Annotated in this window: 50 protein-coding genes and 3 pseudogenes (2 of these 53 running past the window's edge); 29 read left to right on the forward strand and 24 right to left on the reverse strand. The window is 40.5% G+C overall.

Annotated features, from left to right (window positions below; all coding sequences use genetic code 11):
* The 6 genes from F991_RS07465 to epmA all read left to right on the forward strand — a co-directional run.
* Window positions 1–590, forward strand: partial view of a diacylglycerol/lipid kinase family protein gene (locus tag F991_RS07465; protein ID WP_004670334.1) — the 3' portion only. 349 nt of this gene lie to the left of the window's left edge; the window shows 590 of its 939 coding nt (coding positions 350–939); its start codon lies off the left edge, out of view; its stop codon occupies window positions 588–590.
* Window positions 571–1365, forward strand: coding sequence for a metallophosphoesterase family protein (locus F991_RS07470; protein ID WP_004670337.1), 795 nt, complete (start codon window positions 571–573; stop codon window positions 1363–1365). The genes F991_RS07465 and F991_RS07470 overlap by 20 nt, the downstream gene beginning before the upstream one ends.
* 148 nt (window positions 1366–1513) lie before the next feature.
* Window positions 1514–1804, forward strand: coding sequence for a co-chaperone GroES (locus F991_RS07475; protein ID WP_004670340.1), 291 nt, complete (start codon window positions 1514–1516; stop codon window positions 1802–1804).
* A gap of 58 nt (window positions 1805–1862) precedes the next feature.
* Complete coding sequence (gene groL / locus F991_RS07480) at window positions 1863–3497, forward strand: chaperonin GroEL (protein WP_004670341.1); 1635 nt, start codon at window positions 1863–1865, stop codon at window positions 3495–3497.
* 189 nt (window positions 3498–3686) lie between these two features.
* Window positions 3687–4754 carry a 4-phosphoerythronate dehydrogenase gene (locus F991_RS07485; protein ID WP_004670342.1) on the forward strand — a complete coding sequence of 356 codons (1068 nt, stop codon included), beginning with the start codon at window positions 3687–3689 and terminating at the stop codon, window positions 4752–4754.
* On the forward strand, window positions 4751–5734 hold the full coding sequence (gene epmA / locus F991_RS07490; protein WP_004670345.1) for an EF-P lysine aminoacylase EpmA: 984 nt from the start codon (window positions 4751–4753) through the stop codon (window positions 5732–5734). Before F991_RS07485 ends, epmA begins: the two co-directional genes overlap by 4 nt.
* A gap of 20 nt (window positions 5735–5754) precedes the next feature.
* Here the strand turns inward: epmA and F991_RS17835 are convergent, their stop codons facing one another.
* Complete coding sequence (locus F991_RS17835) at window positions 5755–5934, reverse strand: hypothetical protein (RefSeq protein ID WP_004670348.1); 180 nt, start codon at window positions 5932–5934, stop codon at window positions 5755–5757.
* 216 nt (window positions 5935–6150) lie between these two features.
* Window positions 6151–6768, reverse strand: a complete 618-nt coding sequence (locus tag F991_RS07495; protein WP_004670349.1) for a rhomboid family intramembrane serine protease — start codon at window positions 6766–6768, stop codon at window positions 6151–6153.
* 154 nt (window positions 6769–6922) lie between these two features.
* Here F991_RS07495 and nfuA point away from each other — a divergent pair, with 154 nt between their 5' ends.
* A complete protein-coding gene (nfuA, locus tag F991_RS07500) occupies window positions 6923–7561 on the forward strand; it encodes a Fe-S biogenesis protein NfuA (protein WP_004670351.1) in 639 nt (212 codons plus the stop codon).
* 174 nt (window positions 7562–7735) lie between these two features.
* Window positions 7736–9781, forward strand: coding sequence for a ligand-gated channel protein (locus F991_RS07505; protein WP_004670353.1), 2046 nt, complete (start codon window positions 7736–7738; stop codon window positions 9779–9781).
* A 26-nt stretch (window positions 9782–9807) separates the two neighbouring features.
* Here F991_RS07505 and F991_RS07510 read toward each other — a convergent pair whose 3' ends face one another.
* On the reverse strand, window positions 9808–10818 hold the full coding sequence (locus F991_RS07510; RefSeq protein ID WP_004670356.1) for a hypothetical protein: 1011 nt from the start codon (window positions 10816–10818) through the stop codon (window positions 9808–9810).
* Window positions 10819–10843: 25 nt separating this feature from the next.
* Window positions 10844–11854, reverse strand: coding sequence for an alpha/beta fold hydrolase (locus tag F991_RS07515; protein ID WP_004670358.1), 1011 nt, complete (start codon window positions 11852–11854; stop codon window positions 10844–10846).
* A 237-nt stretch (window positions 11855–12091) separates the two neighbouring features.
* On the opposite strand from F991_RS07515, the gene F991_RS07520 reads away from it, so the two are divergent.
* Window positions 12092–12706, forward strand: a complete 615-nt coding sequence (locus tag F991_RS07520) for a carbonic anhydrase (RefSeq protein WP_004670359.1) — start codon at window positions 12092–12094, stop codon at window positions 12704–12706.
* Between the two features lie 88 nt (window positions 12707–12794).
* Window positions 12795–13232: an AAC(6')-Ighjkrstuvwx family aminoglycoside N-acetyltransferase gene (gene aac(6')-I, locus F991_RS07525; RefSeq protein ID WP_004670361.1), complete on the forward strand. Its 438-nt coding sequence runs from the start codon at window positions 12795–12797 to the stop codon at window positions 13230–13232.
* Between the two features lie 21 nt (window positions 13233–13253).
* On the opposite strand, the gene F991_RS07530 is transcribed toward aac(6')-I, so the two are convergent.
* Window positions 13254–13883, reverse strand: a complete 630-nt coding sequence (locus F991_RS07530) for an arylesterase (RefSeq protein ID WP_004670363.1) — start codon at window positions 13881–13883, stop codon at window positions 13254–13256.
* A gap of 37 nt (window positions 13884–13920) precedes the next feature.
* Between F991_RS07530 and F991_RS07535 the strand changes: the two genes are divergently transcribed.
* Together F991_RS07535 and F991_RS07540 are read left to right on the forward strand one after the other, a co-directional pair.
* A complete protein-coding gene (locus F991_RS07535; RefSeq protein WP_004670364.1) occupies window positions 13921–14640 on the forward strand; it encodes an ABC transporter ATP-binding protein in 720 nt (239 codons plus the stop codon).
* Window positions 14637–17123, forward strand: coding sequence for an ABC transporter permease (locus F991_RS07540; protein ID WP_004670367.1), 2487 nt, complete (start codon window positions 14637–14639; stop codon window positions 17121–17123). The genes F991_RS07535 and F991_RS07540 overlap by 4 nt, the downstream gene beginning before the upstream one ends.
* A gap of 74 nt (window positions 17124–17197) precedes the next feature.
* On the opposite strand, the gene F991_RS07545 is transcribed toward F991_RS07540, so the two are convergent.
* Entirely contained in the window at window positions 17198–18001 is an 804-nt protein-coding gene (locus tag F991_RS07545) for a rhomboid family intramembrane serine protease (RefSeq protein WP_004670368.1), read from the reverse strand.
* A gap of 82 nt (window positions 18002–18083) precedes the next feature.
* Here F991_RS07545 and mtgA point away from each other — a divergent pair, with 82 nt between their 5' ends.
* Together mtgA and ppk1 are read left to right on the forward strand one after the other, a co-directional pair.
* The gene (gene mtgA / locus F991_RS07550; protein ID WP_004670370.1) at window positions 18084–18758 is read left to right on the forward strand and encodes a monofunctional biosynthetic peptidoglycan transglycosylase; all 675 of its coding nucleotides are present in this window, start codon (window positions 18084–18086) and stop codon (window positions 18756–18758) included.
* A gap of 111 nt (window positions 18759–18869) precedes the next feature.
* Complete coding sequence (ppk1, locus tag F991_RS07555) at window positions 18870–20948, forward strand: polyphosphate kinase 1 (RefSeq protein ID WP_004670372.1); 2079 nt, start codon at window positions 18870–18872, stop codon at window positions 20946–20948.
* A gap of 48 nt (window positions 20949–20996) precedes the next feature.
* On the opposite strand, the gene F991_RS07560 is transcribed toward ppk1, so the two are convergent.
* The 5 genes from F991_RS07560 to F991_RS07580 form a co-directional block, all read right to left on the reverse strand.
* The gene (locus F991_RS07560; RefSeq protein WP_004670373.1) at window positions 20997–22040 is read right to left on the reverse strand and encodes an NAD(P)H-dependent flavin oxidoreductase; all 1044 of its coding nucleotides are present in this window, start codon (window positions 22038–22040) and stop codon (window positions 20997–20999) included.
* Between the two features lie 269 nt (window positions 22041–22309).
* Window positions 22310–23314: a cytochrome d ubiquinol oxidase subunit II gene (gene cydB, locus F991_RS07565; RefSeq protein WP_004670376.1), complete on the reverse strand. Its 1005-nt coding sequence runs from the start codon at window positions 23312–23314 to the stop codon at window positions 22310–22312.
* A gap of 1 nt (window position 23315) precedes the next feature.
* On the reverse strand, window positions 23316–24749 hold the full coding sequence (locus F991_RS07570) for a cytochrome ubiquinol oxidase subunit I (protein ID WP_004670378.1): 1434 nt from the start codon (window positions 24747–24749) through the stop codon (window positions 23316–23318).
* Window positions 24750–24902: 153 nt separating this feature from the next.
* Window positions 24903–25352, reverse strand: coding sequence for a DUF2946 family protein (locus F991_RS07575; protein ID WP_004670382.1), 450 nt, complete (start codon window positions 25350–25352; stop codon window positions 24903–24905).
* Between the two features lie 175 nt (window positions 25353–25527).
* A complete protein-coding gene (locus F991_RS07580; protein ID WP_004670384.1) occupies window positions 25528–26229 on the reverse strand; it encodes a VIT1/CCC1 transporter family protein in 702 nt (233 codons plus the stop codon).
* A gap of 243 nt (window positions 26230–26472) precedes the next feature.
* Between F991_RS07580 and F991_RS07585 the strand changes: the two genes are divergently transcribed.
* Both F991_RS07585 and wecB read left to right on the forward strand, forming a co-directional pair.
* Complete coding sequence (locus F991_RS07585) at window positions 26473–27687, forward strand: tetratricopeptide repeat protein (RefSeq protein WP_004670386.1); 1215 nt, start codon at window positions 26473–26475, stop codon at window positions 27685–27687.
* A gap of 2 nt (window positions 27688–27689) precedes the next feature.
* Window positions 27690–28817, forward strand: coding sequence for a non-hydrolyzing UDP-N-acetylglucosamine 2-epimerase (gene wecB, locus F991_RS07590; RefSeq protein WP_004670388.1), 1128 nt, complete (start codon window positions 27690–27692; stop codon window positions 28815–28817).
* Here the strand turns inward: wecB and F991_RS07595 are convergent.
* The 9 genes and pseudogenes from F991_RS07595 to F991_RS07635 form a co-directional block, all read right to left on the reverse strand.
* Complete coding sequence (locus F991_RS07595; protein WP_081398953.1) at window positions 28814–29719, reverse strand: alpha-amylase family protein; 906 nt, start codon at window positions 29717–29719, stop codon at window positions 28814–28816. The two genes, wecB and F991_RS07595, sit on opposite strands and share 4 nt — an antisense overlap.
* Window positions 29697–31544 carry a hypothetical protein gene (locus F991_RS07600; RefSeq protein ID WP_004670392.1) on the reverse strand — a complete coding sequence of 616 codons (1848 nt, stop codon included), beginning with the start codon at window positions 31542–31544 and terminating at the stop codon, window positions 29697–29699. Before F991_RS07600 ends, F991_RS07595 begins: the two co-directional genes overlap by 23 nt.
* A 1-nt stretch (window position 31545) precedes the next feature.
* Window positions 31546–32312: pseudogene (locus tag F991_RS07605) on the reverse strand (glycosyltransferase).
* Window positions 32299–33204: a hypothetical protein gene (locus tag F991_RS07610; protein WP_004670398.1), complete on the reverse strand. Its 906-nt coding sequence runs from the start codon at window positions 33202–33204 to the stop codon at window positions 32299–32301. Before F991_RS07610 ends, F991_RS07605 begins: the two are co-directional and overlap by 14 nt.
* Complete coding sequence (locus tag F991_RS07615) at window positions 33204–33956, reverse strand: hypothetical protein (RefSeq protein ID WP_034595601.1); 753 nt, start codon at window positions 33954–33956, stop codon at window positions 33204–33206. Before F991_RS07615 ends, F991_RS07610 begins: the two co-directional genes overlap by 1 nt.
* A 104-nt stretch (window positions 33957–34060) precedes the next feature.
* Window positions 34061–35506 carry a cryptochrome/photolyase family protein gene (locus F991_RS07620; protein WP_004670402.1) on the reverse strand — a complete coding sequence of 482 codons (1446 nt, stop codon included), beginning with the start codon at window positions 35504–35506 and terminating at the stop codon, window positions 34061–34063.
* A gap of 120 nt (window positions 35507–35626) precedes the next feature.
* A complete protein-coding gene (locus tag F991_RS07625) occupies window positions 35627–36109 on the reverse strand; it encodes an FKBP-type peptidyl-prolyl cis-trans isomerase (RefSeq protein WP_004670404.1) in 483 nt (160 codons plus the stop codon).
* Window positions 36110–36230: 121 nt separating this feature from the next.
* The gene (locus tag F991_RS07630) at window positions 36231–37517 is read right to left on the reverse strand and encodes an NAD(P)/FAD-dependent oxidoreductase (protein WP_004670407.1); all 1287 of its coding nucleotides are present in this window, start codon (window positions 37515–37517) and stop codon (window positions 36231–36233) included.
* Window positions 37518–37610: 93 nt separating this feature from the next.
* On the reverse strand, window positions 37611–38930 hold the full coding sequence (locus F991_RS07635; protein ID WP_034595504.1) for a D-alanyl-D-alanine carboxypeptidase PBP6B: 1320 nt from the start codon (window positions 38928–38930) through the stop codon (window positions 37611–37613).
* A gap of 166 nt (window positions 38931–39096) precedes the next feature.
* On the opposite strand from F991_RS07635, the gene F991_RS07640 reads away from it, so the two are divergent.
* The gene (locus F991_RS07640; protein ID WP_004670412.1) at window positions 39097–40800 is read left to right on the forward strand and encodes a M61 family metallopeptidase; all 1704 of its coding nucleotides are present in this window, start codon (window positions 39097–39099) and stop codon (window positions 40798–40800) included.
* Window positions 40801–40895: 95 nt separating this feature from the next.
* Here F991_RS07640 and uraH read toward each other — a convergent pair whose 3' ends face one another.
* A complete protein-coding gene (gene uraH, locus F991_RS07645) occupies window positions 40896–41294 on the reverse strand; it encodes a hydroxyisourate hydrolase (protein WP_004670413.1) in 399 nt (132 codons plus the stop codon).
* A gap of 436 nt (window positions 41295–41730) precedes the next feature.
* On the opposite strand from uraH, the pseudogene F991_RS07650 reads away from it, so the two are divergent.
* The 3 genes and pseudogenes from F991_RS07650 to F991_RS07660 all read left to right on the forward strand — a co-directional run.
* Window positions 41731–42861 (forward strand): annotated as a pseudogene (locus tag F991_RS07650) (NADP-dependent isocitrate dehydrogenase); the annotation flags it as partial.
* 112 nt (window positions 42862–42973) lie between these two features.
* Complete coding sequence (locus F991_RS07655; RefSeq protein ID WP_081398964.1) at window positions 42974–43942, forward strand: IS30 family transposase; 969 nt, start codon at window positions 42974–42976, stop codon at window positions 43940–43942.
* 3 nt (window positions 43943–43945) lie between these two features.
* Window positions 43946–45052: pseudogene (locus F991_RS07660) on the forward strand (NADP-dependent isocitrate dehydrogenase); the annotation flags it as partial.
* A gap of 150 nt (window positions 45053–45202) precedes the next feature.
* On the opposite strand, the gene F991_RS07665 reads toward F991_RS07660, so the two are convergent.
* Window positions 45203–46015: an rRNA large subunit pseudouridine synthase E gene (locus F991_RS07665; protein WP_004670416.1), complete on the reverse strand. Its 813-nt coding sequence runs from the start codon at window positions 46013–46015 to the stop codon at window positions 45203–45205.
* A gap of 192 nt (window positions 46016–46207) precedes the next feature.
* On the opposite strand from F991_RS07665, the gene icd reads away from it, so the two are divergent.
* From icd to F991_RS07690, 5 genes are all read left to right on the forward strand, one after another.
* Complete coding sequence (gene icd, locus F991_RS07670) at window positions 46208–47464, forward strand: NADP-dependent isocitrate dehydrogenase (RefSeq protein ID WP_004670417.1); 1257 nt, start codon at window positions 46208–46210, stop codon at window positions 47462–47464.
* A gap of 161 nt (window positions 47465–47625) precedes the next feature.
* The gene (locus tag F991_RS07675; protein ID WP_004670418.1) at window positions 47626–48135 is read left to right on the forward strand and encodes a hotdog fold domain-containing protein; all 510 of its coding nucleotides are present in this window, start codon (window positions 47626–47628) and stop codon (window positions 48133–48135) included.
* 138 nt (window positions 48136–48273) lie between these two features.
* Complete coding sequence (locus F991_RS07680; protein WP_004670419.1) at window positions 48274–49095, forward strand: PhzF family phenazine biosynthesis protein; 822 nt, start codon at window positions 48274–48276, stop codon at window positions 49093–49095.
* A gap of 147 nt (window positions 49096–49242) precedes the next feature.
* Window positions 49243–52011, forward strand: a complete 2769-nt coding sequence (locus tag F991_RS07685; RefSeq protein WP_004670420.1) for a M16 family metallopeptidase — start codon at window positions 49243–49245, stop codon at window positions 52009–52011.
* Window positions 52012–52158: 147 nt separating this feature from the next.
* On the forward strand, window positions 52159–53124 hold the full coding sequence (locus F991_RS07690; RefSeq protein ID WP_004670421.1) for a calcium/sodium antiporter: 966 nt from the start codon (window positions 52159–52161) through the stop codon (window positions 53122–53124).
* Window positions 53125–53191: 67 nt separating this feature from the next.
* Here F991_RS07690 and F991_RS07695 read toward each other — a convergent pair whose 3' ends face one another.
* Window positions 53192–53578 (reverse strand): DUF3144 domain-containing protein, encoded by a 387-nt coding sequence (locus tag F991_RS07695; RefSeq protein ID WP_004670422.1) that lies wholly within the window; start codon window positions 53576–53578, stop codon window positions 53192–53194.
* Between the two features lie 103 nt (window positions 53579–53681).
* Here F991_RS07695 and F991_RS07700 point away from each other — a divergent pair, with 103 nt between their 5' ends.
* Window positions 53682–54314: a hypothetical protein gene (locus tag F991_RS07700; RefSeq protein ID WP_034595506.1), complete on the forward strand. Its 633-nt coding sequence runs from the start codon at window positions 53682–53684 to the stop codon at window positions 54312–54314.
* Here F991_RS07700 and F991_RS07705 read toward each other — a convergent pair whose 3' ends face one another.
* Complete coding sequence (locus F991_RS07705; RefSeq protein WP_004670424.1) at window positions 54315–55763, reverse strand: CYTH and CHAD domain-containing protein; 1449 nt, start codon at window positions 55761–55763, stop codon at window positions 54315–54317.
* 238 nt (window positions 55764–56001) lie between these two features.
* Between F991_RS07705 and F991_RS07710 the strand changes: the two genes are divergently transcribed.
* The 3 genes from F991_RS07710 to F991_RS07720 form a co-directional block, all read left to right on the forward strand.
* On the forward strand, window positions 56002–56373 hold the full coding sequence (locus tag F991_RS07710) for an Mpo1-like protein (RefSeq protein ID WP_004670425.1): 372 nt from the start codon (window positions 56002–56004) through the stop codon (window positions 56371–56373).
* Between the two features lie 123 nt (window positions 56374–56496).
* Complete coding sequence (gene cas1f, locus F991_RS07715; RefSeq protein WP_004670426.1) at window positions 56497–57465, forward strand: type I-F CRISPR-associated endonuclease Cas1f; 969 nt, start codon at window positions 56497–56499, stop codon at window positions 57463–57465.
* A gap of 75 nt (window positions 57466–57540) precedes the next feature.
* Window positions 57541–57671 carry the start of an IS5-like element ISAba12 family transposase gene (locus F991_RS07720; RefSeq protein WP_051064200.1) on the forward strand. 802 nt of this gene lie beyond the right edge of the window, so the window shows 131 of its 933 coding nt (coding positions 1–131); the start codon lies at window positions 57541–57543; its stop codon lies off the right edge, out of view.

Here is a 57671-nt window from a genome sequence, read left to right on the forward strand (position 1 = left end):
AACAAGCAGCGGAAGTGATTGCGACAGGAAAGGTACATGATGTGCATGTTGCGACTATAAATGATCAGATTTACTTGAATAATGCCAGTCTAGGTTTATATCCGTTATTTATTAAGAAACGTGAGTTGTACAACAAACGATTTGGGCGATTTCCTTTGCATGCCTATACATCGGGGTTGGATGTGCTGCTCCGAGAGCATAAATCTTTAAAATTGGCTGTGACCGTCGATGGACAAAAACACCCAGTGAGTACGCCGCTGATTTTCTTTGGAAATAATCAGCTACAACTCAGTGATTTGAAACTTAGAATCGCGGAATGTGCAGCCAATGGCAAACTTGCTGGGGTCGTGGTGGCGAAAAGTGATCGATTTAGTTTGTTAAAAATGTTGTTGAAGTTAATTCAAGGAAAAATTGATCAAGCCTCTGATGTATATACCTTTTGCGCTGAGCAGATACAGGTGGGTTGTAAAAAGACCACAATAACGGTAGCAGTAGATGGAGAGTTAATGGAAATGCAAACACCATTAAACTTCGCTGTTAAAAAATCGGCTTTAAAAGTGATGGTTCCAAATGTTGTTACATCTGTCTGATTTGCATTTTGGTACTGAGCGCGAAGCGTGTATGAGCGCGATTAAACTGTTTTGTCAGCAACATCACCCTGAAGCAATTGTGGTGAGTGGTGATTTGACACAACGTGCTCGTCTTAAACAGTTTTATGCGTGTCGTCAGTTTCTAGATGGTCTATCGATTCCTTATTTGGTGGTGCCGGGCAATCATGATATTCCGCTGTATCATGTTTGGAATCGCTTCTTTTCTCCTTTTCTACGCTATCAAATGTTTTTTGGTGATCTGGAAACGACTTTAGAAACGGAGCATTTCTATATTGTTGGAATAAATAGCATTCGCAGGCGCTATCATACGCGCGGTCATATTTCTTTTGATCAGATCAATGAAACCCATGAAAAATTAAAAAATGCAGCATCAGATAAAATCAAGCTAGGTGTTTTTCATCAACCTTTTTATACATTTCCAGATGATCATGGCGGCAAAGATTGTCCTGTGCTTGGAAAAGTAGCATTACAAAAGTGGGGCGAAACGGGATTGTTTGGTTTATTGCATGGGCATTTACATAAGGTTGCAGTGCATGATTTAAATCAAATCTTCCATTTGGGATTTGATCATCCTATTTTGGATATTCATGCAGGAACAGCGATATCGAATCGGTTACGTTTTGGTTTGCCGAATAGTTTTAATGTGATTTTAGCGGATGGTGTGATTGAACATTATTGGTTTGATGAACAAAAAAAGCAGTTCGAAAAGCATGAAAAAGCGACGATTTTAAACAGCAATGATGATGATGTCTGAAAAAGCATCAAAAAGTAGAATATTTTTTGTTTTTCCCCTTGAAGCCTTTTTTTTTAACCCCACAAAAGTGGCATATCAAAATTTTGTTTATTGCTACTGGAGTAGCAGTACAAATTAATCAAAAAGACTAAGTCTGATGGAGTTAATTATGAGCAACATTCGTCCATTACATGATCGCGTTGTGATTCGTCGCGTAGAAGAAGAAACCAAAACTGCTGGTGGTATTTTATTGCCAGGTTCTGCGGCTGAAAAACCATTACAAGGTGAAGTAATTGCAGTTGGTAACGGTCAAATCACAGATAGCGGTGTACGTGCTTTGGATGTCAAAGTTGGTGACAAAGTATTGTTTGGTGCATATGCAGGTACAACCGTTAAAGTGAGTGGTGAAGAACTCTTGATTATGAAAGAGTCAGATATCTTAGCTGTGCTAGAAGGCTAATCGACACATAACTCATTTTATTATCAGATTAAGTATTTAAAAAGATTCGGAGTTTAATATGTCAGCTAAAGACGTAAAATTTGGTGATTCAGCTCGCTCAAAAATGATCGCAGGCGTAAATATCCTTGCAGATGCAGTAAAAGTAACTTTAGGTCCTAAAGGCCGTAACGTTGTGATTGACCGTTCTTTCGGTGCGCCACACATCACTAAAGATGGTGTGACTGTTGCGAAAGAAATTTCACTTAAAGACAAGTTTGAAAACATGGGTGCTCAACTTGTTCGTGAAGTTTCAAGCAAAACAAACGACATCGCTGGTGACGGTACTACGACTGCAACTGTACTTGCTCAAGCAATCTTAAATGAAGGGATCAAATCTGTAACTGCAGGTATGAACCCAATGGATTTGAAACGTGGTATCGACATCGCAGTGAAAACTGTAGTTGAAAATATCCGTGCCAATGCAAAACCTGCTGATGATTTTAAAGCGATTGAACAAGTGGGTTCAATCTCTGCAAACTCTGACACGACTGTTGGTAAGTTGATTGCGCAAGCAATGGAAAAAGTAGGTAAAGAAGGCGTTATCACTGTAGAAGAAGGTTCTGGCTTCGAAGACTCTTTAGACGTTGTAGAGGGTATGCAGTTTGATCGTGGTTATATCTCTCCATATTTTGCGAACAAACAAGAAACTTTAACGGCTGAACTTGAAAATCCTTTCATTCTTCTTGTTGATAAAAAAATCAGCAACATCCGTGAATTGATTACGGTATTAGAAGCGGTTGCTAAAACAGGTAAGCCACTTTTAATTATCGCTGAAGATGTTGAAGGCGAAGCGCTTGCTACACTTGTTGTAAACAACATGCGCGGTATCATTAAAGTATGTGCGGTTAAAGCGCCTGGCTTTGGTGACCGTCGTAAAGCAATGCTTCAAGACATCGCGATCTTGACGGGAGCGACTGTAATTTCTGAAGAAGTGGGTATGTCTTTAGAACAAGCTTCTCTTCAAGACTTAGGTACTGCGCATAAAATCACTGTATCTAAAGAAAATACTGTGATCGTTGATGGTGCTGGTAATGCAGCTCAGATCTCTGAACGTGTGCAACAAATCCGTGGTCAAATCGAAGAATCTAGTTCTGAATATGACAAAGAAAAACTTCAAGAACGCGTTGCTAAATTAGCAGGCGGTGTTGCCGTAATTAAAATCGGCGCTGCGACTGAAGTTGCAATGAAAGAGAAAAAAGACCGCGTAGATGACGCACTTCATGCAACGCGTGCTGCGGTTGAAGAAGGTGTTGTTGCGGGTGGTGGTGTTGCACTGGTACGTGCTGTCAATGCCCTTGAAAATCTGAAAGGTGCAAATGACGATCAAACAGCGGGGATCAATATCTTACGTCGTGCGATTGAAGCGCCACTTCGTCAAATCGTTGCCAACTCAGGTGATGAGCCATCGGTTGTCATCAATGCAGTAAAAGCAGGTGAAGGTAACTTTGGTTATAACGCTGCAACTGGCGAATATGGCGACATGTTAGAAATGGGTATTCTTGACCCTGCGAAAGTAACGCGTTCTGCACTTGAGCACGCAGCTTCTGTTGCTGGTTTGATGTTAACAACAGAATGTATGATTACTGATCTTCCTGAAGATAAACCATCTGCTCCTGATATGGGCGGTATGGGTGGTATGGGCGGCATGATGTAATTACATCTTCGTCTAGATCAAAAAATCCCTGCAAATGCAGGGATTTTTTATGTCTGAAATTTATGATTTTATATCTAAATACCATCACGGAGTAATGCTCAGCATTTTGATGAGAAAATCGAGATTTGATTTGTCAATTTCCTCTATGCTAAGGATAATAAGTGCAGACTCATTGATGGAAAGCGCTGCATGAAAATTATCGCAGATGAAAATTTGGCATTTACCGATTATTTCTTTGCGGAATTTGCAGAAATACAGCATAGAGCAGGCCGTACATTGACGTATCAGGATGTACAAGATGCAGATGCACTATTGGTACGATCGGTTACTAAAGTCGATCAGGCTTTGATTGATCAAACTAAGATTCAATTTGTTGGTAGTGCAACCATTGGAACAGATCATCTCGATATCCACGCTTTAGAACATCACAATATTGCTTGGAGTAATGCCGCAGGCTGTAATGCCCAAGCAGTTGCTGAATATGTGATTACTGCTTTATTACATTTAAACATCGAATTATTAGAAAAAGACAATCAATTTACTTTAGCGATTGTGGGCTTAGGCAACGTTGGGAGTAGACTTGCAGTGATGGCACAACTGCTGGGTTGGCGAGTGATCGGCTACGATCCGTATGTGCAACTTGATGGTATTGAAAATGTCTCTTTCAATGAACTTTTGAAACGTGCAGATGCGATTTCACTTCATGTGCCTTTAACGTTGTCAGGTGAATATCCAACCCAGCATTTATTTGATGATGCTGCCTTTTCTGCTATGAAAGCATCAGCGATCTTAATCAACAGTGCACGTGGTCCCGTGATTCAGCAATCCGCACTCATTACAGATATTGAGAAGACCAAACGTCAAGTGGTACTCGATGTATTTGAATTTGAACCTGAGATTTCTCAACAACTTTTAGAGATGCTGGCTTTAGCGACACCGCATATTGCAGGTTATAGTTTGGAAGGTAAGGCCAGAGGCACACAGATGATTTATGATGCTTTTTGCCAGAAATTCGGCTACACCGCATCGAAGCGATTTGAAAGTCAGTTACCGAGCGTTGAGCAATACTTTGATCAACAGGATTTAAAAGCGGTACTCAAACAGCACCTTACACAAATTTATAATATTGCTGAAGATGATGCGCAAATCAGAGCGTGTGTCCAAGATGGAAAGGTACAGCAGTCAGCATTTGATTTACTCCGTAAGAACTATCCATTGCGCCGCGAGTGGGCCGCACACGGAGGTCCAAAAGCATGAGTCAAAATATGAAAACTTATCAACCGACCTGTTCCATTGAAGCACTAAAAGCGCGTGCCGCAATGTATCAGAAGATTCGCCAGTTCTTTGCTGAGCGTGATGTCATGGAAGTAGAAACACCAATTTTATCTCAGGCAGGTGTAACCGATGTACATTTGGCATCGGTTCAGGTGCAGCGTCATATTCATGGAAAATTAAGCACCCAATACTTACAAACTTCTCCTGAGTTTCCCATGAAACGTTTGTTGGCGAGTGGTAGTGGTCCGATCTATCAAATCTGTAAAGTTTTCCGTGATGATGAACATGGTCGTAAGCACAACAGCGAATTTACCATGTTGGAATGGTATCGTCCTGCATTGGATTTAAAAGGTTTAATGCATGAAACAGCCGATTTGTTAGAAAGCTGTTTGGCACATCGTTTTGGGGAAATACGTCCTATTATTCTCAGTTATAAACATGCATTTCAGGATCGTTTAGAGATCAATCCATTACAAGCCTCGTTAAAGCAATTGAAAGATACCGCCAACAGAGTCGGACTGAATCTTGATTTGGGTAATGATCGTCTTGGCTATATGGATTTATTATTTTCGCATTTTGTAGAGCCAAGCTTAGGTTTTGATGCACCTGTATTTTTAACGGATTTTCCGCCTGAAATGGCATCATTGGCAAAAGTCAAAATAGATCAAGATGGTGAACTGGTTGCTGCACGCTTTGAGGTCTATATAGAGGGCTTAGAGCTGGCAAATGCTTATGATGAGTTGCTTGATGCTGATGTGTTGGCTTCACGTTTTGAAGCGGATAATATACAACGTGCTGAACAAGGTTTACCTGTAATTCCTACAGATCAGCATTTATTAGCCGCACTGTCAAAAATGCCTGAATGCTCAGGTATTGCTTTGGGAATAGACCGCTTACTGATGGTGGCGATGAATCAAGTTAAAATTGATCAAGTCATCGCCTTTCCAGCAGAAATTGCCTAGCTGCACAACAATAGATAACGTTAACAACGTCCTTTTTTAGCTTGGCCAGGGGGACAGAAGTCTCCTTTACCATGAGGATACCTGCGATCATAGTCATAACCTTCAGGGTCAATCACCACGCTACCCTGAGGGGTATGAACTGCACATCCAGAGAGGTTAAGGCAAAATAAAATGCTTAAGCTGAATAGGATTGTTTTCATATCCGCACATCCTGTGTATTTTGTATTCTTAAACTTTAAAGCTATCTCATCTTTTTTGCTAGTTGATTTTTTATACAGCCATATAGATTGATTAAAGCGAGCTGATGATGACACGAATGAAGTTGATCAGAGAAATGATAATAATATAGTCAGATCGGATTTAATTGTTATATTTAAAAAAAACAAGCCTCAGTTAGAGGCTTGTTTTTGTATTTTTTAAAAGGGTAGTTTGGTCAATTGATTGAGGAAATGAGGAACCACTCTTGGTTCTAAGATAATCGTAACCACAATCCCGTATGCTGCTCCCCACAAGTGGGCACTATGGTTGATATTGCTGTTACCACGTTTGCCTGACCAGACGCTATAAGCCACATATAAAATGGCAAAGATAATGGCTGGAACAGGAATAAAAAACACAAAAATTAAATTCCAAGGTTGGAATAAAATATAGGCAAATAAAACTGCAGAAACAGCGCCAGATGCGCCTAGACTTGCCCAATGCGTATCATTTCGATGCTTTAAGTAGCTCGGTAAAATCGCAAAAATTAATCCACCCAAATAAAACAGCACAAAGCCCATGTCATAAAAGAACTGACGGTAAAAACTTTCAATGATATTGCCGAAGAAAAACAGCGTGATCATATTGAAAAGTAAATGTGTGCCATCTGCATGAATGAAGCCATGGGAGATAAAACGATCATATTGCCCACGCTGCATCGCAGGCGGCCAAAAGATCAGACGGTTCATCACGCGAGAATTAGAGAAGGCCAGTAAAGAAATTGCTACTGTGATAATAATCAGCGTCACAGTATGGTTAAAAGGTAGATGTAACATAAACGTTTCGAATTTGATCAGTGTCTAGGCAATAATGCCATTAAAAAGCGAATTAACAATGATCTTGCATAGAATTCCTACAAAAATGGTTGATTTTTTTTAATTACCCTCCATCTTCGGTTAATATAACGACATCAGCTTGAGGATTAATGTTATGTCGACTGAGAACACCAACACTGCCGCAGCAGAACAAATTCCAAACCTTTTAATTACTCCCTCTGCACAAGAGTATTTGAGCGATTTATTAGAAAAGCAAAATACTCCAGGAATTGGCGTTCGTGTTTTTGTAGAGCATCCGGGTACGCCACGTGCTGAGTGCTGTATGGCTTACAGTGCGCCTGATGAGGTTGCACCAACCGATTACAAACAGGATTATCCAGATTTTCCTGCTTATGTAGATGCACCATCAATTCCGTATTTGGTCGATGCGGTGATTGACTACAACAAAGATCGTTTTGGTGGTCAATTGACTTTCCGTGCACCGAACTCAAAAGTTCCGCGTGTGGGGCCTGATGCATCTATTGAAGAACGTATTACCTATATCTTGCAATCTGAGATTAACCCAGGATTGGAAGGGCATGGCGGTAATTGTAGTTTGGTTGAAGTTAAAGATGACCCTGAACACGGCCTTACTGCGGTATTGAAATTTGGTGGTGGCTGTCAAGGTTGTTCAGCGATTGACGTGACCTTGAAACAGGGCGTTGAAACGACTTTACAACAGCATATCCCTGAATTAAAACGTGTGGTTGACCAGACCGATCATACGCAAGCAGAAGGTGCTTATTTTAAGTAATTAAACGCTAAAAGTAAGACCCAAATAGTCTCTTAAACGAGACTATTTTTTTTATCAAATTTAACTTTATTAATGATAGTAATTATCACTACTATTTACAATTATATCCAATATTGTTACCATGATACGTGAAATATCCACTTTTAAATCATATGTTAATTTATTGGAATTTATATGTCTAAACAGTCAGCTCTCTCATTGCTATCTATATCTGTTCTAATAGGGATGTGCTCAGTTGGGAATGCTTCAGCAAATGAAGCCGAAATAAAAACGAATAATAAAGATGAAAAATATAGTAATAATAATGCAACTCAACTGAGTACTATTGTCGTCACTGCGAGCGGGTTCGAGCAGGACATTAAAAAGGCTGCCGCGTCAATTTCCGTTCTCACACAAGAAGAAATCAATAAGAAAGCATATCGTGATGTGACAGATGCACTAAAAGATGTGCCAGGGGTTGTTGTAACTGGCGGTGGTAGCTCAAGCGATATTAGTATTCGTGGTATGGGCAGTGCTTATACGGTGATTATGGTCGATGGGAAAAAAATAAATACCCGTTCAGTTCGACCAAATAGCGATAACTCAGGGATTGAACAAGGTTGGTTACCAAACATTGGTGCGATTGAACGCATCGAAGTGATTCGAGGCCCGATGTCAGGTTTGTATGGTTCAGATGCAATGGGTGGCGTGATTAACATCATTACCAAAAAAAATGCCACGGAATGGACGGGATCAATCAAACTTGATACCACACTACAAGAGAACTCAAACTCAGGTAACTTATATCAGTCAAATGCATATATTTCAGGGCCGTTGATTGCCAATCTTTTATCATTTAAAGCCAATGGTTTATTTTCCCAACGTGATGAAGATGATATCTATGGTGGTTATAAGAAACAAAAAATGCGCGCAGGCGGTGCGGTATTTAGCTTAACACCGAATGATGATCACACCATTGATTTGGAATATCAACGCTCTATTCAAGCGCGTAACGCAACCGTGGGTAAAACGATTGAAAACAAACCAAATAAGCGCGGTGAGTACCCTACAGATTCACTCACTAATTATTACCGTACAGAATATAGCTTAACGCATCGCGGTCAAATTGGTGCTGTAGAAACAAATTCCTATATTCAGCGTGAAGAAAATGATAATCCATCACGCAATATGGAAGCGACCAACACCACATTTAATACAATCAATAAAATCAATTTTGATCGTCATAGCCTTAGTTTTGGCGGCATGTATTTAAAAGAAGAATTAGATGATCAAGGTAACCAATTGAGTGTGGGTGGTGCAAAACCTATTTCACATCTTGATCGTTATAGCTGGGCATTATTTGCTGAAAATGCGTGGAATATTGTTGATGACTTTACTTTAACCAGTTCAATTCGTTTGGATAAAGACGAAAAGTTTGGTGATCATTGGAGTCCAAAGGTTTATGGTGTTTGGGGCTTGAATGATAATTGGGTGATTAAAGGTGGTGTGTCGACGGGCTATAAAACACCAGCACTGCGTGCAACTGTTGCAGAATGGGGACAAGCTACAGGTGGAGGCCAAAGTAATGGCGTTATTGTCGGAAATCCTGATTTAAAACCTGAGAAAAGTGTGAACTATGAAGTTTCATTTAACTGGGACAATCTCGATAATCTAAATGCAGGTTTAACAATTTTTAACAGCGAATTTAAAGATAAAATTACTGAAGTAAGAACGTGTCAGGGAGATGCTGGGTCACGTGGCTGTGATTGGTTGGGCGAGAAGTTCGATTTTGTCAGTCTGCGTGAAAATGTGGATAAAGCCAATATGCGTGGTGCTGAAATGACTTTTGGTTGGCAAGTTTTGCCAAATGTGAACTTACGTGCCAATTATACCTTTACCGATACAGAACAAAAAAGCGGTATAAATAAAGGCAAACCGCTAAATGAAATGCCAAAACATATGTTCAATACCACCGCAGATTGGGAGATCAATGATCAGTTCTCAAGTTGGGGGCGAGTCAACTACCGCAGCAAAACCTCTGATTATTTAAGTCGCACTGAGATGGCAAAGGGTAAACCTGCCTATACGATGGTTGATGTTGGATTGAACTATAAACCAACACAAAATATCGCCTTTGCGGCGGGTGTTTACAATCTGTTTGATAAAGAGATTGATACAGAGACTTATAATTATGTACTCGATGGTCGCCGTTACAATCTTGGTGTGACGTATAGCTTCTAAGTTCGATATGGCGCAAACAAGGCGCATTAAGCGCCTTGTTTTTTGAATATTTCAGTCACATGTTCTGAATAATAAAACTTTTCTAAATAAGCACGAGCACGTTGTCTCAAATAACCCGTTTGAATGACGTGTCCTAGGATAGGTGCTAATAAGTTGCTTAATTCATTTTCAATTAAATTTTCGTCAATATTTAGATCACGTAATAATAGATCAAAAGTCCGTTCTTGGTTGCGTGCATACCATGCATAAACACCATCATGAACTTGTTGTTTTAAATAATCTGTTTGACGAATATGCTCCCAAATATCATGTCCCATGCCGACCGTTTTAGGTAAATCCTGTACTTCAACATAGTTCCGCAATACCGATAAAGGCATGACTTTAATTTTATGCCAAAGATTGGCTTGAAAGTGATAGAGTTTATCATCGTTAAAATGTTGATTTAAAACGCGCTCGCTCATTTGGCTGATTTTTAAAATATTTTTCTGCAAATAGTGACCAATGGTTTCATTGAGATTAGAGTCCGTCACTGTTTCCAAAACCGACTTGCCCATTTTCATAAAATGCCCGACACCTGGAACTCGTTTAGACATCACTGAATTATCTAAATAGTCTTGAATCGAGTGTTGGATCAGTTGCGTAATCAGTGCAGAAAAAGCAGGATTATTGACTATGGTTCGAATCAGACGTTGGCGATGACCACTTTTACTAGCAACGTATTGTGCAATCGAATCGATGGTTAATACAGGAATAACTTCTTCGATGGTTGTTTGGTCATTGAGTGGATGGATGAGCGCGAAACGGATGTGCTCAGTAATTTGCTCAACTAAAAATGAGCTTGCAGGAGTTGCTAAAATTTGTTTTTCAAGCAGTTCAAAAATCTGCGGAAAGGACCAAATATGCTGGAGTTGTTGTAAACGTAACCAATGATAGAACTGTTTAAACTCATGTTGAATGGTTTCTGTTTGTGCAAACTCCTGATCAAGAAAATCAAGTTGCGCATCGATCAGTTGTTCTATCATTGGATGTTTAGACATAAAATTTCAAATCACTTATTTAAATTTATGGCGATGGGGCAGTTGCAGGTTTTGCTGTTTGAATCTTGTTCAAGAAAGGCAAATATTGCTGCACCACCAATTGATCTGCTTCTAATATCGGCATGTGACCGACTTTATCCAAAATCACAGGAGGTTGGGCATTTTTCAATAGTGATTTGAGTTCAGATGCAACTTCTACATTGATAATCTTGTCTTGTTTTCCCCACAAAATTAGGGTGGGTGCGTCGATCGCTCTGGTTAACAAAGCAAATGAATCAGGCGTATACAATTTATTCAGCGCAATTACCTGTTCAATCATTTTCTTGGTTTGCTCGACTTGCCCAATCATCATTTGCTCTTGGGCTTGCGCAATTTCTTTTGGAATAAAAGGCGGAGCATACATGGCTTGTTGCATGAGGAAGTTAAAATCACCTTTTTTACTCACCACCATATTTCTAATTTGATTTGGATCTTTTAAATAAGGTGTTGTTGCTGTGCGATATACACCAGCTGCATTGACTAAGAATAAGCTCTTGGTCTCAAATGAATATTGACCTGCGTAGAGCATAGCGACAGAACCACCCAATGAATGACCAGCGATATGTGCTGGACCTGTGAGGTTCGCTGCTTCAATAAAACGGCGTAATTTTTCGGTGACATTCGGAACTGAATAATCAAATTCTTTCGGAACTTGGGTTTCACCACTGGCAGGTAGGTCTGGAATTATGACGTGATAGTTTGCGGTCAACGCCTGTGCAACTCGATTCCAGTTGTCTCGACTGCCTGCTAAACCATGAATTAAAACGATGATTGGTTTCCCTGCTTGACCGCCTTCGCTATAAGACCATGTGATATCACCTACTTTTAATGTTTTGCTTTGCAGGCCAGCCCATGCTCGTTCTTGTTGTAATAAATTTTGAAAACTCATCTCAATTTCAGCAGCTTGAGTTGTGCTTATTGCAACTGCTGATAGGCTGCAAGCCAGTAAGGCGGCAGTGAATGTCTTACGCAATGGCACCGAAAATAGGGTATTCATCTTTGCTCAGTCCTTGATCTATTCTTAAATCAATTGATTATTGAGGATGTTACTCGGGGAGTCATTTGCATAATCTACAGATGTATGGAAATTCTTGCCAATGAAATCATCATTTATCGGTCATTTTTATGATCAAAGGCGTGTCCTTTGTTCGATGAGTTTCTATTTTGGTCAGTGACTTTCAACCTTGCGCAGATTAAACTCTTTGCTCATGTTAATCATAGATGGATTGTACGCATGCTCACCGCGAAAGAAGCTTTAGAACGTTTAAAAATTGGTAATGCTCGCTTTGTGAAAGGAGAAGCCACCTCACAAAATCATCTGACTCACCAAGAACGCGCCGCATTGGCTGGGGAACAAAACCCCTTTGCGATTATTTTAGGTTGTTCAGATTCGCGTGTACCTGCTGAAATGGTGTTTGATCAGGGCTTAGGTGATTTATTTGTGATACGTGTAGCAGGCAATATTGTTGCGCCGTCACAAGTCGGCAGCGTCGAGTTTGCCGCTGAACGATATGATTGTGCAGTGGTTGTTGTTTTAGGGCATAGTCATTGTGGTGCGATCCAAGCAACAATTGATACGCTAAAGAATCCAGATCAACCGCCATCATCAAACCTGATGTCAATTGTGAATCGTGTACGTCCTTCGGTAGAAATTTTGATGCAAACTGAATTAAAAGATGATTTGAAAAAGTTATCTGCCCATGCAGTTCGTTCTAATGTTTTCGCATCGGTGAATCAGTTACGTCATGGTTCAAGTGTGTTGGAAAGTTTAATTGAGAAAGGCAAGATGATCGTTGTTGGGGCAGAGTATTCGCTTGAAACGGGTGAAGTGACGTTCTTTGATTTTTAAAATAATATAAATGGCTAACTTTCAAGTTAGCCATTTTTCTATTTAGGTTGTTTTTCACGCTGTTCATCAAAGCAGTGGTGGTTATGTTATGAATATTAAACCAGCATCAGAAGCTTCACTCAAAGATTGGTTAAAACTAAGAATAAAGCTTTGGAATGATCTTGAAGAATCACATTTGCAAGAGATGCATCAGTTATTGGCTGAAAAGCATGCATTACAATTATTAGTCTATTCGGATGATCACGCGGTTGCGATGCTAGAAGCATCTATTCGGTATGAATATGTAAACGGGACAGAGACTTCTCCCGTGGCATTTCTAGAAGGCATTTATGTACTTCCAGAATATCGTCGCTTAGGTGTAGCAACTTTACTTGTTCGTCAGGTTGAGGCGTGGGCAAAACAATTTTCTTGTACTGAGTTTGCATCTGATGCGGCATTGGACAATGTCATTAGTCATGCAATGCATCGTGCATTGGGTTTTCAAGAAACTGAAAGAGTTGTTTATTTTAGTAAAAAAATAGATTAATCCAACTTAGGGCACAACGCTTTACAGCGCCCCTCGAATATACGGATAAGCCAAGTTAAGCATAATCGATTGTGCTTTGGCATTTGGGTGAACCTGATCATTTTGCATTAAACTTTTATTGCCTGCGACACCTTCTAAAAAGAAGGGCAGTAACTTAATGCGATATTGCTGGCTTACAACTTTATAATTATTTTCAAAAGCGGTGCTATATGCCGTTCCATAATTTGGTGGTATTTTCATACCAAACAGTAAAACATTGGCCTTTTGTTTCTGACTGAGTTGTACCAACTGAGCTAAATTTTTTTGAATCATTTGTGGTGGTTGCCCACGTAATCCATCATTTCCCCCCAGCTCAATGACCACAACTTCAGGTTTATAGGTCTGTAATAGTTTCGGTAATCTTGCCAGCGCGCCACTGGTGGTTTCTCCACTGACACTTGCATTGACCACCTTGTGCTGTTTCGGATACTGTTGGTCTAAACGTTGTTGTAATAAGTGAACCCAACCTTGTTTGGCATCAATACCATAACCTGCACTCAGGCTATCACCCAATATCAAAATCGTCTTTGCCGAAACCAGTGTTGGTAATAAACATATCAGTAGTGTGGCAAGCAGTTTAGACATTGATAAGATCACTTTAGGTGTTTGCATAAACGTTAAAAATTTGTTCTACAGGATACCTAACATCATGCCACAACCGATTATTTCTGCCCGAAAAGTTACACAAAATATTCAAATTAATCAGCAAACTCTAACCATTTTAAAAGAGATTGATTTAGATATTTATCAGGGAGAGCAAATTGCGATTACAGGTCGGTCAGGTTCAGGAAAATCCACGCTCTTGGGGATTTTAGCCACTTTGGATCAACCAAGTTTGGGAGAGTTGTGGGTCTGTGAACAAGCCGTACATGCTTTAACTGAAGAGCAACGTGCGCAGGTTCGATTAGAAAATATTGGTTTTGTTTTTCAGTCTTTTCAGCTTCTACCCCAGCTCAGTGCTTTAGAAAATGTCATGCTGCCATTACGTTTACAACCAGATTTTAATTTTAAACACGCTGAACAAAAAGCATTGGCTTGGTTAGAGCGTGTGGGCTTGATTCGGCAGGCACAACAAACGCCCAAAGTTTTGTCTGGTGGTGAACAACAACGCGTGGCCATCGCCCGTGCATTGATTGCTGAACCCAAAATTATTTTCGCCGATGAGCCAACCGGAAATTTGGATGGCCAAACGGCAGAAGAGATTGAGCAACTTTTATTTGATTTAAATAAAGAGCTAGGCACGACTCTAGTGCTAGTGACACATGATCAAAATTTAGCTGCATTATGCCAGCGTCATGTCAGACTTGTGGATGGTCAAATTCAAGAAATCATCAAAGCTGAAGACGAGAACGCCGAGGAAAGGGTATGAATTCGATTGTAAAACCCTTACTGCTACAAAGTTTTCGTACAGGTGGATTGTATTTATTGATTATTGCGCTCTCCCTCGCGATTAGCGCAACCACAGCTTTAAAATTTAGCAATACTCAAGTCCAAAATGCCGTGACCTTGCAAGCAGCGGAAATGCTCGGTGCAGATCTAGTTCTATCAGATCAAGAACCGATTCAGTCTAACTGGCTGCAACACGCCGAAAAACTGAACTTGCAACAGGCTTTTGTGACCATATTTGGATCAATGGCACATACCCAAGATCAGTTTGTGATGGTCAATGTCAAAGCCGTAGATGATAGCTTCCCTTTACGTGGGAAACTAGAGATCTCACCTCAAGCTAAATTCATTCAACCTGGGCAAGTCTGGTTAAGTCCAAGAGCAATGGATTTATTGCATGCCAAGCTAGGTGATCAGGTTGCCATTGCGGATGGTGAATTTACGGTTACAGGCGTGATTGAGCATGATTCAAATCAAGAACTTGGTTTTTCAGGTTTTTCGCCCACGGTGATTATTCATCGTGCAGATATTGCAAAAACCAATGCCGTTCAAATTGGCAGCCGTATTGAATATCGGTTGTTAATGGCAGGTTTGCCTGAACAAGTGAATGCCTTTCAACAGATATTTAAACAAGACACTGGTCATGAGCAGCCTTTGGATCAGGCAGTTGATCAACAGATTGAAAATACTGAACAAACAACGTTAAAACTACGCGATGCCAGTCAATCCAATACTCGACTGATGAAACCAATAGAAAATCTGGATACTTTTCTACAGCTCGCCAATTTATTGACGATTCTACTTTGTGGTATTGCAATTGCTCTGACCAGTCAACGTTATGTACAACAAAACCAAGATCACATCGCCTTAATGCGTTGTTTGGGCGCAAGTAAAAGCCAAATTCTAATTGGGTATATGCTATTGCTTGGTATTGTTAGTGCGTTGTCGATTGTGATTGGAAGTTTGATGGGGATCGCTTTGGGCTATGGTCTATTGCAATTGATGTTACAGCTGATTCCCCAATTACAACTCAGCTTTGCAATAAGTGATTTACTCATGGCATTGCCGATTGCGATTTTTACCAGTGTGATGGTGCTGATTGGTTTTATCTTGCCGAGTATTTGGGAGTTACTGAATACACCACCAATTCGAGTCATACGCCAACAAGTGCGCTCGCGAAAATCTCATATTGCGATGTTTGCTGTTGGGGTTGCCAGTCTGGTGATTTTTAGTTTGGTATTGAGTGATAATATTCAGTTAAGTTTGTTGGTGTTAAGCGCGATTTTAGCCCTTTGTGCCGTGCTGTATGCTGTGATTTGGTTATTACTGAAAGCAATTAAACAACTCAAACACCCATTATCAGCTTATGTTCGCATCCCGCATCAAACTGCATTACAGATTACGGCCTTGGCTTTAGGTTTGAGTTTGATTACGGTACTGAGTGTTTTAAGAACCGATCTACTTGAACGTTGGCAGCAACAGCTACCAGAGGGAACACCTAACCAGTTTGTCTATGGGTTGCCTCCTTTTGATATGCCAGAGCTCAAGCAACAACTTGAACAAAATCAGTGGCAATCAACGCCGCTTTATCCGAATATTCGAGGTCGCTTGATTGCGAAGAATGGTGAAGCATTTGCACCTGAATTGATTCAGCAAAATAACTCGTTACGCCGTGAACTAAACTTGACTCAATCAGCACATTTTCCGACTGACAATGTCATTACAAAAGGGGCGAAAGAATTTAGTCAAGTTGCTCAAGTTTCGGTGGAAGAAAAGTTAGCCAATGAGCTTGATATTCATATCGGTGATCAACTCAGTTTTAGTCTGCCAGAGGGAACTTTACAAGCGACGGTGATTAATTTACGTGCGGTGGAATGGGAAAGCTTTAGTCCAAACTTCTTCTTTATTTTTTCTCCAGAAACGATGGATGAAAATGCGGGCAGCTACTTGGGAAGCTTTTATGTGCCGCCTGCTGAACAAGCAAAAATGGTGCAACTGATTCAACAATTCTCCAATACGGTATTTATTGATGTGGGGCGGATTTTGGATGAAGTGAAGCGTTTAATGAATGTGTTGGTTCAGATCGTGACTGTACTGGCAATGCTGGTCGGGTTATCAGGCATTTTGGTGTTGATCGCCTGTTTGAATGTGTTGATGGATGAGCGCCGTAAAGAAGTGGCTTTATTGCGTTCCTTTGGTATCGCCAAAAATAAATTAAAACGGATGCTGAGTTTGGAAATCGGTTTTATTGGGTTATTGGCAGGGATCGTCGCATGTCTGTTTGCTGAGGTGATTAGTGCGATTGCCAGTCACAAGATGCAAATGGCAGTGCAATGGCATCCAGAAATCTGGTTGATTTTACCGTTAACGATGATGTTGATTTGTACTTTGATTGGTCGTTATCGTCTCAGCTATTTATGTGATATTCCACCATTGCAGAGCTTGAGGGAAATGAATCAGTCTTGATCTTTTAAATATGAGTCTAATCATCATTTGTTAACGTGGGGCGACATGGATGCCGCCCGAAACTAAAAGGTTGATTACTTCAATTGATTCTGCATCAAAATCTCATACCATAATGGATGAAGTTCAATGCTTAACTGGGTACAGTAAAAATAGAATGCTGCGAGTAATAACGTCGTAATGAAGATCGCTGTGATTTGGATGAAATTGGTTTTCACAACTTTTTGACTGAAATACCAAGCGCCTGCGAGTAAAGCCCCCATGATCATACCGCCAATATGTGCAGCATTATTGATGCCTGAAACGGTAAAACCAAATACGAGGTTGATGCCCATAATCAAGAGCAGGGATTTTTTATCTAACAAAAACCGTTGTCGTGGCAAAGTTGGAAATAGCGAGATAACCGTAAGTGCAGCACCTAAGCCCATGACTGCGCCTGATGCACCTGCACTGATTTTCGGTAATAGCTTTACATCAAAGTGTTGTAATAATTGATAGGCATCTAAAATACTCAGATAGCTGGAAAGCACACTGCCCATTAACCCTGCTAGAAAATACAGAGCAACATAATAAGTCCGACCAAACAGTTGTTCGGCAATACTACCAAAAATGTATAATGCCCACATATTCAGCATCAAGTGAATCATGCCAAAATGAAAAAACATGCTGCTGAGTAGTCGTTCGGGTTGACCCATAAACGTTAGAGGTGTGAAATCTGCACCCCAAGCAATTGCATCAACGGGTGAAGGATCGGTAATATTCACACCTGTGAGAATTTGCCAACTAAATAATCCGACATTGACGGCGATCAATAGTGCAGTAAACCACCATGTTTGCATCTGTAATTTTTGATTGATTTGTGGTGGAGTTGTTTTAGTCATATGCTTGGCGAGTCATTGAAATAAAAAATAGCTTAGCATGAATAGATTTCTCAGACGAATGCAGAAGGAGTGATGCACTTTAATGAAAGCTTTTTTAGCCCGTATTGTGATGCTGATCATCGGCGTGATTTTACTCATTCAGCTTTGGATTTTTAGTAGTTTAGTGTGGTGGCGAACTCACCCTGTAAACACAACCATGTTCATGCGTTTAGACTATTGGTCTGACTTGAAACCGATTCAGCACGACTGGCGTGATTATGATCAGATTAGTGATAACTTCAAACATGCTGTTTTAGCTGGGGAAGATGCAAAATTTATTCATCATCATGGTTTTGACTGGGCGGGTATTCAACATGCCTTAGAACGAAATAATAAAAAGGGTGAGGTGGTGGCTGGTGGTTCGACTATTTCACAACAATTAGCGAAAAACTTATTTCTGTATAACAAACGCTCATTTATTCGTAAGGGGCAAGAAGCAGTCGCGACATGGATGATGGAACGGGTATGGTCAAAACGTCGAATTTTAGAAGTGTATATGAACTCAGTTGAATTCGGACAGAACATTTATGGCGTAGAGGCTGCAGCGCAATTTTATTATGGTAAAAGTTCAAAAAGCTTAACCCGTGAGCAAGCGGCCTTTCTCGCTGCATTGCTACCTAATCCTAAATATTACCAAGACAACCGCAATGATCGAAAGCTGCAATACCGTAAACGTGTGATTTTGAAATATATGAATGGCACACAAAAACCACAGTAAATAATTTAAATGCGAAAAAGCCCAATATTTTTGGGCTTTTTTACCAAATTGACATAATTTTGCAGCATACTTAAATTATCACTTGATGAATGATAATGCACAAGGTTCAGTATGAATACTGCAGTGACGACAACAGCGCCAATAGAATACAGTTACAACGATCGTTATATTAATCGAGAACTTTCCATTCTTGATTTCCATTTACGTGTGCTTGAACAGGTGGTTGATCCACTTCATCCATTATTGGAACGGATGAATTTCCTGCTGATTTTTTCACGTAACTTAGATGAGTTTTTTGAAATTCGCGTAGCAGGCGTGATGGAGCAATTGACTCTAGGCAATGAAAGCCGTACGCCTGATGGTTTTACCCCGAAGCAGGTTTTGGAGCAAATCTCCATCACAGCACATGCAGCGATTGAACATCAATATCGTATTCTCAATGAAGAAATTTTGCCGAAGTTACGTGAAGAAGATATTTGCTTCTTACGTCGTGGTGAATTAACACCTGCACAGTCTGCTTGGATTAAAAAATATTTCCAAGAACAAGTTGCACCTGTTTTAACACCGATTAGTCTTGATCCAGCACATCCATTTCCACGTTTGGTGAACAAAAGCCTCAACTTTGTTGTGACATTAGAAGGTAAAGATGCCTTTGGTCGTCAAATTGATTTGGCTGTTGTTCCAGCACCACGCTCTTTACCACGTGTCGTACGTTTACCTGATGATCTCACCGATGGGAAAGAGCATCATGTGATGCTGTCTGCCATTATCCATGAGCATGTATCCGACTTGTTCCCAGGCATGACGGCAACAGGATGTTATCAATTTCGAGTCACACGTAACGCCGACTTGGCTTTGAACGAAGATGTTGAAGATTTGGCCAAAGCCTTGAAAGGTGAGTTGAGTTCGCGTCGCTTTGGACGTGCGGTACGTTTGGAAGTCACACAGAATTGTCCAAAGCATATCTATGACTATTTATTGGCTGAGTTTGAGTTGGGAGAAGAGCAACTATATAAAGTTGATGGCCCAGTCAATTTGGCGCGTTTATTGTCAAACTTTAAACGTCCGCATTTGCGCTATGACTCGCATACGCCAGTTTTGCCAAGAGTATTTAAGAAGTCAGAAAGCATCTTTGCGGCGATGCAAAAACAAGAGATTTTATTGCATCATCCGTTCGAGTCTTTTGCGCCTGTGATTCAATTATTACGTGAAGCCGCACGTGATCCACAGGTGTTAGCAATTAAACAAACCTTGTATCGTAGTGGTGCAGACTCGGAAATTGTACAGGTGCTTGCCGAAGCTGCCCGTAATGGCAAGGAAGTAACAGCGGTCATTGAACTGCGTGCTCGATTTGATGAAGAATCCAACATTGAAGTCGCCAATGTGCTGCAAGAAGCGGGCGCTGTGGTGGTGTATGGTATCGTGGGTTATAAAACCCATGCCAAGATGATCTTGGTGGTACGCCGAGAAAATAACAAATTGGTTCGTTATGTGCATTTGGGCACAGGTAACTACCATGCAGGTAATGCTCGAATCTATACCGATTATGGGCTCATGACCACCGACAAAGAACTCTGCGAAGATGTACATCGCGTGTTCCAAGAGTTGACTGGTATGGGCAAGATGGCAAAACTGAAAAAGTTATTGCACGCGCCATTTACCTTACATGCACATTTGATTAACTTTATCGATGATGAAATTGCCAATGTGAAAGCGGGTAAACCTGCACAAATTATTATTAAAGTGAACGCCTTAACTGAAGTTCATCTCATTAATAAATTGTATGAAGCCTCGCAGGCTGGCGTACAAATTGATTTAATCATCCGTTCAATTTGCTGTTTGCGCCCAGGTTTGCCAAATTTATCCGAAAATATTCGTGTGCGCTCGATCGTCGGACGCTTTTTGGAACATACTCGTGTCTATTATTTTAGCAATAATGGTAATCCACGAATTTATTGTTCGAGTGCCGACTGGATGGATCGCAACTTATTTAATCGTGTAGAAGCTTGTTTCCCTATTGAGGAGCCTGCTTTGAAAAAACGGATTTATCAGCAAGGCTTATTGAATTATCTCAAAGACAATCAACAAGCGTGGTTATTGCAAGCGGATGGGACGTGGCAACGTGCGACTCCAGCAGAGGGCGAAGCACCTTATAACGCGCAAAGAACGTTATTAGAACTGTTTAAGTAGACAGCAATAAAAAATCGACCTGTATAGGTCGATTTTTTTATTAATTTTTTACCGTGTTGTGATTTCTACAATCAGTTGATTGACTAAATCGGCAGCTTCTAATTCTCGAATTTGAGCCACATTGCTTCCCGCCCAAAATGCACCATAGCTAAAATCATCGTGTTGGTTAGCAATCCCCATCAGTTGTTTGGCTAAATCATAGCTATATGGGTATGCCGGTACAGTGGGACGATGCGGGCTATCAATTTGGGTATGCCATGTTCCGAGCAAACCACGCGCAGGTCGTCCCGATAAACTGGCACTGATTTGGGTGATTTTCTGACTAAATAATGCTTTGCGATAAGCGGCGTTGGCACTGGAACTTTTACATTGGACAAATGCAGTACCGAGTTGTACAGCCGCCGCACCCAGTTTAAACATGGTTTTTGCTTGATCACCATTCATGATGCCACCTGCTGCGATCACAGGACATGTGCAATGTTGGGTGAGCAGTTGAACAAGATCACTGGTTTTGATTGCAGCATCAATATATTGATTGAAAATACCGCGATGTCCACCTGCCTCAATGCCTTGCGCAATAATGATATCAATGCCAGCAGCCTCAATTTGTTGTGCCTCAATCAGGTTGGTTGCTGAAACCATAGTGATAATTCCAGCCTGTTTGAGTGCTTGAATTTGATGCGGATGAGGAATCCCGAAATGAAAACTGACGGCTTTGGGTTTGGTTTCTAAGATGACATTGAGGAAATCATCATTTTCTAAAAAACTCGGATAGATGCAATTCAATTGTGTGGGAGGCGTTGCATCAAATTTAGCAAATTCAGGCTGTAAATATTCAATCCATTGCTTCGCAATTTCAGCATTGAGTGGTTCTGGCTGATGGCAAAAAAAGTTGACTTGAAATGGGAGGTCCGTCAGTTCTTGCGTTTTTAAAATTTGCGCTTTGGCTGATTCAGGGGTATTTGCACCGAGGCCTAATGAACCGAGAGCACCCTGATTGGAAACTTCTGCCGCGAGTGTTGGTGTAGAAACACCAGCCATAGGAGCTAGAAAAATAGGATGTTTTATTTCTAATAATTCTAAAATTGACATGTCATTTTCCTAATTGCTTTTAAATCAACATAGCTTAGATTTTAAAAAAATAGCAAATAATAATGGTTATTTAGTTGAGGAATGCAAAGCTTATAGGAAAATACACAGGTGTTTGACCAATGATCGGTCAAACACCCAGAAAAGAGATTATTGGTAAGCAAGCATCAGTAAGCCTTTAAAGAGTCCAGCGATGATCGCTAACCCTAAAAAGCCAACCAGCCACAAGCCAATGAACCATTTGATTTGTGATTTTTTCATTTGACTTCACCTCAATGATAGCCGTCGTCACCAATACGAACTTTGTCTCTAAAAATCCAGTAACCCCAAAAGGTGTAGACCAAGATGATCGGAATCATAATACCTGCACCAACTAAGGAAAATAGCTGACTATTTCTTGGCGCAGCAGCTTCCCATATCGTGACCGACGGCGGGATGATGTATGGCCAAAGACTGATGACAAAACCTGAGTAAGCAAGAAACATCAGCATGAGGGTATAAACAAAAGGTTTATATTCACTTCGTTTTACACAGGCACGCCATGCTAGGAACGTAAAGGCGATTACTAAAATTGGAACAGGACTAAAATAAAGTAATTGCGGTAAAGCAAACCATTTTTCAGCGATTGCTGGCTGACTATATGGCGTGTACAAGCTGACAGCAACGAAAATAGCCAATAGGGTGAAGATCAGTTTTGGCATCAGGTTGTACATTTTGTTTTGCAATTCCTGATCTGTTTTCAGGATGAGCCAGCCACAACCTAAAGCTGCATACATCACGACCACACCGAAACCAGTGAACAATGCAAAAGGAGTCAGCCAGTCTAAACCGCCACCGACGTATATGCCGTTCTCTGTTTTTAAGCCCTGAATGTAGGCACCTAAAATCACGCCTTGTAAGAAGCTCGCCAGTGTTGAACCCCAAATAAATGCTATATCCCAAAGTGCTTTAGAACGATTGGCTTTGAAACGAAACTCAAATGCAACACCTCTAAAGATTAAAGCAATGACCATTAAGGTAATTGGCATATACAGTGCGGATAAAACCGTGGCGTAAACAATTGGAAACGCAGCGAACAAACCTGCACCGCCTAACACCATCCATGTTTCATTGCCATCCCAAACAGGTGCAACGGTATTCATCATCACGTCTCTTTCTTGTTTTCCTTTTATAAAAGGGAACAAAATGCCGATACCGAGATCAAAACCATCGAGCACCACATAGATCAATACACCAAAGGCAATAATCATTGCCCAAATGAGAGAAATATCCAACATGTTATTCTCCTTTGCCTTGATCTTTGCTTTCAAGACTGTCATCAACAGCGCTTAAAGGACGCATTGGGGTTTTAAAATGTCCAACGCCTCCAGCCTCTGGTATTGGTGTATCGATAAACTGAGGACCTTTGTGCATCAGCTTGAGGATGTAGTAAATACCTGTACCAAAGACGATGGTATAGACCACCACAAAGATAATCAGCGTGAGTCCAACTTGTTCAGCAGAAACACTGGATAAGGCATCTTTAGTCCGTAAAACACCATAAACCACCCATGGTTGACGACCTAATTCAGTGGTAAACCAGCCTGCCAATAAAGCGATATAGCCCGTTGGTCCCATGATCAGAGCAAATTTATGAAACCATTTTTTCTCATAAATTTGATCTTTTCTACGTAGGATTAACCCGACAAGCGCCAATAAAACCATCAGTGTGCCGAGACCCACCATGATACGGAAACTCCAAAACACCAAGGTTGAGTTTGGTCGATCTTCAGGTGCAAACTCTTTTAAACCTTTGACTTCGCCATCGAGACTATGTGTAAGAATTAAGCTACCCAAATAGGGGATACCCACCGCATATTTGGTGGTCTCTGCTTGCATATCAGGGATACCAAAAAGGTAAAGCGGCATAGGTTCATTGACATTGGTTTCCCAGTGTCCTTCCATCGCAGCGAGTTTTGCAGGTTGATATTTCAAGGTATTTAAACCGTGATGATCACCAATCACCACTTGGGCTGGTGCAGCAAATAAGATCATCCACATCGCCATTGAAAACGATTTTTTGACCAATGCATCACGGCGACCACGAAGTAAGTGCCAAGCAGCCGTAGCAGCCACAACCAATGCAGAAACAAGAAATGCAGCCACTGCCATGTGTGCAAAACGGTATGGGAATGATGGATTAAAGACAATCGCAAACCAATCTGTAGGAACGATGATGCCATTTTCAATCGCAAAGCCTTGCGGTGTTTGCATCCAGCTATTGGAGGATAATATCCAGAACATTGAGATACATGTACCGATGGCTACCATCAGCGTCGCAAAGAAATGCGCTTTTTCACTGACTCGTCCCCAACCAAATAACATGATGCCGAGGAATCCTGCTTCGAGGAAAAAAGCCGAAAGCACTTCATAGGTCAGTAATGGCCCTGTGATACTTCCTGAAATACGGGAGAACTCACTCCAGTTGGTGCCGAACTGATAGCTCATCACCACACCTGAAACCACGCCCATACCAAAAGTGACGGCGAAGATTTTAAGCCAGTACTTATATAAATCTTTGTAAATTGGATCGTGGCTTTTTAGCCATTTCCATTCTAAAACCGCCAGGAAACAAGCCAGTCCAATAGAGGTAGCAGGAAAAATAATATGAAATGAAACAGTAAAAGCGAACTGGATACGTGCCAGTTCTAATGCAGTTAAACCTAAGTCCATAGCGAATTCTCCAGTACAGAGGGAGTCTGTTGAATATCATCTAAACACTGTATTTTTTTAGCGATGAATATCGCTGGCTCTTGCTGAACGATAGCAAAAGAAACTCGATAAAGCATATATAACTCACTTTCTCAATAAATAATTTTAGACAAACTAAATCACTGAAAAAGCAAGTGGTGGAGCACGACCTTGGGGCGTAAGAAATAGTCGTTGTAAAGAAAAGAAGAAGCTGATGAACACTTGTTGTAGATGCAAATAACGCACCTGTAAGCGAACGAAGACTTCTTGAATACCTAATGTTGGAGGAACAACCAATTGTCCGTAGAAAAAACAAAATGGACATTGATGATTGAAATCATGTTGATGTACGTGATTAGCTGAGTTTGAAACGACCTGATCAGAGGCAACGCTATGATGATTATGCTCAGTGTGTGAGTGGTGCGCATGCAGATCTTGCTGAGGTCTAAATTGGGATGACAAATGCAACACAGTCTCACATGCAGGAGAAATTTGATATTTCTCTGGCAATAGTGGCTGTAGAAAAACAGCAATCTGTAATGCAATTGTTGCAAATGCAAACAATATCCCAAGTCGATGTATCAAAACACTTCTCTACATTGGTCAGTTCAGAACTGCGAGAATCTAATTTAGTGGAATGTTCACACTAATTATGGATCATTCAGTTATCTCTGATCATACAACCAAACGATAAAAAAAGCTTTATTCCGCCGTAAATTAATTCTTATACATCCACTCGGATTTCAAAAAGCAAGCATCTCTAAAGGGTCTGTACATTGAATAGTGAACCGACCCAGCTAGAAAATAACATGGCGAGAATGCCCCACAGCGTAATGCGTAAGCTGCTTTTTAGTATAGAGGTGTTGGCAATGTATCCTGACATTGCACCCAATAACGCGAGAGATAAAATCCCCGTGAGCATGACTGTCTGTGAAATATAAGCTTCAGCACTGAGCAATATCGCGAACATTGGAAGTGCTGCACCACAAGAAAAAGCGGCAGCAGATGAGAAAGCTGCTTGAATCGGATTGGCTGCTGTATTTTCATGGATGCCGATTTCATCTCTAGCGTGCGCGCCCAGAGCATCATGCGCGGTCAATTGTGTTGCAACTTCTAGAGCCAATGCTGGTGCTAATCCTCGTGTGATATAAATCTGTGTTAACTCATTTAATTCGGCTTCAGGATTCCTTTTTAATTCCTTAGCTTCAAATTTTAAGTCAGCTTTTTCAATATCTTCTTGTGATTTTACTGACACATATTCACCTGCCGCCATTGAGGTTGCACCCGCAATCAGTCCAGCGATACATGTAACTAAGAGCGTCTGAGAATGCGCGCCACTGGCTGCCATGCCCATGACTAAACTGGTAACAGAAATAATCCCGTCATTTGCGCCAAGTACTGCCGCACGAAGCCAGCCAGAACGTTGTATCGCATGAGGTTCAGCATGGTGTGAAAAAGTCATAATGTTCTCTATTTACATTTCATTTAATTTTGAATACAAAAAAACAGAGCATCGGCTCATTTTTGAGTTATAGATATTGATTTTTATCAATGATTCATCAACTTAACTTACTTATAAAATAACTTATTTTAACCATTCGATAACGATGATTTAGTTATAATATGTGAATAACATAACATTATAAATTGAGTTGAATCGACCTTTCCTAACATTCTATATCGGTATTCTGAGTTGAGATCTGCGATGAAAAAATCAAAAATTAAGCTGCTGAGTCATACCTTGTTTATGTTGGGTCTTTTATTCCCGATACAGCAGGTGATGAGTGCCGAGTCTGATTTTGTCAAAGAGGGGGATGCTGTTTATAAGCCAGGCAATCCAATCTATGACCGTTGGGACAGTTTTTATAAAATTGAACAAAGTCAGCCTGAGCAGGCAGAAAAAATCTTACTGGAGCTTGCACAACTGACGCCACAAGATGTCAAAGTTTGGAAAAGTCTGACTTATTTACAAATTCGACTGAATAAGCAACCTGAAGCCTTACAAAGTGTTCGTCAGGCGTCACAGCTTGCACCTCAGGACGATCAGCTTAAATTACAAGAAGCATATTTGTTGAATCAACAAAAGAGAGATAAAGAAGCTTTACCAATATTCAAAATGTTGACCCAGTCAAATGATGTAGAAATCGCGACCAAAGCACAACAAGCGGTGCAAAACTTAAGTGGTGGGGTAGTCAAACCTGTATTCAAAGATATTTATTTTGCACCTTCCTATGAGTCCCGTTATGACGACTTCATTTTTCCTCTAAAAATGCGTTATGGGCGTAACTTGGATAATGGTCGTGCACAAGTCTATGGTTTTGTGAATCTTAACCGTGACACAAAATCTAAAGGTGGTGTCCGCCCAGAAATCATTGATGAAAATGCAGCGACTGTTGGTATCGGTGCCAATTATCAGCCTTGGCTATCAGTACCGATTCGAGCTTATTTAGAAGTTGGCGGTAGTTATGATTTGATTGACCGCAATCGGGATAGGTTTCGCGAAAGTGTGGTTGGTGGTGTAACGGGTTATCAGGAATGGTATGCAAATCCAAGTGTAGAAAATAGCTCGATTTGGAATGATTATTTTACCGATCTGTACGGCAATGTCGCAAGTTACTCGCGTGAGGACTATAACGTGATCGCTGATTTGAGATTGCGTTCGGGGTTTAATGTTTATCGTGGTGACACAGGTACAGTACAGACTTATGCCAAACTGTATGCATTAGCCGACTCCAAGGGTGAAAATTATAATAATTTATTTGAGTATGGTGCGGGAGTGGCTTGGCAACCCTTTAATTATGTGCCAGTAAAATTACGAGTAGAACGGCTATATGGGCATTATCTCAAAGATGCCTTAGCCAATGGTCAAGATCGCTATAACAACACACGTACCGAACTTGTATTTTATAAGGATTTCTAATCATGAAAAAACTGATTTCGATTGTATTTGGTACTCGTCCTGAACTGATCAAACTTGCCCCCGTCATTTTGCTGGCTCAACAAGATGAGCGTTTTCAAGTCGAAGTGATTTTTACGGGACAGCATGATGAATTGGTACGTGATGCGATTGAGTTCTTTCAAATTAAAATAGATCACCGATTAAAAATGATGAATGCGGGACAAAGTTTAAACCAATTGTTGATTCAAGGTTTGGGTCAATTAGAAGGGATTTTTAATGACGGACAGCATCGTGATGCAATTGTGATTCAAGGTGATACCACTACGGTTCTATCGGCTGGATTGGTCGCATTTTCTATGAAAATACCTGTGGCACATGTGGAAGCTGGCTTGCGTTCTTATGATTTGGATCATCCATTTCCTGAGGAAGGAAATCGTCAATTGGTCTCAAGAGTCACCAAATGGCATTTCGCGCCAACGGAACAGTCCAAACAAAACCTGTTACAGGAACATATTTCAGCAGAGAGCATTACCGTAACAGGCAATACCGTTGTTGATGCAGTTTATCTAGGGCGTGCGTTGATTCATCAACAAGTCACGCAACAAGATCACTTACAGCAGCACGGTTTGGTCTTTCCAGAAAATGCGCGGATTGTATTGATCACAGCGCATCGTCGTGAAAATTTTGGCGAAGGCATTGAAAATATTTGTCATGCGGTTGAATATTTAGCACAACACTATCCTGATGTTCATTTTGTTTGGCCAGTGCATTTAAATCCGGCAGTACATGATGTAGTCCATGGTAAATTTTCTCACCATGCACAGGTTCATCTCGTCAAACCATTAGACTATCCAAGTCTACTTGCGGTGATTGATCGTGCCGCGTTTATTTTGACAGATTCAGGTGGCTTACAAGAAGAAAGCCCTTCGTTTAACAAGCCAGTGCTTATTTTGCGAGAAACCACAGAGCGCCCTGAGGTGGTCCAAGTGGGTGCGGGTATTTTAGTTGGCACAGATCAAGCGAAAATCATCGCAGAAGCTGAAAAATTACTTTCAGATCTGGCACATTATGCAGGTATGGCAAATGTGCCGAATCCGTTTGGGGATGGTAAAGCATCACAACGAATTTTGGATCAAATTGCTCAGGGTTAATGCGGTGATTTCGCTTTTGCACTTGAACCATATTTGAGTTTATACCACCATGCCACCACATAGACGGTCATACGGTTCATATAATGTGGGCCGTCAAAGATATACACTTTTTGCCCTTCGTAAGCTTTCAGTTGTTCAATGATTTCCCAAGGATAGGCTGAACGAAACTTTCCGTTTTTGGTGGCGCGAAAGGCTTCTAAAACAATAATTACTTTTTCTTGTCCGAATTCTTGTTGTAAGCCATCTAAGATGATTCTGGCTTGTTGAGGGGAGCGCGTGCCCACACCAACACCGTCTTGAAAGAATACGTGAGTTTGCTCAGGTAACCAACTTTTCAGCCATACATCCAAGTGTTCTGGCATAGCTTCAGCACTATAGATGCTGACCCAAAGTGGTTTGGGGAGGGTGCTCAAAGCTTGTCCTAAAATCCCTACTCCGAGCCAAGTTGGATCAGCTTCGACTGGAAAGTAATATCCTTTCAAAGGGATTATTTGGGTTTTATCAATAATTTGTTGAGAGTTTGCTGCAAGTTGAACCACTTTAGAACGCGCTTGTTTTTTGTTATATTCTCCAGCCAAGCCCAATATAATATTTTCTGCCCATGGATTTTGATTGAGCTGTTTAAGGTTGATGTTTTTTTCCCATTTGGTGAAACCGATATCATGATCGAACCAAGATTTGGTTTGTACAACAGACCATTGGGGAACAAAGGTTGATACACCCAATAAATCCCAATTTCCTGTAGGGGGCGTTGTTTTTAAATCAGGCTGCCAAAACATTCCTTCAATGTGTGGAGGCTGTGTTTCTGATTGAATCAGATGCATGCAACCTCCCAAAAGTATGAGTACTGATATGGTTAAAGCAATGATACGTTTTAAATTATTCACTCTTATTTTTAGCATTTGGTTTTTTTCGCCAGTACCAGAGCAAGATGATGAGAATCATAATAGCAGAGATAATAGAAACCAAAATAAAGAAAGAGGATTGTTGAACCAAAGGTACTTTCTGATTTCCTACAATAATTTTCTGTAAGGTAAACACTTGACCATTTTCAGTCACCAATATTTTACTGGCATTGTTTGGAATATCTCGTTGAATCTTTTCCCAATGTTGAGTGAAATTCTGAGCGCCATTAATTGAATCAGTCAGGATATCAAAACGTTGATCATTGACACTGACTAAAAATCCATGCGTTGCGGCAGGAAGATAAACCATATCTTTATGCATTAAGATTTGTTGGCGATAGATATTCGGGTTGACGTGGACATTAATCAGTTCTGGTTTCGCAGGGTCGAATTTAACAAAATTTAATGGAACTGGATCATTGGTCATCAGCATTTTTTTGGCGACTTGGCTTACGATCATTGCGATTTCCAAACTTCCGGGCTGACCATCAATCGCAATTGTTGGGTGTGTTGCGAAGGTCATGGATAGTGATGCAACCCCATTTTTCAGTTTATGCGGTAATTTAACCGTGGATTTCTTTGTATCAATCCATAAAGAACCTTTTGCTGTCGGTAAACATTGTGAATTGACGATTACAGAGTTTTCCAACTTCATACTAAAGGTTGTGTTATTGGAAATTGTCTTTGCAAAATAGTTAAATTGTCGATTGACTGGGTCTGAATCTAAGTCAGCCGTTTTTAGACTTCCAGCCAGTCCACCATCGATCCACGTGGTAATATTTGAACCTTCTAATAAACCACTTTGAACCCGAAGCGCAATCTGACCTTGTAAAATATCAGTGGGTTGCCAAACAGCAGGGAATGTAAGGAAAAGATTTTTTTCAGCTTGATTTAAACGAAAATCACTAATACCAAGATCAGCCAGCGTTTTAATTTGTTTAATTTTGGCCCAAGTTGGAGCAGCAAGTTTATCAGTTAGAAAGGTGGATGAAGTATTCAGTTGTTGCAAATAGTGAGGATTTAATAATCCATTAATTGCGGACTCTAACTTTTTAGCTTGATCATATTGGATACTTAAAATAGGAACGTCATTTTGAGCGCTGAGTTGTACTAATGTGCCATTTGGCAATGGCGTTGCTGATTTAGAAATCTCAATCAAAAAATCTGCATTTTCACCATCGGGTGGGTTTTGCTCATACCATTTGACTGGTGTAACAGAACTCCATGCACTCATTAAACGCCCGAGCATTGAAGCTTCGTTTAAATTGGCTGGATTGTATTTGAGCACACCGATAAACGGCGTTGGACGCACCACTTGTGGGTTAAATAAGGCATCAGGTAATTCTTTTAAATGATAAAGTGGGCGGTGTCGGGTGTAATCAATTCTTGAATTGCTCAAATAGGTGACTTGATCTACATCCTCACTACAAAAGGTGGTTCGATCTGCTGCTGGGGATGTTCGGGGAGAGTACTGTTGTATAATAAAATCTAAACGATGAAAGCCACTTGGTGCTGCGGGGATATCAAAGCTGATTTCGCCCGATCCGTTGAGTTGAGTGTTATATATGAGCTTATCATCATATTTCACTAATAAAGTGGTGTAATGTTCTGTTGAATAGTCACTGCTAAAACGAATACTTTGCCATTCAGAACCCTTACCGACATAAAAGAAATGTGGCTCAATGGTGTATTTGTTGGACGTGTTAATATTGTCAAATGTCCACGTATTCAATGTATCTGCAAAAGTAAATACAGGCAAAGAGAGGGCTGCACTTGCTAATAATGTTTTGAAAATGGGATGATTTAATCGGTTTTTTTTCATTTTATTTTCTCTCCTTGCTACGTTCAGTTTTATACCACTGTAGTGAATTTCCTTGTATCTTATTTTTCAGCATGTCATAAGCCGCTTTAAATACGATAAATAAGAATATTTGTGAATAGGTCACGTAAGATAAAACTGCGAAGAAATATAGTTGAGGTTTTGCTCGTTCTAAAGATAAGGTGAACCACATCTGTGCCACATACAAGCAAAACGATAACGCCCATAACAAGGTAAAGGGTCCAGGTAAAGTAATACCTGCAATACCGAGTAAGCCTAAGGTCAGGGTGATGTGACTCCAAATCAGTGCGGGAACGAATAACACATAGCACATGATGTTGTTAAAAATTTCGATGCCAATCGGAAAGGGCTTTCTTAAAGCGATTGGTAAATATTTACTGGTGACATAGAAGTTGCCTTACCTTTTGGTACATTGACAATCTTAATACACGGATAAATGGCTGCCATGCGTTCAGCAATTTCAAGCGTATCGTCTTTAGAGCCATCATTGATCAATAAAACTTCGTAAGCATGTGCAGGGTAGTCTTGTTGCGCAATGGCATGTAAGGTGTCTTCAATCACCACACCTTCGTTATAGGCTGGAATAAGCACACTCAACATCGGCCATTCGGCTGGAATGGGTAAGTTTGCTAGCTCTTTGGCTGCTTTTTTTGAGTATTTCCACGCTTGGTAACTCAGCCATGCCCAAAACGCCTGTGGAATCCAGATCCCAAGAAAGCCGAATAAGAACAGAATATCAATTGCGAGCATGTATTCTCCTCCTTCGAATCATGGCAATGCTCAAAATGAGCAGTAGTGTGCCACCTAGCAACACCGAAGCCCATGAGATCGAACTTCCAAAGCTACTGAGTAGGCTAGGAAAGTGGAGTGACAATAAATAGTCCAGTGGAATTACGACGGTACTTACCGCAATCATGAAATAGCCGAAGATGTTAGTTTCGACACCTGTGGGTGTACTGGTATATTTAATCTTATTAAAGTTCCATGATATGCCTAGCTGAGGATATTCGATATTGGTTATAGGTATGTCTGCCGGCGGGTTAATAAGAATTTGATAGCCAGTGGTTTGTGATGTGTTGGTCGTGGCTTGATAAAAAAAATGTTGATGGTGCTGAATTTTACGTGCAGGAATAGACAATTTATTCGGATCGTCTGATTGAATAATATAATTACCCGCAGGTTGTGCAATCAAGTTTTCATCCCAACCTGTTTCGATCAATGCTGCTAAAGGTCTGAGTCCGAGTGCAGTTGAAAATGTTGCTTTTGAGGCAAAATATTTTGGATGCCGCATTTGAAAGAGTGCAATCGGAATAGCACCTTCATTGACTGCTTTTTTAATTTTATAATATTCAATGATACTAAAATAATCATCTGGCAGAATGACACCAGGTTTGACGCCTTTATCAATTAATTGTTTGAAACTCTCAGACTGTAATTGATCAGCGGTAAAAATTGGCCACCACGTTTCTGGGTGGGGAAATAGTTGTGTAACCGCTTCAGGAGCTTGAACTTGTGAGTTTAATTCAGTTTTTGCAGGTTGGATAGCGCAGTGGTAATACTCTTGATAAAACTGTTGCAAAGTCGTATCTGGAAAATGCTCTGTTGCCACCAGCAAACCACAAATATTAAGAAGTACGGACATCAGGGTACCTCTCTGGCTGGTTTGAATTGAGAGAGGTACTCAGTGTGTTGTTCAATTTTCAGTTTTAAGACGGTGAGTTCTTGTAGTTGTTGAATAAAAAGGGGATGAGAATTATCCATATTGTTTTCTTCATGGATAACAATACTTTTAATTTCGCTGAGTTCTTCATTAATAAAATGATAAATCACACTGTCTCGTTCAGTCGATAATATCGCCATGATCTTATTTTGAGTTTCTTTCCAGATATCTTCACCCAACATTTCTCGAATCAGTATGGTATTGGTAATTTTGATACTGATCACTTCATAATGGTTTTTATGAGTCAGTTGCAATAACTTTTTAAGCTGATCTTGGAAGTGCTTCAGTGCAGTGAGTGGTAAAATGTCATGTTGATAATTTCGGTCATAACTTTGGATTGCACGATAGCTAGCCAATGCATTTTTAATATTATGACGTATGGCACTTAAAAAAATGGGGGCGATCGGTGCTACAAATAAGAGTAAAAGTTGACGTTCAATATAGGTTTGATTGGCCAGATCTAAAAAGAAATAGACCGCAATCGAAACAAACATGACCAAGCCCAGTATCAGCGCTTTTCCAACAGTTAAGTATGCACCCGCGATAACAAGGATCAACAGGAAGATCCAACTGCCACGATAACTTGCTGGCAACCACTCGTAAGCGACTATACCCATAAAAACTTGAGCGGAGATAATCCATAAGAGTAGTGCTGGGGCGGGATTCTTCTGCATAGTAATTTTAGTTTTATTCAGCATGTTTTGTGATCAAATTATCATTAATTTTTGGTGATTACGATAGTTTTTCTGTTATCAGGGCTTGTTGTCATTTCCTTCGCTTAATGCAGATATGCTTTGAATGTTTCGATTGCACGGACACGACTGGTTTTTAGATCGACGATCGGCGCTGGATAATTTAAGCTTTTAACTGCATTTTTAGCATAAGGTTCATGGATTGATTTGTCATCTAAACCAGCAAGCTCAGGCAGCCATTTGCGAATATAATCTCCTTGTGGATCAAATTTTTGCGATTGGCTGACTGGATTGAAGATACGGAAATAGGGCACCGCATCGGTACCTGTGGATGCACACCATTGCCATCCACCATTATTGGCAGCCAAATCGCCATCAATCAGATGTTGCATAAACCATTGTTCGCCCTTACGCCAATCAATCAGTAAATTCTTGCTTAAGAACATGGCACAAATCATGCGGACTCGATTGTGCATCCAACCTGTGGCGAGTAATTGACGCATACCTGCATCAACAATTGGAATGCCTGTTTGTCCTTGTTGCCATTTTTCGAGTCCAATTGGATCATTACGCCAGCCAATATTTTGAGTAGTAGATTTAAATGGTAAATGTTTAGAAACTTTGGGGAAATCAAACAGAATATGTTGATAAAACTCGCGCCATAACAACTCATCCAGCCATGTTTGTTGACCTTCTGATTGGATAATAAAATCACCTTGTTGTTGGCGAAATAAGGCCTGAATACATTGGCGAATTGAGATGATGCCGATATTCATATACGCCGAGAGTTGACTGGTTCCTGCTTGGGCAGGTAAGTCACGTTCATTTTTATAGTTGATCAATTTTTCATCCATAAATTGATCGAGTAAATGCAGTGCGTATGCTTCACCGATTTTCCAATTTTCTATGTATGGTTGAGGAAGTTTTGCCGTGTAGTGTTGCTGTAATGCTTCAATATCTGTTTCTTGCAGTGACGAAAAATCACAGCTAATTTGGGGTTGAGTCTCAGGCGACGGATAACATTGGGGTAACCCATGTTGTAAACGCTGATAGCAGGTTTTTTTGAATGAACCAAAAACTTGATAAGGGAGATTGGATTGATTACGTATCGAAGCGACAGGAAAAAGCGTGCGATCATTGAGTAGAATAAGATCTTTTTTATGCCGATTTAACAAGGCTTGAGTGTCATGATCACGTTTTAACTCATTTACGCCGAGCTCAATATTGGCATATACATATTGAAAATGAAGATGCTGAGATAAATTCTTGAAGAATTCAGGGATATCTTGCCAGTGTGGCACTGAGACTGTGATCAGTGGGATGTTTAATGCAGCAAGCGCTTGTTTTAGATGTTGTAATTGGCGCAAGTAAAACTCAATTTTAATCGGAGCATCATCGTGTTTTTGCCATTGTTCAGGTGACAAGATCACCAGAGCAATCGTAGGTCCTGTTTGTGTAGCATGCCAAAGGGCCGCATGATCATGAATTCTGAGATCTTGGCGAAACCAAATCAGTTGATAATTGCTTTGCATAAAGTAAGAACCACTCAATTTATTAGAAGAGGTAAGGTGTTTTTCTTATTTTATAAAAGTGAATGTGAAAAAAAAGCAAAGCCGAGGCTTTGCTTTTTGTAGTGCTAATTCATAAATGAATTAGTGGTGGTGACCACCTGCACCGTGTACGTGACCGTGATCTAATTCTTCTTGAGAAGCATCACGAATTTCTACGATTTCAACTTCAAAAGTAAGGTCTTGACCTGCAAGCGGGAAGTTTGCATCAACAAGAATGTTGTCACCTTCAATCGCTTTAACTGTTACGATCTGTACGCCGTCATCAGTTTGAGCTTGGAATTGCATACCTGGTTGGATGTTGTCTACACCTTGGAACATTTGAGCTGGAACTTCTTGCACGAGGTCAGGGTTGTATTCACCGTAACCTTCCGCAGCTGGAACGTTGACTGTGAATTTTTCGCCAACAGTTTTACCTGTAAGTGCATTTTCTAAACCAGGAATGATATTGCCTGCGCCGTGCAAATATGCAAGTGGTTCACCTTGAGATTTATCAAGTGTTTCACCCTCAGCGTTTGTTAAAGTGTAGTGGAATAAAACCACGTGGTTATTTGCAATAGCAGTCATGTTTTTAATCCATGTCATTAATTTAGGTATATATCATAAAGTGAAAAATCGTTTTTGTAGACCATTTTCCACTTTTTGAAACGATTTCGTTATAAATATGCACGAAATTAAAAATTTCAACTCAATATAGTTTAATTTTTGGACGGACACGTCTCGTGAGCAAATCTTTCATGGTCAGCATCCCTGCTTGGGTATAACCATGAATATTGGCTTGGTGTAGTCGATACAAAGAAACATACATGGTTTTGGCAATAAAACCTTGCACACTGACATCACCCAACAATTCTCCAACAGCTTGATTGCGGCTTAAAGAAACCAGTGATCCTTTGTCGTTAAAGACAAACATTGGTTGAGGTGAGCCTGATAACCGTGCTGCTAATGCATCGACCAAGAATGATGCTTGTTGACTTGCTACTTGCGCACGTGGCCCTAAAGGCGGTTGACGCGCATCTAACTGACAATGTGCACAATCACCAAAAGCGAACACATTTGGATCCGAATAGGTTTGTAGCGTTGCATAGACCATTAAACGGTTAATTTTGTCTCGTTTAAAATCAGTAAATGACTCTAGAACTTTTGGTGCTTTCACGCCAGCAGCCCATACGGTAATATCCGAATGCAGAACATGTCCATTACTAAAGTAGACATTCGACTGATCTACTTTTTGTACTTTGTGCTCCGTTAGAACCTCGATGCCCATTTTCTTGAGTTGCTTGGCGCTATGCGCTGCTGTTTTCTCATTGAGTGCAGGCAAGATGCGATCAGATGCTTCGATTAAGGTGATTTTGACTTGCTTCGGATTAATTTTCTTTAATCCATAGCGATAAAAGTTCTTGGTGGTTTCAATCAGCTCTGCCGCCAACTCAACACCAGTCGCGCCTGCACCAACGATTCCAATATTCAAGGCGCGGTCATTGGGTTGATTTTGCGCTTCGATATAAAGGTGGAATAAATCTTGTTGGAAAATGTCTGCTTGTTGACGACTGTCTAGGAAATGACAATATTCACGAACGCCTTCAGTACCAAAATCATTGGAGACCGAACCTACAGCCAGTACCAAAGTGTCATAACTTAAGCTTTGAATTTGTGGGGTGTGTTCTTTGGAGAGCTGAGGGGGAGCGAGGGTAATTTGTTTTTGATCTTTATTAACCTCAATTAAAGTACCAAGCACAAATTCAAAGTGATGCTTTTCTGCGTGAGCAAAATAATTGGTTTGTTCTTCGTGAGGGTTGATTGAGCCAGCAGCGATTTCGTGAAGGAGCGGTTTCCAGATATGGGTCAGGTTCTGATCGACTAAAGTGATTTTAGCTTTGTTACGTCGACCAAAACGTTCACCGAGTTGTGTTGCAAGCTCTAAACCACCTGCACCACCGCCCACAATCACGATATGATGTAAGGTTTTGCTCATGATTAACCTGATTATTTTTGTGAAAGGATGGGGGGATTATGCCATCCTTTTTTTATTTGTGTATGGTTAATCTTGATAAAATTAGTCGAGTTTCTATCCTTGATTTAAAGGATGAAGTTTGGCAGCTTGATTATCATTTGTTGAGAAAAACGAGAACAAGTTGGAAAACCAAGTCATGATTCTTTGAAAAAGATTGGCTTCTTCAATTTGCACATCATTTTCAATTTGTAAGCTACGAAGTAACTGATTATTTTGATAAATTGAAACCGTGGCGAGGTTCATGGCTTGGGTCAATGGTGCAGTTAAATGTTGTTGATTAAGTTCAATATTGATATGCGTATTGGTCGTTTGTAGCGGCTCGACTGGAGTGATTTGTTGATTTGTATCAAGCACCTGAATCCGTTGAGTGGCTAAATCAAAAGTATTTAAATCAATCGGTGCGGGTTGAGCATATAAAGACGTAGTCACAATGGTTGGCTGTTGTGTTTCAACTTTAAACATTTTCAAAGTTGATTTAATCACTGGAAGTTCAGCAATCAGTCTATGCTTTGGAATGACTTCCTCATCACGCGTATAAGTATAAGCCAAGTTCATTAACTTGTGTGCTACCTCAGCGCGTTTTATGGCGTTTGGCGTGCCCAGTACAACCACAATTAAACGTCGGCTATCTACATGTGAATTGAACGTAGGACGCTCTGCGGTTAAAGCTAAATTGTAGCCTGCTGCTTTGGTATAACCCGTTTTTAAGCCGTCAGAGGTCGGATCCATTTTGAGGGCAAGGTTAGTTGCACGATGGAAACGTTGATTGTAGCTAAAACTTGGCATTTTTGAATAAATCAAATAGTCCGGTGTTTTGGTGACAATGGCTTGCGCAAGCAAACTGAGATCGGCAGCAGTCGAATAATGATCGGTCATGGTGATGCCTGAGGGATTACTAAAACGAGTATCTTTCATCCCTAAAGCTTGCGCTTCTTGATTCATTCGAGCCAAAAATTGCGGCACGCTCCCTGAAATTTTTTCAGCCAGAGTTAAGGCGGCATCATTGGCAGACATGATGATCAGACCTGCTAACAATTGATCTACCGAAATTTGTTCACCTGCTTTCAAATACATTTGCGACTCATCCCACATCACTGAATTGACAACGGGTGTGGCGGTAAGCACATCTTCTTTACGTAATTTGCCTGCTTCGATTTCTTTTAAAGCAATATAAGCCACCATCATTTTGGTCAACGATGCTGGCGCACGCTGCACATGACTATTGTGTTCAGCAATAATTTGTCCTGATTGTACATCGATGATCGACCACGCCTGAGCTTCGACTGTTTCGGGCATAATATTGAGTAAATTTGCATGTGTTAGCTGAGCAAAAAGCATGCTAAGAAATAAACAGAGGGAGAGATAAAATTTCACTTAAATACCTTTTACAGCCGATCCAGTGGCATGAACGTAAGAAAAGCATGCTATGACTTTTCTGCCATAGAATCCAGCAACTTTTGCAGACAATTTCGACAACTGCGCAAGACTTTGTAAAAAAATGATAAGCTGTGAGAAATCTTTCTATTTGCTATTTTGAACTATGCTGCACTATCAAATTGAGTTCGATGATTATCGCCAACACCTCATTCATGTCACGCTTCGTTTTCTTGCCAACCCAAATCAAGAACTTTGGTTGCCAACTTGGATTCCAGGGAGTTATCTGATTCGTGAATTTTCAAAACATATCGAGTCGGTTAAAGCATCGGATGAAGCAGGACGTTTACTCAGTATTAAGAAAACCGAGAAAAATCGCTGGCGGTTATTCAATACTGACCATGAACTGATTACGGTTGAATATGATGTCTATGCATACGATTTATCGGTGCGTGGTGCTTATGTGGATCAAACGCGTGTGTATGTCAATCCAGCCTGTGTTTGTTTGGGACTTCAGGATCAAGAACAATCACCATGTGAAGTGGAACTGTTCCTACCGAATGAATTGAAGCATTTTCAGGTTGCTACAGGTTTGCCTGCGAAAAGTTTAGTCAAAGGACGTTTTACTTTAAAAGCTGAAAATTATGATCAACTGATTGATAGCCCATTTGAACTCGCTGATCAAAGTCGTTTTAGTTTTGAAGCAAATGGTATTCCACACGAGTTTGTGATTTCAGGTAAACACAGTACCAATTTGCAACGTTTACAAGCTGATATCGAAAAAATATGTCGTACTGAAATCGATATGTTTGGCTCAGCACCATTTCAAAACTATAGCTTTATGACCATGGCGACAGGCAATAGTTATGGTGGTTTGGAACATTGCAATAGTACAAGTTTGATTACCCCGCGTGATGATCTACCGAAAGTAGATGAAGCAGAAGAGCCATCTAAGGATTATCAACGTTTCTTAGGTTTATGTAGTCATGAATATTTACATTCATGGTTAGTAAAATTTATTCGCCCAGAAAACTTTGCCAATTATGATTTGCACAAAGAGGGCTATACCAGCTTACTTTGGATATTTGAAGGCTTTACCTCTTATTATGACGATCTGATTTTGTTACGTAGTGGTGTCATTTCTCAAGCATCGTATTTAGATTTATTAAAAGCGCAAATTGATCGTTATTTACAAAACCCTGGACGTTTTATTCAGTCTGTTTCTGAGTCGAGTTTTGATGCTTGGATTAAGTTCTATCGTCAGGATGAAAACTCTATTAACGCAGGCACAAGTTACTATAATAAAGGCAGCTTAGTGGCGCTTTGCCTAGATATGGGTTTGCGTTTAAGAGGTTCAAGTCTCGATGCTTTGATGCGTCGTTTATATGAAAATACGCAACAGGGAATTCAGGTCAATGATCGAACGATTTTTGAGTTATGTCATGAACTGACGGGGGATGATTGGGTTGAGCAAATTAATCATTTGATCAATACCACTGACGAACTGCCACTGGACCAATTATTGCCAGAATTTGGTTTAAATTATACGATCAAAAATGAAAAAGCACTTCCGTTTGGTTTGAAAACGGTAGATAAAGCTGAGGGCGTAGTCATACAGCAGGTTCGCCGTGACAGTACTGCGGCTCAGGCGGGATTATCTGCCAATGATGTGATTATTGCCATTGATGGTTTAAAAGCATCAGAGAAACTGCTCGCCCAATATTCGAAGCAGCAAGCTTCATTTACCGTGTTTGCTTTCCGTCGAGATGAGTTCTTGCAATTTGAGCTTCAGGGCGGAGAAAATCCACTCACCACGGTTGAATTGAAAGTTGAAGATCAAAGCAAAGTAGATGCTTGGTTGAAGGTATAAGATATAAAGAGAGAGGGGCAACCCTCTCTTTTATTCAAATGCGGAGATTGATGATCGAATAAGATGATCAATCTAGTTTTATTGGTTGTAAACGATTAGTTTCCACGATAGGTCGAATAACCATAAGGACTGATTAAAAGGGGAATATGATAGTGTTCAAGTTTTCCATCGATCATAAAAATGACGGGTACTTCTGGAAAAAATGAATTCTGATTATTGTCTTTAAACCATTCGCCTGTCTTAAAAGTTACTTTATAAACTCCTTTTTTTAATGCTGTATTTTTGGGATAAAGTTCACTAATCCGACCTTGTTGATTGGTTACGCCAGAACTTATTTCCTTCCACTTGTTTTTTTCTTGAGTTTCCAGAGTGACTTTTACGTTGGCGGAGGGAAGACCGTTTTCTAAATTGAGTACATGTACACTTAAAGGATTTTGTGCATAACACATAGAAGTAAAAACAATACCGATAAGTACGATAAAAGTTTTAATCATTTGATTGATCCAAAAATTATAAAAGTTTCCAATTTTAATCATTTGTTAAAAAAAGTAGTTTAAAAAGTGTAAATACAAGGTCGGAAAAACTGTGATGTCACAGGTTGATGTACAGTAAATGACCAAGGAAAAGGGGTTCAATCATAGACCTTAGTAGGTATTTCGTAGCGAAATGTCGTTATCACTAGATATTGCGTTGACTAGGATGCCCAGAGGACTGATACTCTCATGTTTTAATTAAGCTAACCGGTTCGCATGGGGCGAGTCTTAAACTTGCGCCTGTTATTTCTCAGCGAAATGTCGTTATTACAGGATATTGCGTTGACTGAGATATGAGCAGAACAGATATTCTCTAGTTTACTTAAGTAAACCGGTTCGCAGGGGCTAGGCCAAAAGCTCGGCTCTAAAAAACTCAATCCAACACAAGGGGCTATATATGGCTAGTGGAAAGTCAACAATCATTTACACACTGACTGACGAGGCGCCGCTATTGGCGACCTACTCGCTGCTGCCGATCATTGAGACCTTTACTAAGCCAGCGGGCATCGAGATAGTCAAAAGTGATATCTCAGTAGCCTCACGCGTGCTCTCAGAATTCTCAGACTATTTAAGCGACGAGCAAAAGGTGACGAACAACCTTGCTGAGCTTGGTCGTCTCACGCAGAATCCAGATACGAATATTATCAAACTTCCGAATATCAGTGCTTCAGTTTCTCAGTTGGTGTCATGCATTAAAGAGCTACAATCGAAGGGCTATGCAATTCCTGACTATCCAGGAAATCCAACGACTGAGGAAGAAAATGCGATCAAGGCGCGTTATGGTAAGTGTCTCGGCTCTGCTGTGAACCCAGTATTGCGTGAAGGTAACTCTGACCGTCGTGCGCCTACTGCGGTGAAGAATTATGCTAAGAAGCATCCGCATTCAATGAGCGAGTGGAAACAGTGGTCACAAACCCACGTTTCGCATATGGAACATGGTGATTTCTATCACGGCGAAAAATCGATGACACTTGATCGTGCTCGTAACGTGAAAATGGAACTGATTACTAAGAGCGGTAACAGTATTGTCCTCAAGCCAAAAGTGGCATTGCAGGATGGTGAGATCATTGATTCGATGTTCATGAGCAAGAAAGCGCTATGCGAATTCTATGAGCAAGAACTCGAAGATTGTCGTGAAGCAGGGATCTTATTCTCGTTGCACGTTAAAGCGACCATGATGAAAGTTTCTCACCCAATCGTATTCGGTCACTGCGTCAAAATTTACTATAAAGATGCCTTTGAGAAACATGGCAAATTATTCGATGAGTTAGGTATCAACGTCAATAATGGTATGGCTGGACTTTACGAGAAGATCGAGACACTACCAACATCACTACGTGAAGAAATCATTGAAGATTTACATGCTTGTCAGGAACATCGTCCTGCGCTGGCAATGGTTGATTCAGCAAAAGGGATCACCAACTTCCATTCGCCAAACGACATCATTGTCGATGCGTCTATGCCTGCGATGATTCGTGGTGGCGGTAAAATGTGGGGTGCCGATGGCAAACAGTATGACTGTAAAGCAGGGCAGAGTAAAACTTGAAGTGCGACATAAACCACCTAATTAATTTAAAGGGTTTATGGAGTATATAAAATTGTCATACCATCATCTTAACTTTGAAGATCGTACTGCATTAATGCTTGAGTCAAGAAAAGAAGGCTTTTCAGCCAGAAAATTTGCTGAACTCATTAAAAGACATCCTAGTACGATCTATCGTGAGCTTAAAAGAAATAGCATCAATGACGTTTATCAAGCTCAATATGCTTCTGATAACACCTTCGCTAGACGTAGACGTGGTCACAGAAAACTCAAAATCGATTCAATCCTCTGGAAATTTATTGTTGAAGCGATCCGTTGTTTATGGTCTCCTCAGCAAATAGCAAAGCGTTTAAAGACATTTCCTGATTTGGATCAAACAATGAATGTAAGCCATACAACGATTTATTCAACGATACGAGCATTACCAAAGGGTGAGTTGAAAAAAGACTTATTATCCTGTCTGCGTCATGAAAATAAAAAGCGAAAAGCTAACGGTGAACCTAAAAAAGATTCTATATTACAGGATATTAAAACTATTCATGAGCGCCCAGCCGAAGTTCAAGAAAGAAAAATACCGGGTCATTGGGAAGCTGATTTAATTAAAGGTAAAGACAATAAAAGTTCGATAGCAACACTTATTGAACGAAATACACGGCTCTGTATCTTGGCAACATTACCTGATGCAAAGGCAGAATCAGTGCGCAAGGCTTTAACTGAAGCTCTGAAATATTTACCTGCAGAACTGCGTAAAACGTTGACCTATGACCGTGGACGCGAGATGGCAGAACATAAAATACTTGAAGAAGATTTAGGCATAGATGTATATTTCTGTGACCCACATTCACCCTGGCAAAAAGGCACATGCGAAAATATGAATGGTTTAATTAGGCAATATTTACCTAAAGGGATTGATTTAAATCAGGCAGATCAGCATTATTTAAATCAAGTTGCCATGTCACTGAATACTCGTCCTAGAAAAGCGTTAGATTGGCTTACACCATTAGAGAAATTTGCTCAGCTTGTTGATTATCATAAGACTTTTCAAACTGTCGCACCTCATGTTTGAATTCGCCCAGTTATGCCAGAGTCTACATTTGCTCGTATCTATCAGGAAATGATCAATTTCTGTAAATGGAACGGCAACTTTGATCCAAGAACGATGGGGACTGTGCCAAACGTTGGTTTAATGGCGCAAAAGGCTGAAGAATACGGCTCGCACGACAAAACTTTCGAGATTACTGAAGCTGGTGTTGCCAACATCACTGATCTTGAAACAGGTGAAGTGTTGATGTCACAAAACGTTGAGGAAGGCGACATCTGGCGTATGTGTCAGGTGAAAGATGCACCGATTCGTGATTGGGTGAAACTTGCGGTTACGCGCGCACGTAATTCAGGCATGCCAGCAATCTTCTGGCTTGACCCGTACCGTCCGCATGAAAATGAATTGATCAAGAAAGTCGAAGAGTATCTAAAAGAGCACGATACAGAAGGACTTGATATTCAAATCATGTCTCAAGTCCGTGCGATGCGTTATACACTTGAGCGTGTAGCACGTGGTTTAGATACCATTTCAGTGACAGGTAACATTTTACGTGATTACCTCACTGACTTGTTCCCGATCATGGAATTGGGTACTTCTGCGAAAATGCTGTCGATCGTTCCGTTAATGGCGGGTGGCGGTATGTATGAAACTGGCGCAGGCGGTTCGGCACCGAAACACGTGCAGCAATTGGTCGAAGAGAACCACTTACGCTGGGACTCACTTGGTGAATTCCTTGCTTTAGCAGCGTCATTGGAAGAGATGGGGATTAAAGAAGACAATTCCCGTGCCAAGTTGTTAGCTAAAACACTTGATCAAGCAACAGATAGATTACTCGACAGTGGTAAGTCTCCGTCGCGTCGTACTGGTGAGCTTGACAACCGTGGTAGCCATTTCTATCTATCGTTATATTGGGCAGAAGCGCTTGCTGCACAGGACGAAGATGCTGAGTTGAAAGCCACATTCGCTCCACTAGCGAAGAGCTTGGCTGAAAATGAGCAGAAAATTGGTGCTGAACTTGCTGAAGTTCAAGGTAAGCCTGCTGATATTGGTGGTTACTACTTAGTTGATTTGGACAAAATCAGTAAAGTGATGCGTCCAAGTGCCACTTTCAATGCTGTTCTTGCAGCCGTTTAATGTTATTGATGTGAGCTAAGATGAGATCGCTCGTCTTACTCGCAAACAAAAAAACCAGCGCGTATGCGCTGGTTTTTTGTTTGTCACATTGAGGGAGCGAATCCTTTCTAAAAAAAAGATGCGTTTCGCATCTTTTTTTAACTGAGAAAATTAACGTGGACGACGACCACGTGGCGCTTTGGTATTTGGACGTGTCGTACCATTGGTCTTGCGACGTGGTTTTTCACTTTCATCCATTTGCCAAATGCGTGTGGTACCACCACTGGCTTTTTTCTTACCTTTAAACGGTGCTTCACCTTTTTCTTCACGCGCTTTATCTTTTGAGCGAGAAAAATGTGGTTTATTGGTCGACTTTTTCGCGAAAGAACGGCCTTCATACGGTTTATCCGCTGGCACATCCTTAAAGTCAGAATAAAGCAACGGTTCGATTTCGACTTTTTCACCCGGTTTTAAACCAAGTTTAACCAAATTGATCGAGCCAATTTGAGTACGAATCAAACGTAAAGTTGGAAAACCAACCGCAGCCGTCATACGGCGTACTTGGCGGTTACGCCCTTCACAGATTTGTAGCTCAATCCAAGTTGTTGGAATGTTGGCACGAAAGCGGACAGGTGGGGTACGTTCCCATAACCAATCTGGCTCATCAACTTTACTTGCTTTCGCAGGTAAGGTTAGACCATCCGCAAGTTCGATACCTTGACGTAGTTGCTCTAAGGCTTCTTCGGTGACATCACCATCGACTTGAGCAAGGTAGGTTTTATACTTCTTATTGCTTGGGTGGGTAATGAACTGATTTAAACCCCCATGATCGGTCAAAAACATCAGACCTTCAGAGTCTAAATCTAAACGACCTGCAATACGAAGCTCAGGATCGCTGATAAAATTTGAAACCGTTAAGTGTGCCGTATCTTCTCGGAACTGTGAAAGCACATCATAGGGCTTATTGAAGACCACTATTCTCATAAATAAATACTACTTCTAGATTATGGGGGTTGGTAAACTTATGCTTTTATTTATATGAGAAATGTTGTTATTTCTCATATAAATCTCAAAACAAACTAGATTGGATTAGACTATTTTACGCAAATAAAAAATTAAAGTATGCCAAAGAAGGCATATATTTACTTGCCAGCAACATGAGGGAGAGCCTATACAATGGGTTATCAGAAGATCGTGGTTCCTGCAGATGGTGACAAAATCACAGTGAATGCAGACCTGTCACTGAATGTTCCAAATCATCCAATCATTCCTTTTATTGAAGGCGATGGTATTGGTGTGGATATTACACCAGCAATGCAAGCAGTAGTAGATGCTGCGATTCAAAAAGCTTATTGCGGTAAGCGTTCGATTGAATGGATGGAAGTCTACTGCGGTGAAAAAGCAGACAAAATTTACGGCACATATATGCCAGAAGAAACTTTTGACGCTTTACGTGAATTCATTATATCAATTAAAGGGCCTTTAACCACCCCTGTAGGTGGTGGTATTCGTTCATTGAACGTGGCTTTACGCCAAGAATTAGATTTATACGTGTGCGTACGACCAGTACGCTGGTTCGAAGGCGTACCATCGCCAGTGCAACATCCTGAATTAACCGACATGGTGATTTTCCGTGAAAACTCGGAAGATATCTATGCAGGGATTGAATGGAAAGCTGATTCTGAAGAAGCCAAGAAAGTCATTAAATTCTTAAAAGAAGAAATGGGTGTGACCAAAATCCGTTTCTCAGAAGGCTGTGGTATCGGGATTAAACCAGTATCAAAAGAAGGCACGCAGCGTTTAGTACGTAAAGCCATTCAATTTGCCATTGATAATGATAAACCTTCAGTGACATTGGTTCACAAAGGTAACATTATGAAGTACACCGAAGGCGCGTTCAAAGAGTGGGGCTATGAGCTTGCGATGGAACGCTTTGGTGGCGAACTGCTTGATGGTGGTCCTTGGGTCAAGATCAAAAATCCTAAAACAGGCAAAGACATCATCATTAAAGATGTGATTGCAGATGCGTTCTTGCAACAAATTTTAATGCGCCCAGCCGACTATTCAGTGATTGCGACGCTGAACTTAAATGGTGACTATATCTCTGATGCACTTGCTGCCGAAGTCGGTGGTATTGGGATTGCACCGGGTGCCAACATTGGCGGTGCGATCGCAGTGTATGAAGCGACACATGGAACAGCGCCGAAGTATGCTGGTCAAGATAAAGTCAATCCCGGTTCGATCATTCTTTCTGCGGAAATGATGCTACGTGATATGGGCTGGACGGAAGCTGCGGATCTGATTATCAAAGGCGTTTCTGGTGCGATTGAAGCAAAAACTGTCACCTATGACTTTGAGCGTTTAATGCCAAATGCAACCTTGTTGCGTTGTTCGGAATTTGGTCAAGCAATAATTTCGCATATGGGCGATTAAAGCTATTTAATGATCTTCAAAGAGCGGCGATGACCGCTCTTTTTTATATTACCTACATGGAAAATGTGTGACCTAGAGGTTCAGACAAATGCTATGGGAACGTTCGAGATATAGATTTCAATGTGTTAACTTATTTGAAATTCATTTAAATCAATTTAAAAATGGCTAATCTATTTAATACCGCAATTCAAAAACTCAAAAAAAATATACGTCCTCAAGGCAATTATGTACTCAACGCTTACAATGGATTGAAGAATATTCCCGGTGGATTAACTTTACTTTCAAAAATTGTGAGTCGAAAAGCACCCTATTTTCAAACGGTTGACCCAGTTATTAGCAAACTTGAACGCAATTATTGTGAAGCAAGTATGTCAAAAAACAAAACTGTCGAAAATCATATTGGTACAGTTCACGTGATTGCGATTTGCAATGGATTGGAATATGTCATGGGCGTTCTGGCAGAAGCTTCTGTGCCAGCTCATCTAAGATGGTTGCCAAAAGGGATGCAGGTTGATTATTTGGCGAAAGCTGATTCTGATATTCGACTTACAGCCATCGTTGAACAAGATTGGAAAACGGGAGATTTGCAAGTCAAAGTGCAGGCTTCTAGGGCAGATGGCGTTGTCGTCGTTCAAGGAATCATTACCCTTTGGGTGACTGAAAAGAAATAAGCAGGCTTTCCTCTATTTGGTACAAGTTTCACGTAAAATTCTTAGATATGGTTTGTATCGCAAATTTAGAAAAAACTGTATCTATGATTTATAAACCTTCGGTTCAAAATAACTGAAAAATATTGAGAGTTTCCAACGATGAAAATGTACCAAGTTGATGCTTTTACCCAAACATTATTTAAGGGTAATCCTGCGGCAGTCATTGTCTTAGATACGTGGTTAGATGACGATTTGATGCAGAATATCGCTATGGAAAATAACTTGTCTGAGACGGCTTTTGTGAAAAAGTTAGATGATACTAACTATGAAATTCGTTGGTTTGCACCTATAGACGAAGTAGATTTTTGTGGTCATGCCACATTAGCCAGTGCTTTTGTTTTATTCAAGGATTATACAGCTGCAAAAACAATTCAATTTCATGTGCGTAAACTCGGAATTTTTGTAGTCAATCAAGATGATGATGGCAAAATTAAAATGAATTTTCCGATTCGCAGAGCAGCATTGGTCTCCGAATATCCACAAGAATTACGTGATGGTTTAACTAAACCATTTAAAGCGGTTTATCGCAACACGCAAGCATTTATTGTGGAGTACGAGACGGTACAGGATGTGTTGGATGAACAGCCTGATCTGGAAAAATTAAAACAATTGGGAAAAGTGCGTACTGCGATTACTGCGTCGCAACCGGATGTAGCGATTACAGCGAGAGGTGAGGGGCAGTTTGATTGCGTATCCCGTTATTTTGCCCCAGCCGTTGGCATAGGTGAAGACCCTGTTACTGGCTCAATTCATACAGGCATCGTGCCGCTTTGGGCAGAAAAGTTGAATCAAAAACAGCTTATTGCTTTTCAAGCATCTAAACGTGGTGGCGTTTTAGACTGTGTGGTTGAATCTGAAGATCGGATTGAAATTTCTGGTTATGCAAAACTGTATATGCAAGCGGAACTTATGATTAACTGAGACATAGAGTCTGCTGACATTATAAACGCAAAGAAAAAGCTGTTTAAGTAAACAGCTTTTTGCAAAACATCACTATTAAAAACACCGCTCGTTCTCTACTATAGTTTGTCATTTTTATTTAAATCACCATAAATACTTGGATAATCTATGTTAATGCGGTTTAAGCAGCTTACTCTCTCGCTTTGTTTAATTGGATTGAGTGCGACGTCTTGGTCTCAGACAGTACTGGTAAAAACTGAAAAGAATATTGAAGAATATAAATTAGATAATGGCTTTAGAGTGATTCTTGCGCCGAACGATAAAGAAAATAAAGTTTATGTAAATACGGTTTATTTAACAGGTTCACTGAATGATCCAAAAGGTAAAGGCGGGCTAGCACATCTACTTGAACATTTGGCATTTAAAGGCACACAAAATGTAAAAGGCGATGAGTTCCAACGTCGCTTAGATCAATTCACTTTGATGACCAATGCCAGTACCGATTATTACGCCACGAAGTACATTAACATTGTCCGTCCAGAAAAAAATGCCCTGAATGAAATTTTATATCTCGAATCTGAGCGTATGGATAAATTGGTACTCCAAGAAAAATTTGTCCCATCAGAAATCGAGATCGTAAAACGTGAACGTGAGATCCGTATGGATCAACCTTTTGCTGTTTTAATGGATCAGATGCTAAAAGCCGCCTATGGAAATCAATATTTAGGTCGTTTGCCGATTGGTGATTTACCTGAATTGAAATCCATTACCATGAATGAGTTAAATCAATTTTATCGAACATGGTATGCACCGAATAATGCCGTGATGGTGATTTCAGGTAAATTCGATAAAACTGAAGTTTTAAATAAAGTTGACCAATACTTTAGTCCAATTCCAGCTCGCACTGTGCCAGCCCCTGTAAAAGTACCGGTGTTAGATGCAAGCAAAATTGCCCAACGCCAGTTCACCGTACAAAAGGGCAGTGATCTTGCGAAGTTTCATATTTATATGAATGGTAAAAATACCCAGTTGCAACCGACTTTAGCGCTTGCACCCGCCTTATATACCATGCAACCAAGTGGCAGTTTATATAAAAATATGGTTGAAACTGGGATCAGTACCGCAGTGCAAGCCACCACATGGTTAGATCAAGACTTTAACGTTGTATTTATGGGCGCAATTTATGCACCAAATCATGATGCAAAAAAAGTGGATGAAGCATTAAAAGTTGGCGTTGAAAATAGTCAGCCATTCACTGAGGCTGAATTACAGCGGATAAAAAATATTTCTCAAAATACAGCGGAAAGCATTGCCAATGATGCAGTGGCTTTAGGATCACGCTTAAGTGATTATGCGGTTTCTTCACATGGTCAGTGGGATCAATATTTTAAGGACTTACAAGCGGTTCAAGACTTAAAATTGAAAGATATGAATCAAACCTTGAAGGACTTTTTGGTTCCATCGCATCGTATTTTAGGTGATATCTTACCGACACCTGAAGACCAAAAGCAGGCCATGACGCTTAAAGCTGAAGAGAAACCAAAGACTCTAGACCAAAGTGCTGAAAAGGCTGAGCCATTAAAAGATGTCAAAGTCTATCAACAAGAAGTGGCACAATTTGTCACGCAGTCTGCTCAGCAATTAAAGAAAAATGAGCAAAAGATCCAACGCGGTCAGTTAAAGAATGGGATTCGCTACGCCTTGTTCCCAACCGCAACCCGTGATGATAAAACCTACGCTACGATCAGTTTAGATTTTGGCGATGAAAAATCTCTATTTGGTAAAGCAACCACATTGGATTTGACCAGTTATTTGATGTTGCGTGGTTCGGAGAAACATACCTTACAAGAAATCACCGATAAAGCCATTGCAGCCAGTGGCGGTGCATCGGTCAATTCAAATGGCAATGGTTTAACGCTGGTTGTTCAGGCGAAAAAAGATAAGTTTGAAGACTTTTTAGGCTTTATTCTGGATGTCGTAAAGCAGCCTAAGTTTGCCCAGTCTGAATTTGATTTAGCAAAAAATCAAAGTTTGTCGGTGTTGGATCGACCATATACTGAGCCTGCTGTGGTGGCGTCAATGACTTTATCTAAAGTTTTGGAAATCTATCAACCGGGTGATTTGCGTTACCACTTTGAACCTGAGTTAGCCAAAAAACAGTTAAACGAAGCGACACAAGCACAGGTGAAGCAGTTTTATGATCAGTTCTTTGTGACCAATTACGCTCAGATCGCAGTAACAGGTGATTTTGATCCGAAGCAGATGCAGAAGACCTTAAAGAAAACTTTTGCTTCTTGGAAGGCTAAGCAACCGTTTAAGAAAGTCACAGGGCAATACACGGAATATAAAGCACAAAAAATTCATGCCTTATCCGAGCAGCGTGAGTTTGGTAGCTATCAAAGTGTTTTAGCGCTGCCAGTCGGTTCATATCACAAAGATGCGCCAGCCTTAATTGTACTGAGCCATATTTTAGGAAACTCTCAACTTTCATCGCGTTTAGCGCAAGAGTTACGCGAGAAGAATGCTTTAGTATATGGTTTTGGTAGTGGTTTGAGTTTAGATCCTGATGTCGATGATGGTACTTTGAGTATTACAGCAAATTATACGGCTGGGCGTTCTAACCAAGTGTCACAGTCCGTACATAAAGTGCTGACTGATCTGTTAAATAAAGGTGTGACTGCACAGGAAGTTGAAGCAGCCAAAGCTGATATTATGAAAAAGCGTGTGACAGCGTTGGAAGATGAACGTAATATCCACGGCATGTTGACGGGACAATTGGAACGCAACAAAACTTTATTAGATCGAGCTGTTCGAGATCAAGCGTTCGCCCAACTCAGTAAAGCCGATGTAGATGCCGTGATTAAAAAATACATTAAACTTGAACATTTTGTTGAAGTCATGGCGGACCAATATGGCAAAGCGCAGGACAATCGTTAATTTGGAACCTTCACATTTTAAAGTGATTTAAAAAAAGTTTGTGCTGCTACTATTCTGCATGTTTCTTCTGTTTTTAAATCACATCATAAAATGGATTGAATCAGTATTTATGATGAATTTTAAGCAAGAAAACGAAAGGGGATTAACATGATTTTGGCAGCACTTGCTGTGCTTCTCGGCTTAATTTTATTGGTGTTAAGTGCTGATAAATTTGTTGATGGTGCATCTGCTACCGCACGCTACTTAGGTATGCCGCCTTTATTGGTGGGTATGGTTATCGTTGGTTTTGGTACATCCGCGCCTGAGATTGTCGTCTCTATCATGGCGGCTATTGATGGAAATCCAGGTATTGCATTAGGAAATGCCTACGGGTCGAATATTGCCAATATTGCGCTTATTCTCGGTATTACTGCTCTAATTCATCCGATCATGGTGCATTCGGCTGTCGTTCGTAAAGAGCTGCCAATATTACTTTTGGTGACAGCGATTTGTATCCTACAAATTTTTGATGGTGTGTTGAGCCGTATCGATGGCATTTTGATGCTGTTCATGCTGCTTCTCTATATGGGATGGACGATCTGGTACGGGATGCGCAATCAAAGCGACATATTGAGCCATGAGTTTGATATCGAGCTAAAGAAGCACGAAACGCCATTAAAAACCTCAATTCTTCAGCTTATCTTCGGTTTGATTGTTTTAGTCATAAGCTCTCGCTTACTGGTTTGGGGGGCTGTTGAAATCGCTCAAGCCTTTGGTGTGAGTGAGTTGGTAATTGGATTAACAGTTGTCGCGATCGGTACATCATTACCTGAGTTGGCGTCTTCTATTGCGGCGGCTCGAAAGGGTGAGATTGATATCGCGATCGGCAATATCATTGGTTCGAATATGTTTAACACCTTAGCTGTAGTCGGGCTTGCAGGTGTCATTCATCCGACTATCGTACCGCAAGAAGTGCTCCATCGAGATATGGTGGTTATGGGCGCACTTACCCTGAGCCTATTGCTGTTTACGTTGAGTCTGAAAGGTCAAGGACGAATTGGGCGTGTCAAAGGGGGCGTGTGGGTATTTAGCTTTATTGCCTACACTAGTTATTTGGTTCACACCGCATTTTAGTACATTAAAAAAGGCATTGAATCATTCAATGCCTTTTTTATATAAAACGGATTCTAGGTTTACTTAATTACTTATCATCATGCTTATGCGTATGAAAATCTTCGTTTTTACGGAAACGAAGATAGTTTTCAAACTGTTCGCAATATTCATCAAAATTATCTTCTAACATCATTTGAAACTGTTGCAACAAGTAAGACATCACTTGTTCTTTAGCTTCACGCATTTCATTGCCATCTTTAAAGTTGTTGGCAGCGACCCACGTATTAAAACGAGCAGTTCCGAATAACATGGCAGCACTGACTTGGGCACGTAATTCTTCAGGTTTTGCTTGTTGACCTTTTTGTGGACGGCAAAAATCATTGGCTTGTTTGATAAACTCATCCGCACGCTCAAAAAAAATCGCATTTAAAGCTTCTTCTTCTGTTACATCAGTCGCATTAATTTTTTGAGACATGGTCTTTTCCAACGAAAACAAGATCAGACATTATAGACAAAGCCTTGCATAAACAAAACCGTTGCCTTAATCTAAAATAGCCTAAGCAATTAGAATAATCATGATGCAAGATGCAATCGCTATTCAAAGTCTAAAAACAGATATTGCCTTACTTCGTCAACATATCCATCCACCGCAACTTTTACAACAGGTGGAGGGCTTACCGATTTACTATGGACTGCAAGCAGAGGTGGATGAGTACTATCGTCAATGGCAACCATTGATTGAAAGGGCACAACAGCTTTGTCAGCCATTTATGCAAGATGAAATCGTAGACGTGATTCATTTACCGAGTCATTTGAATTTACCTCTGTTTTTCTTTCATGTGGATCGGATTCGGATTAATAGAACCCGAGCGAAGGAATCAAAAACGTTTCGGGGCGTGGCAGCTTTAGTCGAAAAATGTGGACAGTTTGATACAGACCAGATTTTTGCGATGCAAGAATGGCTTGAAAGTGATGACACGGCAGCGTTGGTCGCACACCGTGAATTTATTGATCTGCGGACTTATGTATTTCAGCATGGCCAGAGCGAATATACGCGAACCCGTTTTTATATGAATGGCATGATTTTAACTGTAGAGCCGCATTTTAAATTGGTTGATGCACGGGATAAACCACGTAAGCAACGTAATGATAGTTACAGTGATCCGATTGCCGATAATGGCACGTGGAAGATTTTTGGGAAGTATCGGTAATTACTCCCAGAAAATATCTTTATGAGACAAGACTTGGAGCTTTTTATCTGCTTTTTTCATCACATGCGGTTGCTGCGCCTTGACCCAACCTAAAGCAAATAAAAATTGCGATTGCTTCGCCGTATGCTGCTGAAAAATTTGCTCAGCCACAAACAAGTCATTATAAAAACCTAAATACTCCTGAATCGGCTGTAACTTATCTAGGAATTGCTGAACCTTCTTTTCAGGATATAAGCCTGATACGAAGTCGATGCAGTAGCGTAACTGCTTGACGCGTTTACGGGTACGATGCTGCTGTTCGATAGGAAGATCAGAGAATTGAGCGGCATCTTTTAGGATTTTTTGATAAAGCCCTGTCAAGCTTTTGGCCACTTGTTTTGTGAGTTTGGTTTTTGATTCATTTTCACTATAGCTAAAGCTGAGTAGTGATAAAAACAGTTGGGTGGTTTTGGTATTACTTAAAAGTTTAGTGACATTTGCCGTCGCTTGAGCATTGAATGGAAATTCAAAATCACAAACTTCTTTGATCAACGGAATGACTGAATCTTGAATGGCATCATTATCACGCGATTGTCCTAAAGCCCTGAAAATGTCAGCCAAATCACTTTCCCAAGTCGCATCAATTTGCGTTGACCAATGTGAAAAATGCTTGAGTGCTGAGCGTAAACGTCGTAAACCAACACGCGCTTGATGAATATGTTCTGCTTCAGCAACACCATCAGCAATTGCAGCGGCATTGGGTAAAATCTGATTTAAACTATTTTCAATAATCAGTTTGAGGGCTTGTTCAGCCGAAAACTCTGGTTTGAGTTGAAGTGTTTTGGCTTTGGTTGCTGGAGAGACTTTTTCCCCCATCGCCAGTAAATTGCCTCGTTCAGCTTTACTGCGTACATCGAGCCATAATTGATATTTTTCTACTAAGTGATTTGAAAAAATAATCAGATCTCGAGCCGATCCCTGTTTTAACTCAAACTCGATCTCACAGATTTTGGCTTGATTAGTTGGTGTACGAATTTCGCCATCATCGAGGCAGACTTCAATCTGAGAACCTTGGAATTCAAAAACGTGAAATGTGCGCTCAACATCGGTTTGGAACTGCAAAAGTAAATCAGCATGTGTATCACCTAGCAGCTCGCGTAAAATGTCTTGAACAGTTTGGTTATGTTGATACAGAGATAAATCCAGCTCGGGTTCTTGTTCACATTGACCCAAATGAATATCTTCTTCAATCCGTTGTAAATGATTTTTACTCGCCGCCTTAAAGGTTTGAACCCAATGTTCACCTTCCTGACGCAGACGAATCGCAACGTGGTTCTTTGCCAGTAGGCGATCAGCGGTATCGTAGTATTTTGCTTGTAATCGAATTTTTTGCGCTTTTTGCTTATTTAATGCCAGTAGAACACTTTTTTTCTTAGATGCAGGAAGTTGAAATTTAAGTTCTATTTCCATGATGCCGTGACTCCTGATCTTTTAGAATGAAGAATTTAAAATGGGTGTATTTTACTTGTGGATCGTTGTTTTTCATACTGTACTATCTTGCGCCAAAAAAGCCGATCTCGCAATGAGAGCTATAGCTCGTAAGGTGGTATATCAATAGAGTATCGCTTTGTTGGCATGCAATGACTTTATTTTGTACAAAAAATACAGTACCGTGTCATGAGCGTTATATAGGATTAGGACGATCAAAATGAATGCACCAGCGACATTGACCAAGCCAGTGGAATTTTCATTGCCAATAAAAAACTATGATGAATTTTATCGCTTTTATTTAACTGAGCATCGTAGTATCGCAAGCCGCCGTTTGCATGTAGCGGGAAGTTCAGTTGGCTTATATTTCTTTAGTAAAGCGATTCGTCAGCGCAAAGCCAAATATTTGGCTTATGGTTTATTGTCGGGTTACGCCTGTGCATGGGTTGGGCATTTCTTCTTTGAACATAATAAACCTGCAAGTTTTAAACAGCCGCTTTTTAGCTTTATTTCGGATTGGCGGATGTTGTCCGATGTTGCACGTGGACGTTTGAGTTTGGTTGATCGTCAATTTGATAAGATAGATTCCTAAGTTGAATCATTGCTAAAAAATAATCAGAGTTAAAACGACATAATACGTCGCTAAGCTGCTTCGGCAGCTTTTTTATTATCAAACGTTCAAGTATTATCATAAAAAATAAGAGAAATTATAAGAATGGAACAACTCAACCCTTCAGATTTAAAAGCAATACTCCATTCGAAACGTGCCAATCTTTATTATCTTGAGCATTGTCGTGTGATGCAAAAAGATGGTCGCGTTTTATATCTCACCGAAGCTAAAAATGAAAATCAATATTGGAATATTCCGATTGCCAATACCACGGTCATTTTATTAGGGACAGGCACTTCAATTACGCAAGCTGCGATGCGAATGCTTGCAAGTGCAGGAGTGTTGGTGGGTTTTACAGGGGGTGGAGGAACGCCTCTATTTATGGGATCAGAAATTGAATGGATGATGCCTCAAAGTGAATATCGTCCAACCGAGTATATGCAAGGCTGGATGAGTTTTTGGTTTGATGATGCAAAACGTTTAGCGGTTGCTAAACAGTTTCAACTGGCACGTATTGAGTTTATTCGCAAAATTTGGGCGAAAGATAAAGATCTCAAAGATGAGGGTTTTTATCTGGATGATCTCGATATTCAGCAAGCTTTAACTGGTTTTGAGAAGAAAATACCGCATCAAAGTAAGGTGGGTGATCTATTACTGGCAGAGGCACAAACGACGAAGCAACTTTATAAAATTGCAGCGACACGTTGTAAGCTTGGTTTTGAGCGTAATCCTGAACAAGGTGATCTAGCAAACGACTTTTTGAATCATGGCAATTATCTGGCTTATGGATTGGCTGCCACAACACTTTGGGTCTTGGGTATCAATCATGGTTTTGCGGTGATGCATGGTAAAACTAGACGAGGTGCTTTGGTCTTTGATGTCGCAGATTTAATTAAGGATGCGGTGGTTTTACCGTGGGCGTTTATTTGTGCCAAAGAGGGTATGAAAGAGCAGGAGTTCCGTCAGCAAATCTTGCAAAAATTTACTGAGTATAAATGTTTGGACTTTATGTTTGAGCAGGTGAAAGAACAATCATTACAACGGTTTTCTTCTGAAAATGGAGAAAATATATGATCGTCACTTTTATCTCTCAATGGCTTTGTTGCACAAACCTATCTGTAAAGGGTTTTTCAGCGATATAATTTTCAAATGAAGAAGCCTGCACACAAAATCTACCGCACAACCAATTGGCCCGCATATAACCGAGCACTCATGAGTCGCGGAAATATTGCCATTTGGTTTGATCCTGCTACGCAATGGTATGCTCCGTCCATCGGTAA

This window comes from Acinetobacter sp. CIP-A165 (assembly GCF_000367985.1).
Classification (GTDB): domain Bacteria; phylum Pseudomonadota; class Gammaproteobacteria; order Pseudomonadales; family Moraxellaceae; genus Acinetobacter.

Excerpts from the sequence above, each read along its gene's own strand:
- F991_RS07470 (WP_004670337.1), top strand. The coding sequence starts at position 571 with ATGTTGTTACATCTGTCTGATTTGCATTTTGGTACTGAGCGCGAAGCG.
- F991_RS07475 (WP_004670340.1), top strand. The coding sequence starts at position 1,514 with ATGAGCAACATTCGTCCATTACATGATCGCGTTGTGATTCGTCGCGTA.
- groL (WP_004670341.1), top strand. The coding sequence starts at position 1,863 with ATGTCAGCTAAAGACGTAAAATTTGGTGATTCAGCTCGCTCAAAAATG.
- F991_RS07485 (WP_004670342.1), top strand. The coding sequence starts at position 3,687 with ATGAAAATTATCGCAGATGAAAATTTGGCATTTACCGATTATTTCTTT.
- epmA (WP_004670345.1), top strand. The coding sequence starts at position 4,751 with ATGAGTCAAAATATGAAAACTTATCAACCGACCTGTTCCATTGAAGCA.
- F991_RS17835 (WP_004670348.1), bottom strand. The coding sequence starts at position 5,934 with ATGAAAACAATCCTATTCAGCTTAAGCATTTTATTTTGCCTTAACCTC.
- F991_RS07495 (WP_004670349.1), bottom strand. The coding sequence starts at position 6,768 with ATGTTACATCTACCTTTTAACCATACTGTGACGCTGATTATTATCACA.
- nfuA (WP_004670351.1), top strand. The coding sequence starts at position 6,923 with ATGTCGACTGAGAACACCAACACTGCCGCAGCAGAACAAATTCCAAAC.
- F991_RS07505 (WP_004670353.1), top strand. The coding sequence starts at position 7,736 with ATGTCTAAACAGTCAGCTCTCTCATTGCTATCTATATCTGTTCTAATA.
- F991_RS07510 (WP_004670356.1), bottom strand. The coding sequence starts at position 10,818 with ATGTCTAAACATCCAATGATAGAACAACTGATCGATGCGCAACTTGAT.
- F991_RS07515 (WP_004670358.1), bottom strand. The coding sequence starts at position 11,854 with ATGAATACCCTATTTTCGGTGCCATTGCGTAAGACATTCACTGCCGCC.
- F991_RS07520 (WP_004670359.1), top strand. The coding sequence starts at position 12,092 with ATGCTCACCGCGAAAGAAGCTTTAGAACGTTTAAAAATTGGTAATGCT.
- F991_RS07530 (WP_004670363.1), bottom strand. The coding sequence starts at position 13,883 with ATGCAAACACCTAAAGTGATCTTATCAATGTCTAAACTGCTTGCCACA.
- F991_RS07535 (WP_004670364.1), top strand. The coding sequence starts at position 13,921 with ATGCCACAACCGATTATTTCTGCCCGAAAAGTTACACAAAATATTCAA.
- F991_RS07540 (WP_004670367.1), top strand. The coding sequence starts at position 14,637 with ATGAATTCGATTGTAAAACCCTTACTGCTACAAAGTTTTCGTACAGGT.
- F991_RS07545 (WP_004670368.1), bottom strand. The coding sequence starts at position 18,001 with ATGACTAAAACAACTCCACCACAAATCAATCAAAAATTACAGATGCAA.
- mtgA (WP_004670370.1), top strand. The coding sequence starts at position 18,084 with ATGAAAGCTTTTTTAGCCCGTATTGTGATGCTGATCATCGGCGTGATT.
- ppk1 (WP_004670372.1), top strand. The coding sequence starts at position 18,870 with ATGAATACTGCAGTGACGACAACAGCGCCAATAGAATACAGTTACAAC.
- F991_RS07560 (WP_004670373.1), bottom strand. The coding sequence starts at position 22,040 with ATGTCAATTTTAGAATTATTAGAAATAAAACATCCTATTTTTCTAGCT.
- cydB (WP_004670376.1), bottom strand. The coding sequence starts at position 23,314 with ATGTTGGATATTTCTCTCATTTGGGCAATGATTATTGCCTTTGGTGTA.
- F991_RS07570 (WP_004670378.1), bottom strand. The coding sequence starts at position 24,749 with ATGGACTTAGGTTTAACTGCATTAGAACTGGCACGTATCCAGTTCGCT.
- F991_RS07580 (WP_004670384.1), bottom strand. The coding sequence starts at position 26,229 with ATGACTTTTTCACACCATGCTGAACCTCATGCGATACAACGTTCTGGC.
- F991_RS07585 (WP_004670386.1), top strand. The coding sequence starts at position 26,473 with ATGAAAAAATCAAAAATTAAGCTGCTGAGTCATACCTTGTTTATGTTG.
- wecB (WP_004670388.1), top strand. The coding sequence starts at position 27,690 with ATGAAAAAACTGATTTCGATTGTATTTGGTACTCGTCCTGAACTGATC.
- F991_RS07595 (WP_081398953.1), bottom strand. The coding sequence starts at position 29,719 with ATGCTAAAAATAAGAGTGAATAATTTAAAACGTATCATTGCTTTAACC.
- F991_RS07600 (WP_004670392.1), bottom strand. The coding sequence starts at position 31,544 with ATGAAAAAAAACCGATTAAATCATCCCATTTTCAAAACATTATTAGCA.
- F991_RS07610 (WP_004670398.1), bottom strand. The coding sequence starts at position 33,204 with ATGTCCGTACTTCTTAATATTTGTGGTTTGCTGGTGGCAACAGAGCAT.
- F991_RS07615 (WP_034595601.1), bottom strand. The coding sequence starts at position 33,956 with ATGCAGAAGAATCCCGCCCCAGCACTACTCTTATGGATTATCTCCGCT.
- F991_RS07620 (WP_004670402.1), bottom strand. The coding sequence starts at position 35,506 with ATGCAAAGCAATTATCAACTGATTTGGTTTCGCCAAGATCTCAGAATT.
- F991_RS07625 (WP_004670404.1), bottom strand. The coding sequence starts at position 36,109 with ATGACTGCTATTGCAAATAACCACGTGGTTTTATTCCACTACACTTTA.
- F991_RS07630 (WP_004670407.1), bottom strand. The coding sequence starts at position 37,517 with ATGAGCAAAACCTTACATCATATCGTGATTGTGGGCGGTGGTGCAGGT.
- F991_RS07640 (WP_004670412.1), top strand. The coding sequence starts at position 39,097 with ATGCTGCACTATCAAATTGAGTTCGATGATTATCGCCAACACCTCATT.
- uraH (WP_004670413.1), bottom strand. The coding sequence starts at position 41,294 with ATGATTAAAACTTTTATCGTACTTATCGGTATTGTTTTTACTTCTATG.
- F991_RS07655 (WP_081398964.1), top strand. The coding sequence starts at position 42,974 with ATGCTTGAGTCAAGAAAAGAAGGCTTTTCAGCCAGAAAATTTGCTGAA.
- F991_RS07665 (WP_004670416.1), bottom strand. The coding sequence starts at position 46,015 with ATGAGAATAGTGGTCTTCAATAAGCCCTATGATGTGCTTTCACAGTTC.
- icd (WP_004670417.1), top strand. The coding sequence starts at position 46,208 with ATGGGTTATCAGAAGATCGTGGTTCCTGCAGATGGTGACAAAATCACA.
- F991_RS07675 (WP_004670418.1), top strand. The coding sequence starts at position 47,626 with ATGGCTAATCTATTTAATACCGCAATTCAAAAACTCAAAAAAAATATA.
- F991_RS07680 (WP_004670419.1), top strand. The coding sequence starts at position 48,274 with ATGAAAATGTACCAAGTTGATGCTTTTACCCAAACATTATTTAAGGGT.
- F991_RS07685 (WP_004670420.1), top strand. The coding sequence starts at position 49,243 with ATGTTAATGCGGTTTAAGCAGCTTACTCTCTCGCTTTGTTTAATTGGA.
- F991_RS07690 (WP_004670421.1), top strand. The coding sequence starts at position 52,159 with ATGATTTTGGCAGCACTTGCTGTGCTTCTCGGCTTAATTTTATTGGTG.
- F991_RS07695 (WP_004670422.1), bottom strand. The coding sequence starts at position 53,578 with ATGTCTCAAAAAATTAATGCGACTGATGTAACAGAAGAAGAAGCTTTA.
- F991_RS07700 (WP_034595506.1), top strand. The coding sequence starts at position 53,682 with ATGCAAGATGCAATCGCTATTCAAAGTCTAAAAACAGATATTGCCTTA.
- F991_RS07705 (WP_004670424.1), bottom strand. The coding sequence starts at position 55,763 with ATGGAAATAGAACTTAAATTTCAACTTCCTGCATCTAAGAAAAAAAGT.
- F991_RS07710 (WP_004670425.1), top strand. The coding sequence starts at position 56,002 with ATGAATGCACCAGCGACATTGACCAAGCCAGTGGAATTTTCATTGCCA.
- cas1f (WP_004670426.1), top strand. The coding sequence starts at position 56,497 with ATGGAACAACTCAACCCTTCAGATTTAAAAGCAATACTCCATTCGAAA.